The sequence below is a fragment of the Streptomyces sp. NPDC046860 genome, from assembly GCF_040645115.1.
Classification (GTDB): domain Bacteria; phylum Actinomycetota; class Actinomycetes; order Streptomycetales; family Streptomycetaceae; genus Streptomyces.
The window spans coordinates 1-48,087 of the sequence record NZ_JBEYXQ010000031.1 but is presented as its reverse complement, the minus strand read 5'-3'; the positions used below and the strand labels follow the sequence as shown (position 1 = coordinate 48,087).

Below are 48,087 nucleotides of genomic sequence, written 5' to 3'. Positions count from 1 at the left end.
GCTGGGGTCGGCCCGAAGGCACCGTCGATCCGAGCCGGCCTGATCCGGAAGAAAGGCCCTAGCTGCGTCGCGTGGCCACGGGGCAAGCCCCCGTGGCCACGCCCGTTTCAGCAGTTCAGCCGGGCGTCCGCCCAGTCCGCGTGGTCGGAGTCGACGCCGTCGCCGCCGTCGGTGACCACCAACCGCACCACACGCGCGCCGCTGACGTCGGCGGTCAGCGGCTGGGCGGCCTGAGCGTTGGTCAGTACGCCCGTGGAGGCGGCTTTCACGCCGTCCGCCCAGACCTCGAAGGCCACGCTGCCCTTGGCGCCCTTCTCGTCGTCCACGCCCACCTCGGCGGTGACCTTCGCGCAGCGCCGCCCGGTGTAGAGGGCGACCTCGCCGGCCGCGTGCATCCCGAGACCCTTGGTGTACACCGTGGAGCCGATGGTGAGCGGGGAGCCGTCGCCCGCGGCCTCCTCACCGTTGCTGGTGTCACGCTCCACCGGCCCCCACCCGCTGACCGCCGACAGCCAGGGCAGATCACTCAGGTACGAGACCCCGGTCGGCGGCGGCACGACCACGGACGCGGTCACCGGGAGATCGGTGGTGACACGCTTTCCCGCGGGCGAGCGGTGACGGACGCGCAGCGAGAGGGCGTACGACCCGGTGGCCGTCCCCGGCGGGGCCGTCACCCGCCAGCGGGTGCGCAGGGACGCGCCGGAGGGCAGACCGGGCGTGGCGGCGGGGGAGAGGGCCCGTACGGTCCACCCGTCGGGGCCGGTCAGCGCGGCCGAGACCTCGCGGGCCGGGGTGCGCCCCAGGTCGGTGACGGTCGTGGCGAGCGTGGCCGGGGTGCCCCGCTCGATGAACGGCGCTTCGTCGAGGCCGGCTTCGACGGCGGGCGGGTGCTCCGCCCAGTGGCCGTCGGCCGAGACGCGGAGCAGGACCGTGCCGTGCGCCGGGACGGTGGCCGCGACAGTGCCGGCCGTGTTGCTGTCCCGGTGCCGCCAGAGGTCGCGCTGGGTGTACCCGGCGGCGCGCGGTAGCCCCACGGCGGCGGCGCTGGTGGCGACGCGCTGCGCGGACCCGGACTCGTTGAACAGGGCGACCGCGCGACTGCCGTCTGCCATCTCCTTGGCGACCACCCAGCGCCCGCCCTCACTGGACACCACCGTGCCCTGCCTGCCCAGCGGGTCCTGGTCGACCGCGATGACCTCCTTGTTGCCGAGGATGTCCAGCGTGGCGGGGGAGGCGGTGCGCAGGTCGGTGCCGATGAGCAGCGGGGCCGCCATGACCGCCCAGAGCGAGAAGTGGGAGCGGTACTCGGTGTCGGTCATCCCGCCGTTGCCGACCTCCAGCATGTCGGGGTCGTTCCAGTGGCCCGGACCGGCGTACGGGGCGAGGGGGAGGTTCTGCTTGAGGATGGAGAGCATCGAGCCCCAGCTGTCGCTGATGTCCCCGGTGGTGCGCCAGAGTTGGCCCACGTCCGAGGCCCACTCCCAGGGCTTGTTCTCGCCCCACTCACAGATGCTGTAGACGATCGGGCGCCCGGTGGCCCGCAGGGCGTCACGCATGGTCCGGTAGCGCTGCTGAGCGTCCACGCCCTGGTTGTTGCAGTTGTCGTACTTCAGGTAGTCCACGCCCCAGTCGGCGAACTGCCGGGCGTCGCTCGCCTCGTGGCCCAGCGCGCCGGGGAAGCCCGCGCCGTCGCAGGTCCTGGTGCCCGCGCTGGTGTAGATGCCGAGCTTGAGACCCTTGGCGTGCACGTAGTCCGCGACCGCCGAGATGCCGTGCGGGAAGCGGGCCGGGTCCGGCACCAGCTTGCCGTCGGCGTCCCGTTGGGGCAGCGCCCAGCAGTCGTCGAGGTTGACGTACTGGTACCCGGCGTCCTTCAGGCCCTTGGTCACGAAGAGGTCGGCGATGCCCTTGACCATGTCCTCGTCGAACTCCGCCCGGCAGTGCGTGGAGTTCCAGTTGTTGAAGCCCATGGGCGGGGTGAGGGCCAGCCCCTCGGCGGGGGCCATGGGAGGGGGCGCGGCCGTGGCCGGGGCGGCGAGACCGCCCGCGCTCAGCAGTGCCGTCAGGAGTACTGCGGCTGCTCGGATGCGGTGCGTGCGGGGGTGGGGGTGACGCATCGTCGACGTTCCTCCGGCTCGCGGCGGACAGGGTCGGGCACCGGTGCGCGATCACGGTAGGACGTGTCCGAGTCTGTTGGAAGGGCCGTGCCAGACACGTTCGGTCCTGTTGGTTCGGCTGGCCGAAACCCGTACAGCGTGACCCTCCGGGCCGTCCGGCAGTTGATCACGGCATGAAGAAGCGCAGCATGCTCGCCATCGCCAGCCTCGCCACCGGTTTCGTGGTGGCCGCCCTCACCCCGTCCCACGCCGCGGAGAACACCGGCCTGAGCGACCTCAAGGTGGACGACACCCTGAGCACCGTCGACCACATCGTGAGCCAGGACAGCTTCGACGTGGACGAGGGCGCGCTCGGCCAGTAAGGGCCGGAATAGACCGCGAACATAGTGCCGGGACCCTTGCCCCAGGGGCCCCGGCACCGTCCTGTGCGCCCTCAACTGCGCGTGGTTTCCGTGACAGGGTGGAACGGGCAAGCCCCAGGGGGCCAACAGAAGAGGGGGAACCGTGACCGTCGTCTGGATCAACGGCGCGTTCGGTGCGGGCAAGACCACCACCGCACGGGAACTGATCGAACTGATCCCGAACAGCACGCTCTTCGACCCCGAGCTGATCGGCGCGGCGCTCTCGCGCCTGCTACCGGCCAAGCGCCTCGCCGAGGTCGACGACTTCCAGGACCTGCCCATCTGGCGCCGCCTGGTGATCGACACCGCCGCGGCGATGCTCGCCGAGCTGGGCGGGACCCTGGTGGTGCCCATGACCCTGCTGCGCCAGGAGTACCGCGACGAGATCTTCGGCGGCCTCGCCGCCCGCCGGATCTCCGTACGCCATCTGCTGCTCGCCCCGGCCGAAACGATTTTGCGCCAGCGCATAGCCGAAAGGGAGCTGCCGCCCGACCTCCCCGACGCGGAGATACGCGTACGGCAGTGGGCGTACGACCACATCGAGCCCTACCGCGCCGCGCTCGCCTCCTGGCTCACCGCGGACGCGTACCCGATCGACACCGGCGGTCTCACCCCGTACCAGAGCGCCGTCCGCGTCACCGAGGCCGTGGGCGGCGGCGACGTCCGGCCCTGCGAGATCGTGCAGACCCCCGAGCCGACCGGCGAGACGCTCGCCGCCGGGGTGCTGCTCTTCGACGCCGAGGACCGGGTCCTGCTGGTCGACCCCACCTACAAGCCCGGCTGGGAGTTCCCCGGCGGCGTGGTCGAGCGCGGCGAGGCCCCGGCCCGCGCAGGGATGCGGGAGGTCGCCGAGGAGGTCGGGATACGGCTGCGGGAGGTGCCCCGGCTGCTGGTCGTCGACTGGGAGCGTCCCGCCCCGCCCGGATACGGCGGCCTGCGCCTCCTCTTCGACGGCGGCCGCCTCACCCCCGAGGAGGCCGCCGGGGTGCTGCTGCCGGGCCCGGAACTGCGCGCCTGGCGCTTCGCCACCGAGCGCGAGGCCGCCACCATGCTCCCCCCGGTCCGCTACGAGCGCCTCCGCTGGGCCCTCAGAGCCCGCGAGCGCGGCGCCGCGCTGTACCTGGAGGCGGGCATACCGGTCGGCTGAGTTCCGCCCGGCGGTGGCGCGCCCGCCCCGGGTGCGGGCGCGCCGTCATGAACGAGCTCAGTTCGCCGCGTAGTTGCCCAGGAACAGGGCCTCCGCCACCGAGAGGCGCTCCAGTTCCTCGGGGGAGACGCTCTCGTTGACCGCGTGGATCTGGGCCTCCGGCTCGCTCAGGCCGATGAGGATGATCTCGGCCTCCGGGTAGAGGCCCGCGAGGGTGCTGCAGAGCGGGATCGAGCCACCCTGGCCCGCGTACTGCATGGTCTCGCCGGGGTACGCCACCGCCATCGCGTCGGCCATCGCCTGGTAGGCGGGGCTCGTGGTGTCGGCGCGGAACGGCTGGCCCTGGCCTACCTGCTCCACGCTCACCCGGGCGCCCCACGGAGTGTGGGCCTGAAGGTGGGCGGTGAGCAGCTTGGTCGCCTCGGCCGCGTCCACGCCCGGCGGCACCCGCAGGCTGATCTGCGCGCGGGCGCTGGACTGCACGGACGGGGTGGCGCCCACGACCGGCGGGCAGTCGATGCCGACGACCGTCACGGCCGGGCGCGCCCACAGCCGGTCGGCGACCGACCCGTCACCGATCAGCCCGACGCCGTCCAGCACCTTGGCGTCCGAGCGGAACTGCTCCTCGCCGTACTCCAGACCCTCCCAGCGGGCGTCGGCCGTCAGGCCGTCCACCGTGGTCGAACCGTCCTCGGCCCGCAGCGAGTCCAGCAGGCGGATCAGCGCGGCGAGCGCGTCCGGGGCGGCGCCGCCGAACTGACCCGAGTGCAGGTTCCCGGCGAGGGTGTCGACCTGGACCCGGACCATCGTCATGCCGCGCAGGGTGGTGGTCGCCGTCGGCAGGCCCACGCGGAAGTTGCCGGTGTCGCCGATCACGATGGTGTCGGCCTCCAGCAGCTCCGGGTGCTGCTCGGCGTAGCGCTCCAGGCCGCCGGTGCCCTGCTCCTCGGAGCCCTCGGCGATCACCTTGACGGCGACCGGGACGCCGCCGTTGGCCTTGAGCGCCCGCAGCGCCAGCAGGTGCATGATCAGGCCGCCCTTGCAGTCGGCCGCGCCACGCCCGTACCAGCGGCCGTCCCGCTCGGTCAGCTCGAAGGGGGGCGTGGTCCAGCCGGCCTCGTCCAGCGGCGGCTGCACGTCGTAGTGGGCGTACAGCAGGACGGTCTTCGCGCCCTCGGGGCCGGGCAGGTAGCCGTACACCGACTGGGTCCCGTCCGGGGTGTCCAGGAGCGCCACGTCGGTGAAGCCCTCGGCGGTGAGCGCGCCGGCGATCCAGTTCGCGGCGCCCTCGCTCTCGCTCTTCGGGAACTGCTCGAAGTCCGCCACCGACTTGAAGGCGACCAGCTCGGCCAGCTCCGCCCGGGCGCGGGGCATCAGCGAGGCGACGGTCTCGGCGACCGGATTCGACGACATGGGCACGGCTCCTCGTGGGGTTACGACGTTGAACTGCTGGAATACACCGATCCTCCCACAGCGGCCCGAGGCGGGAACCGGCCGTAGGATGCCAGGGACATGGGGGTCCCCCGCCCCGTGGCATCCGGTGCACCGGGGGAGCGGCAGCGGCTTGATCGGAGCGGTAGACCATCGTGAGCGGCGAGAACACTTCGGCGGAGGATGAGCGGCGGGTCTGGGACGTCGTCGTGGTCGGCGCGGGCCCCGCGGGCGCCTCGGCCGCCTATGCGGCGGCCGTCGCCGGGCGCCGGGTGCTGATCCTGGAGAAGGCGGAACTGCCCCGCTACAAGACGTGCGGCGGCGGCATCATCGGCCCCTCCCGCGACGCGCTCCCGCCCGGCTTCGAACTCCCCTTCCGGGACCGGGTGCACGCGGTCACCTTCTCCCACAACGGCCGCTTCACCCGCACCCGGCGCTCCCGGCAGATGCTGTTCGGCCTGATCAACCGGCCCGAGTTCGACCAGCGGCTGGTGGAGCACGCGCAGAGGGCGGGTGCCGAGCTGCGCACCGGCGTGACCGTGCAGCGCGTGGAGCAGCACGGCTCCGCCGTCCCCGACCGGCGCACCGTCGCCGTGGTCCTCCAGGGCGGCGAGACCGTTCTCGCGCACGCGGTCGTCGGCGCGGACGGCAGTGCCAGCCGGATAGGGGCCCATGTCGGGGTCAAGCTGGACCAGGTCGACCTGGGTCTCGAGGCGGAGATCCCGGTGCCGGACACCGTCGCCGAGGACTGGGCGGGACGCGTCCTCATCGACTGGGGCCCGCTGCCCGGCAGTTACGGCTGGGTCTTCCCCAAGGGCGACACGCTCACGGTCGGCGTGATCTCCGCGCGCGGCGAAGGCGCGGCCACCAAGCGGTACTTGGAGGACTTCATCGCCCGCCTCGGGCTCGCCGGATTCGAGCCGAGCATCTCCTCCGGGCACCTGACCCGCTGCCGCGCCGAGGACTCGCCGCTCTCCCGCGGCCGGGTGCTGGTCTGCGGCGACGCGGCCGGGCTGCTGGAGCCGTGGACCCGTGAGGGCATCTCCTTCGCCCTGCGCTCCGGGCGCCTGGCGGGGGAGTGGGCGGTCCGGATCGCCGAGGCCCACGACGCCGTCGACACCCGCCGGCAGGCCCTGAACTACGCCTTCGCCATCAAGGCGGGGCTCGGGGTGGAGATGAGCGTCGGCAAGCGCCTGCTGGCCGCCTTCGAGCGCCGGCCCGGTGTCTTCCACGCCGGGATCACCGGGTTCCGGCCCGCGTGGAAGGCGTTCCGGGACATCACCACCGGCGCGACGACGCTCGGGGAGATGGTGCGGTCCCGGCCGCTCGCCCAACGGGCCCTGGCCGCGCTCGACCGGGGGCGGACCACGCCGGAGAGCCGGGCCGAGCAGCCTGAGCGGCAGGACACCGTCAGTCCGTGACGGTGATCCGGAACACCGGGTGGTCGGGGGCGGCCGCGAGGATCTCCGCGTCGGAGGAACTCGCGGTCACCCCGGCGAAGAACTTGTCGACCTGCCAGCCCCAGCGCTCCAGGTAGGTCCGCAGGACGGGGAGCTTCTCGTCGTCGGGCAGCTCCACCGCGGTGAACGCGCGCACCTTGCGGCCGACCCGCAGCTCACCGCCGTTCGCCGCGCGCATGTTGCGCACCCACTGGGAGTGGCCGCGCGCCGAGACCAGGTACTGCCCGCCCTCGTAGGTGTGCGGGTTGACCGGGATGCGCTGCATCGCGCCGCTCTTGCGGCCGCGTACCGACAGCTCCGCGCTGCCCGCCAGGCTGACCCCGAGACGGGCGAGCCGGCCGACGAGTCCGTTGAACCACGTGCCCACCGGGCCGGCCTTCAGGTAGTACGGCGCGGACGACGACATGACGACCCCCAGGATTCGGGAGAGCGGTGCTCTCGCTTCGATTCCAGTGTGCCGAGATCACTGCTCTCGCGCAAGAGCGGTGCTCTGGTTTGTGTGCACCGCTCTGTCGCGTGGCATGCTTGCCCGCATGAGCACCGCAGAGGGCGCCCGCGCGCGGGCCAGGACCGAGGTCACCGCGGCCATCAAGGACGAGGCCCGCAGTCAGCTAGCCGCCGAGGGAGCCGCCAAGCTCTCGCTGCGCGCCGTCGCGCGCGAGCTGGGCATGGTGTCCTCCGCGCTCTACCGGTACTTCCCGAGCCGCGACGACCTGCTCACCGCGCTCATCATCGACGCCTACGACTCCCTGGGCGAGGCCGCCGAGACCGCCCACGCGGGCGTCCCCGAGGGGCAGTTCATGCGCCGCTGGACGACCGTCTGCGAGGCGGTACGGGCCTGGGCGCTGGCCCACCCGCACGAGTACGCGCTGATCTACGGCTCGCCCGTACCCGGCTACGCCGCCCCCGCTACCACCATCGCGTCCGCCGCGCGGGTGGCCATGGTCCTGATCGGCATCGTCCGTGACGCCGACCGGGGGCCCGGCCTCACCGGGCCGGCGCTCCCCGCCGAACTGCGGGCCGAGGCCGCGCGCATGGCGGCCGACATCGCCCCCGAACTGCCGCCCGAGGCCGCGCCCGCCATGGTCGCGGCCTGGGCCGAGCTGTTCGGGCTGGTCGGGTTCGAGCTGTTCGGGCAGTTCGAGCAGGTGGTGGCCGACCGCGAGCGGTTCTTCCGGTACGCGGCCGCCCGGCTCGGCGTGAGCGTGGGCCTGCCCGCCGCCTGACCCGCGCCGGCTCAGACGGCCAGCACCCGCACGCCCGCCTCCTCGAACCGGCGCACCGTCTCCCGAGGTGCGTCGGTGTCCGTCACCAGCGTGTCGACCGGCTCCGGGCCGCAGATCCGGGCGAACGCGCGCCGCCCCAGCTTGCTGGAGTCGGCCGCGATCACCACGCGCTCCGCGCGCTCGCAGAGCAGCCGGTTGACCGCCGCCTCCGACTCGTCGTGCGCCGCAGCGCCGTGCACCGGGTCGAAGGCGCCCACCCCGAGCACCGCCACGTCCAGCGTGACCGCGCCGAGCACCCCGTCCGCGAGCGGTCCGACCAGCTCGAACGACTGCGGGCGCGCGACCCCGCCGGTCACCACGATCTTGAACTGCGGCCGTACGGCCAGCTCGCCCGCGATGTTGAGCGCGTTGGTGACCACGGTCAGCGCGGGCGCGCCGTCGGCCAGATCGGGGCGCACGGCCAGCGCGCGGGCCACTTCCGTGGTCGTGGTGCCCCCGGTCAGGCCCACGGCCTCGCCCGGCGCCACCAGATCCGCCACCGCCGCCGCGATCCGCTGCTTCTCCGAGGCGTGCCGGGCCGTCTTGTAGCGCAGCGGCAGTTCGTACGACACCCCGTGCGCCACCGCGCCGCCCCGCGTCCGTACGAGCATCCGCTGTTCCGCCAGCCCGTCGAGGTCCCGGCGGATGGTCGCCGCCGACACGTCCAGCTCGGCCGCCGCCTCCTCGACCTCCAGCCGCCCCCGCTCCGCGAGGAGTTCGAGCAGTGCCTGCCAGCGGGTGTCCCGCGCCATCGGGCCTCCGTTCCTGTGATCCCGCGGTGACCCTAGCGCACGGACGAGTACCGTCCCGATGCTTGATTGTGCTCGAAAGTCGGCAGTATCTTGCATCAACGATCAGCCTGGGGAGGGTGTGGCGTGAGCCATGTCGAGGACGAGCTGAGGAGCCAGCCCGCGTGCTGGGAGCGGGCGGCACGGGAGGCGGGCGCGCATCGCACGGCCCTGCCGGTACCGGGGGAGCGGGTCGCGGTCGTCGGCTGCGGGACCTCGTACTTCATGGCGCAGGCCGTGGCGGCGCTGCGGGAGGAGGCCGGGCAGGGGGAGACGGACGCCTTCGCAGCCTCCGAGTTCCCGCGCGGACGGTCCTACGACCAGGTGATCGCCCTCACCCGGTCCGGCACCACCACCGAAGTGCTGGACCTGCTCGCCCAGTTGAAGGGCACGACCCGGACGACCGCGATCACCGCCGACGCCGGGACCCCGGTCAGGCAGGCCGCCGGCGCTCTCGTGGTCCTCGCCCACGTTGACGAACGCTCCGTCGTGCAGACCCGGTTCGCCACCACCGCCCTCACCCTGCTGCGCACCCACCTCGGGCTGCACACCCAGGCCGCCGTCGCCGACGCCCGCACGGCCCTCGCCGCCCCCTTGCCCGAAGGGCTGGTGGAGCGACGGGAGTTCACCTTCCTCGGCCGGGGCTGGACCGTCGGACTGGCGAACGAGGCGGCGCTGAAGATGCGCGAGGCGTCGCTGTCCTGGACCGAGGCGTACCCGGCGATGGAGTACCGGCACGGCCCGATCAGCGTCAGCGCCGGGGACACCGCGACCTGGGCGCTCGGCCCGGCCCCCGAGGGGCTCGCCGAACAGGTGCGCGCGACCGGCGCGTTGTGGATCGAGGGCGGACTCGATCCGCTCGCCGAACTGATCCGCGTCCAGCGGCTGGCCGTCGCCGTGGCCGCCGCCCGGGGACTCGACCCCGACCGGCCCCGCCACCTCACCCGCTCGGTGATCCTCACCCCCTGACACGGAAGGGACCGGCCGCCGTGCCCCTCACCACCACCGGTGAACTGATCACCCGGGCCGCCCGGCGCCGTACCGCCGTGCCCGCGTTCAACATCATCACCCTGGAACACATCGAGGCCGTCGTCAGCGGAGCCGAGACGGCCGGAGCGCCCGTGGTGCTCCAAGTGAGCGAGAACGCGGTCAAGTTCAGGGGCGGACGCCTTTGCCCCCTCGCCCGCGCCGCCGTGACCGCGGCTGAACAGGCGGGCGTCCCGGTGGCGTTGCACCTCGACCACGTCCAGAGCGAGAGCCTCCTGCGCCAGGCCCCGGAGGCGGGATTCAGCTCCGTGATGTACGACGCGGCCCGCCTGCCCTACGCCGAGAACCTCACCGCCACCCGGGCGGCCGCCGACTGGGCGCACGCACAAGGTCTCTGGATCGAGGCCGAGTTGGGCCAGATCGGCGGCAAGGACGGCAGGCCCCCGCTGGACGCCCACGCCCCCGGCGCCCGTACCGACCCCGCCGAGGCGCGGGACTTCGTCGAGCGGACCGGCGTCGACGCGCTCGCCGTCGCCATCGGCAGCACGCACGCCATGACCACCCGCACCGCGGCCCTGGACCACGCCCTGCTCGAACGGCTCTGTGCCGGGCTGGCGGTACCCCTGGTCCTGCACGGCTCCTCGGGCGTGCCGGACGACGCGCTGGTCGAGGCGGTCGCGGGCGGTATCGGCAAGGTCAACGTGGGCACCGCCCTCAACGCCGCCCTGACCGGAGCGGTCCGCGAGCACCTCGGCCGGCACCCCGACGCCGTCGACCCCCGCGCCTACCTCGCCGTCGGCCGGACGGCCATGGCCGGCGAGGTGGCCCGGATCATCCGCGTACTCGACGGCGCTAGCTCTTCTTGACCGCCTTCAGCACCACGAACTTCGGGTCGCTCGCGACCAGTTCACAGTTGCCGAACAACCGCTTCAGCTTCGCGTGGTAGCCCAGGTGCCGGTTGCCGATCACCCACAGCTCGCCGCCCGGCCGCAGCGCGCGCTCGGCGCCGCTGAACATCCGCCAGGACGTGGCGTCGCTGGTGGCCTGGTGGGAGTGGAAGGGCGGGTTGTTCAGCACCAGGTCCACGCTGCCGGACGCCACCCCCGCGAGCCCGTCCCCGACCCGGAACTCCGCGTGCCCCGGCACCCCGTTCGCCTTGTACGTGGCCTCCGCCGACGCGACCGCCTGGAACGACTCGTCCACGAACAGCACCTCGGCCTCCGGGTCGGCCAGCGCCACCGCCGTGCCCACCACGCCGTTGCCGCAGCCGAGGTCCACCACCCGGCGCCCACGCGTCCCGGGCAGGTGCCCCAGGAAGAACCGGGTGCCGATGTCCAGCCGCTCGGCGCAGAAGACGCCCGCGTGATTGACCACCGGCCGCCCCGACGCCACCCCGACCCCGTCCGGCAGGGTGTAGCCGTGCGGCCAGGGATTGCCCGGCCGCACCAGCGACGGGTCCGGGGCGCAGAAGATCAGCCGGGCCTTCTGCTCGGCCAGCGAGGTGCGCGTCGGCCCCAGAATCCGCTCGAACAGTCTGAGCGTGGAGGTGTGGATCTCCTTCACCATGCCGGTGCCGACCACCACCGTCCCCGCGTGCACGGCGGGCGCCAGCCGCAGCAGCTGGTCCTCCAGCAGGGCCAGGCTCTTGGGCACCCGCACCAGCAGCACGTCCACCCGCTCGGGCGCCGGGTCCTGCGTGGTCAGCAGCCGGACCGCGCCGGGACCGACCCCGGCCCGCGCCAGGTTAGCCCGCGTCGCCTCCTGACTCAGGAAGGAGTCGGTGATCTGCGTCGGCCGGTGTGCCGCGAGCGCCGTCGCCAGCGCGCCCCAGCGGTCGCCCAGCACCACGACCTCGCCCGACAGGTCCACCCCTTCCCCGGCCAGGTGCCGCAGCAGATACGCGTCGGAGGCGTCCCAGGCACGCAGCCGGTCGCGGGGATCGTCGGGGAAGCGGGACAGCTCGGTCTCGCCCCACGGAGTCGTCATGCGGTCGTTCATCGCCCCCCAGGCTAGCCGAGCCCCAGCTCAGGACCGTTCGGCCGCTCCTGGGGCAGGATGGGGCGCATGGACGTGGAACTCTTCCCGCGGGAGCGGGCCGAGGCCGCTCCGGGCGCCGTGCACGTCCCGAACTGGCTGGACACCGGCCGGCAGCGGACGCTGCTCACCGCCTGCCGCGAGTGGGCCCGCCCCCCGGCCGGGCTGCGCACGGTCCGCACCCCCGGCGGCGGCACGATGACCGCCCGGCAGGTCTGCCTCGGCTGGCACTGGTACCCGTACGCCTACGCCCGTACCGTCGTCGACGGCGACGACGCGCCCGTCAAACCCTTCCCCGCCTGGCTGGACGAGCTGGCCCGCAGCGCGGTCGCCGACGCCCTCGGCGCGGAGGCGCTCCCCGGCGAGCCCTACGACATCGCCCTGATCAACTTCTACGACGGCGACGCCCGCATGGGCATGCACCGCGACGGCGACGAACACTCCGACGCCCCCGTGGTCTCCCTGAGCTTGGGCGACGCCTGCGTGTTCCGCTTCGGCAACACCGAGACCCGCACCCGCCCCTACACGGACGTGGAGCTGCGCAGCGGCGACCTCTTCGTCTTCGGCGGCCCCTCCCGCCTCGCCTTCCACGGCGTCCCGCGCGTGCTCCCCGGCACCGCGCCGCCCGCGCTCGGCCTGACCGGACGGCTCAACATCACCCTCCGGGTGAGCGGCCTGACGGGCCCCGCCCGCTGACCATGTCCGATCGGTCACGGAGCAGGTCACGATCCGCCCGGATCATGCGAGACTCGCCCCCATGAGCGGCATGGCGGACCCCCGGAAGCCGGGGTCAGGACCCATCTCACGGGCGCGGCTGGACCGGGGACGCGGCGCCCTCGGCCCCGCGCTCGAGCTGGTGCACACCGGACGCGCCCCGACCCGTGCCGTGCTCACCGCCGAACTCGGCGTCACCCGCGCCACCGCCGGAGCCGTCGCCGCCGAACTGGAGGCACTCGGCCTGATCAGGGTCGACGCCCGCCCCAGCGCCCCCGCCGGCTCCCAGGGCCGCCCCTCCCACCGCCTGGAGGTCGCCGAGGACGGGCCCGTCGCGCTGGCCGCGCAAGTGCACACGGACGGCTTCCGGGCCGCCCTGGTCGGCCTCGGCGGACGGATCGTGGCGACCACGCCCGGCTGCGAGACCGTCGACGCCGACCCGGCCAAGGTGCTCGGCGCGGTGGTCGAGGCGGGCGCCGACCTGCTGCGCGCCACCGGCCGCCGCTGCGTCGGCGCCGGGCTCGCCGTGCCCTCGGCCGTCGCCGAACCCGAGGGGCTCGCCCTCAACCCCCTCCACCTGGCCTGGCCCGCCGGGGAACCGGTGCGCCGCATCTTCACCGGCCTCGTGCAGGCCGCCGGGATCACCGGCCCCGCCTTCACGGGCAACGACGTCAACCTCGCCGCCCTCGCCGAACACCGGCACGGCGCGGGCCGGGGCGCCCGGCACCTGCTGTGCGTGGCCACCGGCCACCGGGGCGTGGGCGGCGCCCTGGTGCTCGACGGCCGCCTGCACACCGGGAGTTCGGGACTCGCCCTGGAGGTCGGCCACCTCACCGTCAACCCCGAGGGCCGGGTCTGCCACTGCGGCAGCCGGGGCTGTCTCGACGTCGAGGCCGACCCGCTGGCCCTGCTGATGGAGGCGGGACTCGAACCCGGCCCCGAGGTGTCCCTCCTGGAACAGGCCGACACCCTGCTGCGCACCCGGTACGCCGAGCCCGCCGTACGCGGCGCCGCCGAGACCCTGATCGACCGCCTCGGTCTGGGGCTGGCCGGGCTGGTCAACATCCTCAACCCCGACCGCGTCATCCTGGGCGGTCTGCACCGGGGGCTGCTCGCCGCCGACCCCGAGCGCCTGCGCGCGGTCGTCGCCGAGCGCAGCCTGTGGGGGCGGAGCGGGAGCGTCCCGATCCTGCCGTGCACCCTGGACCACGACAGCCTGGTCGGAGCCGCCGAACTCGCCTGGCAGCCCGTCCTCGACGACCCGCTCGGGGCCCTGCGGTGACGGCGGCCCAACGGTGACGGCGGAGCTGTGGGACGCCTCCCGCCTCCGCTTCGAGGAGACCGCACCGCCCGCCCTCACCGCCTCCCAGCGCACGACGATGGACCACCGCTGGGAAGCCGCCGTACGCGCCAACCCGACCCTGTTCGACGGTCCGGTGGCCGCGCTCACGGGGTTCGAACACGACGACAGAGGTGGCCTTTTGGTCTCCTGGACGAGGCTGACGTACCGCTACCGTGTCCTGCGCGGGCTTCCGGACGCACCGGCCGTCGCGGCGCTGTTCGTGGCGGTGCTCCAGCCCGGTGACGACGGACGGCTGCTGGTGGGGCGGATGTCGCCCACCACCTCGGCCCCCGGCCGCTGGCAGCCGCCCGGTGGCACGCTCGAACCTCCGGGCGACGGTGCCGTGCTGGACCCGGATCTGCTCCGAGTCCACGCGGCCCGCGAACTGGCCGAGGAGACCGGCTCCGACACCCCCGCTGACGCCCTCGTACCGGGCCCGGTGGTCCGTGACACTCGGGGCAGCGTGGGGTTCCTCTTCACCGCCCCGCCGCGTCCCGCGCGCGAACTGCGGGAGCGGCACGCGGAATTGGCGCGCACCGAGACCGCGTCGGGGGTGGACCCCGAGTTCGACCGGGTGGAGCTGATCGGCTCGCTGTCCGAACTCCGGGCGCTGCCGGGCTCGTCGGCGTCCTACCTGGAGTTGGCGGCGGGGCGGTTCTTCGGGGTGTAGTGCGGCCCGGTACGGCGCTCGGGCGCGGTACCGGGCACGCGTTCCGTTCGGTCAGCCGGGCACGGCCGATGCCGCGGGAGCCACTGCCGCCACCACGGGCGCGGCGGGTTCGGGGGCCACGGGTTCGGGTGCCGCGTGGGCCAGCGCGGGTTCCGGCGCCGGGGTGCCCGCCGGGGCGTGGGCCACGGCGGGCTCGGGCGTGCGTACCGGGCCATGGGTCACCGCGGGCTCGGGCGCGGGGGCATGGACCACGACCGGTTCCGGCGCGCGGGCCGGGGACTGGACGGTGAGCGGCGGGGGCGCGGGGCGCTGTTCCGCCGTGCGGGGCGGCTTCGGGGACTGGGGGAGCGGGGCCGGTTCGGCGGCCGCGGACAGCGCGAACCACACGACCTTTCCGTCCTCGCCGTCCGGGCGGGCGCCCCAGCTCTCGCTGACGGCGGCCACCATGACCAGGCCGCGTCCGCAGGTGGCCAGCGGGCCGTCGTCCGACGACTCCGCGGTGTCGGGCACCGGGAGGTCGGGCACCGAGGGAAGGCGCGGATCTCGGTCGCGGACCGAGACGGTGAGCCGGTCGGACCGGAACTCCAGTTCCACCGTGCACGACTTGTCGGGCCGGGCATGCCGGTGGACGTTGCTGAGCAGCTCGGTCACGCCGAGCGCGGCCCGGTCTATCAACGGGTCGAGATGCCAGTAGCGCAATTGCGCAGATACGATTCTGCGGACCTGGCCGATCCGCGACGGCAGGGCTTGGAGCTCCACCGTGCAGTGCCTGTTCGGGTAACTGATCACGGCTGCGACTCCCCGATGTGAGGTCCGGACGAAACCGGAGGAACACGGAGAACAACGGAAATCCGGGAGGGCGCCGGCGTCCCTGTGACCGCCTGCCGTTCAGGCCGACGGGCCGGTCCGCAGCGTTACCTCCGGTAAACCCAGAGTGACGTGAGATCAGCGTGCCGCAGTGCCCGCCCTCCCGCAACTCGCCACGGTGGCCCGCAGGTCAGCCACCCCGCCCGCCGGCCCGGCGCACCGCTTCGATGAACCGGCGTGCGGCGGGCGGGCGCTGCTCACCCGGAGCGGTCTCACGCTCGGTGAGCGTGAGCTGGTACCGGTGGCCGTTCAGATCGGCCTGCGCCCGGTCGTCCGGGGCGAACCACGGCCGGGAGGCCCGTACGGCCCCCACCGGCGCGCTGTCGATCTCGCTGCCCTCGCTGGTGAGCAGCTCCAGGCGGCCGTCGCTGATCCTGACCCGCCCCGCCCGCGTCAGCGAGCGCATTCCCTTGCCGATGCGCACGCCTCTTGCCGTGAACTCCGGCTCAGCCATCCCAGCACCGCCCCCTCGCGCGTCCCCGGCCTCCCGTACGGCGGCCGGTCCACGCGGTGCAGTCTGCCCCGGCGCCGACCGGAGCACCAGTGCGCGCGGACGGGGCGCACGTGGCGCCGCAGCACTCGCGCCAATGCGCCCCCGCGCCCCCTCGCACGGGTGTGCCCCAGGCTGCCTTTGGGTGGCTCAAAGATGCGTTGATGCAGGTGAGAAGCGGTGAGACTGATGCCTATGATCGGGCTGCCAGACCGCGCCGGGCGTCATCGGCGCCCAGCGTAAGGAGCCCCGCCGTGAGCACGACCCCACCGGCCCGGACCGGCGCCACCCTCGACGTCGACCGCAGTGACGCGGCCTACCGGGACTGGCTGAAAGAGGCCGTACGCAAGGTCCAGGCCGACGCCAACCGCTCGGCGGACACCCACCTGCTGCGCTTCCCCCTGCCCGAGGAGTGGGGCATCGACCTGTACCTCAAGGACGAGTCGACCCACCCGACCGGCAGCCTCAAGCACCGCCTCGCCCGCTCCCTCTTCCTCTACGGTCTGTGCAACGGCTGGGTCCGCCCCGGCCGCCCGGTGATCGAGGCGTCCAGCGGCTCGACCGCCGTCTCCGAGGCCTACTTCGCGTCCCTGATCGGCGTGCCGTTCATCGCCGTGATGCCGCGCACCACGAGCGCCGAGAAGTGCCGGCTCATCGAGTTCCACGGCGGCCGCTGCCACTTCGTGGACGACCCACGCACCATGTACGCGGAGTCCGCGCGGCTCGCGGCGGAGACCGGCGGCCACTTCATGGACCAGTTCACCTACGCCGAGCGCGCCACCGACTGGCGTGGCAACAACAACATCGCCGAGTCCATCTTCCGGCAGCTCGCGCTGGAGCGGTTCCCGGTGCCCGCGTGGATCGTCGCCACGGCCGGCACCGGCGGTACCTCGGCGACCCTCGCGCGCTATGTGCACTACCTCCAGCACGACACCCGGGTCTGTGTGGCCGACCCCGAGAACTCCTGCTTCTTCGAGGGCTGGACGACCGGGGACCCGGACGTCACCTGCGACTGCGGTTCCCGGATCGAGGGCATCGGACGGCCCCGCATGGAGCCCAGCTTCGTGCCCGGCGCGATCGACCGCATGATGAAGGTCCCGGACGCCGCGAGCGTGGCCGCCGTACGCGCGCTGGAGCGGGCGCTCGGCCGCAAGGCGGGCGGCTCGACCGGCACCGGCCTGTGGAGCGCGCTGAAGATCGTCTCCGAGATGGTCGCCGAGGGGCGCAACGGCAGCGTGGTCACCCTGCTGTGCGACCCCGGCGACCGCTACCTCGACAAGTACTACTCCGACAGCTGGCTGGAGGAGCAGAACCTCGACATCGGGCCGTACGCGGCGGCGATCGAGACCCTGCTGTCCACCGGCGTCTGGCCGGGCTGAGGTGCCCGCCCGCCGTCAGTCCTCTTCGAGGGCCTCCGGCTCCTCGTCGTCCTCCGGCTCGCCCGCCACCACCAGGCGCCGCAGCCGCTCGGAGATCTCCGCGCGGGCCTCGGCGGGCAGCCCGCCGTCCGTGACCAGCGTGTCCACCTCGTCCAGCGCGGCGAACGAACTGAGCCCGACGGTGCCCCACTTGGTGTGGTCGGCGACCACCACGACCCGGCGCGCCGAGCGCACGAGCTGCCGGTTGGTCTCCGCCTCGGCCAGGTTCGGCGTGGACAGCCCGGCCTCCGCCGATATCCCGTGCACCCCGAGGAAGAGCAGGTCGAAGTGGAGCGCGGCGATGGCCCGGTCCGCGACCGGACCCACCAGCGAGTCGGACGGGGTGCGCACCCCGCCGGTCAGCACCACCGTGGCCGCGCCCTGACGCCGGCCGGAGGTGCGCTGCGCGGTGTGGAAGACGTCCGCGACCCGCACCGAGTTCGTCACCACGGTCAGATCGGGCACTTCCAGCAGCCGCAGGGCGAGGGTGTACGTGGTCGTACCGCCGGACAGCGCGATCGCCGAGCCGGGCGCCACCAGCCGTGCGGCCGCCCGCGCGATCTCGTCCTTGGCGGTCGGCTCCAGACCCGACTTCGCCTCGAAACCCGGCTCGTGCGTGCTCGCCTCGACCACCGGGACCGCGCCGCCGTGCACCTTCTCCAGCACACCCTGGCGGGCCAGCGCGTCCAGGTCCCGGCGCACGGTCATGTCCGACACACCGAGCTGCCGGGTCAGTTCGTTGACCCGGACACCGCCCCGGCGGCGGACCTCGTCCACGATGAGGGCGCGGCGCTGCTCCGCGAGGAGGTTCTGATTCTCGCTCACGTACGCTCCGGTCCTTTCGCCACAACTGTCCGAGCCGCCCGGCGCCCGCGGTGACCTGGCCGTTCCACAGGCGCACCACATACACCGGCCTCTCATCTTGTCACGGGCCGCCATGGGCCGCGCCACTGGCTGTCACCACGCACACATAGGGTGCGCGCACATGTGTGCGGACACCACAGTGGCCGTCGTCACCCGGATCGGGGAGATTCCGTGACAAGCGGTTCCGGCGGGTGTACGTCACAAGGGAATCGGAGAACCTGAAGCCCGCACGGGCTCAGGACTCCTCAGGTGAACACGGGGGTGCGAACCAGAAGTGGAACACGCGAGAGAACGTACCGCCGTACCCCGGCCGGACACCGCCGAGGCGGCCGGGACGGCGGACCGCGGCCTGGAACTGCTCGTGCACGGCGTCGGCGGCACCACCCCCGAGAAGATGCTCGGCGACCCGCGCACGGTCCGCGTCACCGGCGACGACACCGCCGCCGTCTTCCGCCGCGCCGATGACGTACCGGACCCCACCGGGAACGCCTCACAGGCCCTCGACGCCACCCCCGGCCGGGACCCGGTGCGCGAGGCGTACGTCTGGTGCAACCTCACCTCCGGCAACGGCACCCGCGCCCTGTGGCTGCTTCTGCTGCCCTTCATGGTGGTCAACCTCGCCCACTGGATGCGCCCCGCGGCCAAAAGCCCCGGGCCCATGGTCCGTCTGTACGGCCTCCTCGTCCGGCTCGCCGCACTCACCCTCACCGTGGTCCTGGTCGCGGCCGCCTGCGAGGTCGCGCTCGACCTGGTGGCCTGGCAGTGCGCCGGCGCCCCCGCCTGCGCCGGCCGCCACTCCTGGCTGGCCTTCCTCTCGCCCGCCCGCTCCGACGGCGGCTGGTGGAGCGAGCCCGGCCGCCGCCTCGCCCTGGCCGCCCTCGCCCCCACCCTGCTCACCGCGCTGCTCTGGTACCTCTCCCACCGCACCTGGAGCGCCTACGAGTCCCACCAGCCCCTGACCGTCACCGTCGAACCGGGCCCCGACGAGAGCGCGCTGGGCCGCCCCGGCTTCTGGTACGGGCGCCGCCTCGGCGCCCGCCTGCGCGCGGCGCACACCGCCGCGGGACTGCTCACCGTCGCCGCCGCCGTCACCCTGCCCGCCGCCCGCTTCGACCACCGGCCCGGCGGGCCCGCGCCCCTGAACGCCCTCGGCGTCCTGCTCGGCTTGGGCATCCTCCTCTGGGCGTGCGCCGTCGTCTCGGTCGTGTGCCGCCGGGGCCGCAGCGAACGCCGGCTCGACCAGGCGCTCGACCGCCACCTGCTGCGCGCCCTCCCGCTCGGCGCCGCCGCCCTGCTGCTCCTCGGCGCCGCCTACGCGTGCTGGTCCCGGCCCGGCTGGCACTCCGCCGGACGACTGCCCGGCGACCCCGCGTTCGGGGCGCTCATGCTGGCGCAGGGCGTCCTCGTCGTCGCCCTCGCCGTCGTCGCCCGACAGCTGCACCTCCGCCTGCCCGACCCCCGTGCCGCGATGCGCGGCCTCGGCGGACCGGCCGTCGCCCTGCTCGCCTGCGCGCTCGGCGGTGTCGCGTCCGGAGGGGTCGCCCAGCGTGTCGCCGACTGGCTCGACGGCACCCGCTCCCTGATCACCGGGCCCCCCGTCACGCTCACCTGGCAGGCGTCCGCCATCCCGCCCGTGCTCGCCGTGCTCCTCGTGCTCACCGCCGTCCTGGCCCGCCGCACCGCCCGCCTGGCACACGCCGAACGCCGACGGGTGCGGGACGAGCACCCCGGCGAACCCGAGGACCCCACCCGCACCCGCCGCATCGCCCACACCCGCGCCATGGCCACCCTCACCGACCGCGCGCCGCTCGTCGTCGCCGTGGGCTCCGCCGCCACCCTCCTCGCCGGCGCGGGGGCCCTCGCCGGCTCGCTCGCCGGCGGGCTCGCGCCCGCCCAGGCCGCCCGGCACGCCGTGGAACCCGTCCGGATCGCCGCCGAGACCTGCCAGGCGCTGGGCTCCTGGCTGATCGGCGTCGGCTTCCTGCTCTTCGTCACCTGGGGACGCCGCGCCTACAAGGACGCCTCCGCCCGCCGGACCATAGGCATCCTCTGGGACGTGGGCACCTTCTGGCCGCGCGCGGCCCACCCCTTCGCGCCCCCGTGCTACGCCGAGCGCGCCGTGCCCGACCTGACCTGGCGCGCGGCGACCTGGACCGAACGCACCGGCGGCCGGCTCGTCCTCTCCGGCCACTCGCAGGGCAGCGTCCTGGTCGCCGCCGCGGCCTGGCAGCTCGCGCCCGCCGTCCGCAACCGCGTCGCGCTGCTCACCTACGGCTCACCGCTGGAGCGGCTGTACGGACGCTGGTTCCCCGCCCACTTCGGCCCCACCGCGCTGGCCGCCCTGCACCGCGACATCGGCTGCTGGCGCAACCTGCACCGCCGTACCGACCCCATCGGCGGGCCGGTCCGGCTGCCCGCCGGGCACGGCCCCGACGTCGACCACGAGCCGCTGCCCGACCCGCGCGCCTACGGCCGCACCCCCGAACACCCGCTGCCCGCGCCGATCCTCGGCCACTCCGACTACCAGGAGGACCCCGCCTTCACCCGCGAACGGGACCGCCTGCTCGCCCGCCTCCGCCCCGACCTGCCCGCACCCCGCCCCGAGACCGGACGGACGTAGAGGTCAGGGCAGCTCCGGCAGATCCTCCATGTACAGCAGCGTCAGATCGTCCGTGCTCGGATCGGCGAACTGCGCGACCCGGCTCGCGTGCCGCTCCACCATCGCCTCGAACGTCTGCCGCGCGGTACGGCCGTTGCCGAACGCCGGGCCCTTCGGCAGCTCCGTGAAGTACTTCAGCAGCCCCTCCGCCGTGCCCGGAGCCAGCCGGTACTCGTGCTCGTCGGCCTGCTGCTCCACGATCCGCAGCAGCTCCTGCGGGCCGTAGTCCCCGAACGTGATCGTCCGCGAGAAACGCGAGGCGACACCCGGGTTGACCGACAGGAAGCGCTCCATCTCCGCCGTGTAACCCGCCACGATCACCACGACCGCGTCCCGGTGGTCCTCCATCAGCTTCACCAGCGTGTCGATGGCCTCCTTGCCGAAGTCACGCCCGGCGTCCTCCGGGGACAGCGCGTACGCCTCGTCGATGAACAGCACACCGCCACGCGCGCGTTCGAACGCCTCCTGGGTACGGATCGCGGTGGAACCGATGTGCTCGCCCACCAGGTCGACCCGGGACACCTCCACCAGATGCCCTATGTCCAGCACGCCGAGCGCGGCCAGGATCTCCCCGTACAGCCGGGCCACCGTGGTCTTGCCGGTGCCGGGGGAGCCGGTGAAGACCAGATGCCGCTTCACCGAGGCCGCCTTCAGCCCCGCCTTCTGGCGGCGCCGGCCCACCTCGATCATGTCGGTCAGCGCCCGCACCTCGCGCTTGACGCTCTCCAGGCCCACCAGCGCGTCGAGTTCACCCATCACGGCGTCCGACGTGCGGCTCTCGCGCTCCGGCACCGGCGGTGCGGCCGGCGGCTCGGGAGCGGTGGCCCGCTGTCCCGGGATCGCGCCGAGCAGACCCCCGGTGGACGCCGGAACCGTCTGCACCGCCGTGTCCTGGGCGGACGGCGACCGCAGCGCGCCGCTCTCGTCGCTGCTGCAGTCCTCCACCACCGGCCCGGAACCCGTGCCCGTGTCCGGCCCGGCCTCCGCGAACTCGTAACCCCCGCGCGCGCACCGCTCCGTACGGCACTTGCGCAGCGTCGTGCGGCAGCCGTCGAGCACGTGGAAGCCGTAGCCGCCGCTGCCGGTGACCCGGCAGTCCACGAAGCTGCCCCGGCCGCCCGCCGAGACGTAGAACCCCGCCTCGGCCGGGCCCTCGACCACGCAGCGCTCGATCGTCGGATCGGCGCCCTTGGTGACGATCACACCGGTCTGGGTGCCGTCCACCGTGCAGTTGTTGAGCGTGCCGCCGCTGCCGTGGTCGCGGAACCAGGCACCGGTCGCCGCGTCCCGGATACGGCAGTCGTCGAGCTGGGCGGTCGCGCCGTCGCTCACCGACACCGCCGTGTTGCGGACCTGGGAGAGGTCGCTGTCCACCACGTCCGCGCGCGAACCCCGGTCCAGCACGAACAGCGCGTCCGGCACGTCGTGCACCCGGCAGGAGTCCAGCACGGCCGTCGCGCCGTCGCTCACCCACACCGCCGGGTAGTCGCCGGTGCTGTCGAAGATCTCGCACTGGTTGGCGTCCACGCGGGTGCCGGGGTCCCACACCGACAGGCCGTTGCGCCCGAACCGGCGCACCGTCGTCCGGGTCAGCGTCAGCACCGAACGGGAGCGCAGGTCGACCGCGTTCTCCGGGATGTCGTGGATACGGCAGTCGGCCAGGGTCAGCACCGCGTCCGTGTCGAGCGTGACCCCGTCCGCCGACGTACGGTGCACCGCGCAGTCGGTGAGGTGGGCGGTGGCCCCCTGGGTGACCTGCACCCCGGCGCCCCGCACCTCGTACACCTCGCAACCGAACGCCTCCAGCGCGGAGTTCTCCCCGGTGGCGCTCAGGCCCGTGCCCGAGGCGTGGTGCACCCGGCAGCGCTCCAGCCGCGGGTGGCCGCCGCCGCGCACCGCGACGCCCGCCTGCCCGGCCGAGACGACCTCGCACTCCTCGAACACCCCGGCGGCGCCGTCGAGCACGAGGACGCCGATGCCGGCCGGGTTGTCCACCGTGCACCGGCGCACGGTCGGACGCGCCCCGCCGCGCACCTCGACACCGGAGGCGGAGCGGGTCACGATCCGCAGGTCCAGCAGTTCGGGTGTGCCCTCCTCGACCAGCAGGGCCGGGGCGGCGCCGTCCTGACCCTCCACGTGCAGGCCCTGCACCACGGCGGAGGCGCACACGGTCAGCGGCACGCCGTCCACGGGCGCGATACGCACCGAACCGGGCGCGTTGTCGGGACCGCGCAGGGTCACCTCCCGCCGCACGACGAGGTTCTCCCGGTAGGTGCCGGGAGCGATGGTGAGGACGTCGCCGTCCGAGGCGGCCTCCAGAGCGGCCGCGAGCGACGCGTACTCACCCGTGCGGCGCCGCCACCGCGATGTGCCGGTGTGCGTCACCTGGACCGTGCCCTGTGCCATGGCGTTGCCGTGCCCCCACCTCGTGGTACGTGTGCTCGTCCGCCTCAGGGGCTCCGCGGCCGGGACCCGGGACGGCGGCCTCGCGCCGCCGATCACGGCGTCGCGTGTGCGCGTGTTCCGGACTCCGGCGCGGCCTTCGGCTCGTTCGCGCGCGGGTCGATGCCGAAAGCGAGTCGGCCGGTCCACCGTAGCGTGCGCGGGGGCGACGGACCGACCAGAGCCCGAAGGTGGCCTCAGCTGCCCGTACCGGCCTTCCCCCAGTCCGGGCCCGCCCGGTCCCAGGCACGCTCCCAACTCGCGTACCGGCGGCGGACCATGCGCCAGAGGACGAGCCGCCGCGCGCTCTCCACGAGGCCGGCCGCCAGTACGGCGGCGCCGACGCCCGCCAGCACCGAGTGCGCCCGGGCGGTGGCGGAGTCCAGCGGCCGGGTCGTTATTCGCCCTCCCGGGTCCGTCCAGAGCCTGAAGTGCTCACCCGCGCGCGGGGACTTGACCTCCGCCAGCACCGCGCCCTGCCGCCGCGTGCCGTCCGGCGCCGTCCACCCGGCCACCACACGGCTGCGGGAGGTGCGCGCCACGCCCGTGTCGGCTTCGGTCTCGGGCGGGGCCTGCGCGAGCGTGCGCAGCACGGTGGCCGTGACGAGATGACGGGACTGCCGCTGCTCGAGCACCGACCGGCGCAGCGAGTCCTGGGCGGCCGAGCCGGTCACCGTCCCGATGACGGGCATCGCGACGACGGTCAGCAGCAGTGCCAGGAGACACACCCATGCCTCCGCCACATCGGTCGGGCGGCGCAGCGGATTGCCGCGCCAGCGCCACAGACCGCTGATGGTGCGCATGTGCCCACCCCCTTACCTCCGACGCCCCCTGTCCTGCCCCGTGCCGGCCCCGCTCATCCCCCGGCCCGGTGAAGAGGGCACGGGAGAAGGACATCATGTCCGGGCGGTTTCTCTCACGGAATTCTCATGTTCGTCCCAACGAGCGAGGCCGGGGACGAGTTCCCGTTCCCCGGCCCGGACAGCCGGAAGGCGGTGAGGGCGCGTCAGGTGTGGACGCGCACCGGGTCGCCGACCCGGATCGTGCCGGTAGTCAGGGGGACCAGGTTCTGTCCGAACAACAGCCGCCCGTCGCGTCTGCGGAGCCGCGCCAGGGTGTGGAGGGGCTCACGGCCGCGTACGCCGGTGCCCTGGTCGACCGTGGTCACGACACACCGCCCGCAGGGGCGGGCGACCCGGAAGCCGACGTCCCCGATGGTGAGCCGGGTCCAGTGGTCCTCCTCCCACGCCTCGGTGCCCGCGACGACCACGTTGGGCCGGAACCGGTTCATGGGCAGCGGCCCCTCGTCGGCGTGACGGCCCCCGGCGAGCGCCGAGTTGAGCGCGTCGAGCGAGGCGACGGTGGTGACCAGCAGGGGATAGCCGTCGGCGAGGCTCACCGTCTCGCCGGGCAGGGCGAAGTCGGGATCGACGGGACGGCGGGTGGCCGGATCGTCGAGATGGACCAGGCGGACGGGCGCTCCCAGGAAGGCGGAGCACCACCGGTGGGCGGACTCGTCGGCGAGGACGGCCTCCACCTTGCGGCCGAACAACATGATCGGCATGGTCCCGGCCGGACGGGGTACCGCTACCTCCAGCGGCGGATGACCGGCCGCCGACAGACGGATGCCGCCGCCGGGCGAGAGCTCGGCGACGGCGCACGACAGACGGGACTCCTCGCGTTGGGTGACGACCTTCCCCCCGTCGTCGATCAACGCCCAGCGCCGGTCACCGGCCAGTCCCCAGGGCTCCACCCCGGACTCCTGGAGCGTCAGGCTCCGGAACGCCTTGACCGGGTGGACGTGAATCGATCGCAGTACCGCGTTCCCCATGCCGCCACCTTGCCAGACGGCGCCGCACGGAGAGCCCTGTGGATCAGTAGCCGCGGTACTGCTGGTTGTTGTACGGCTGCTCCTGGTAGGGCTGCTGCGGCGGCCGGGGCGCGGCCGGGCGCATCGCCTCGTACCCGGTGCCGGCCGCCGGGCGCGGCTGCTGGGGCTGCGCGCCGGGGTAGCCGCGCGGGGCGCCGGCCTGCTGCGGGATGTAGGCCGTGGGGGTCGGCTGCATCGGGGCGGCCTGCGGCGCCTGCGGGTAGCCGTACGCCGGGGGCTGCGGCGAGGGGGCCGCGGGAAGGGCGGGGAGGGCCGAGGGCAGCGCGGGGAGGTTGCCGCCGGGGGAGGGCATGGCCGGAGCGGGCGGCATGCCCATCGCGCTGTCGTAGGCGGCCGGGACCCTGATCGGGGCGATCTGCGGGGTGCCGCGCTCGGCGACGAGCGAGTCGTAGATCGGGGTGTCCGGGAAGGAGGCGGAGTAGTAGCCGCCGCCATAGGTGGAGCGGGGGGAGGTCATGGCACATAAGTTAAGCCCACGATGTGCTGGTTGGGGAGACCGATAAGAGGGTTGTTTTCCGTGTCGGCGGCGATCTGCGATCGCTAATCCGAGCGAACTTGGCAAAAAGGGACCGCATTCGACGTTTGAATCGTGTAAAAGCCGAGTTCCTGCCGGGTTACCGGCGGTTGACGGAGCGTCGGACGATCTTCAGTTGGGGGCGGACATGTCCATGCCGAAGGGGTCGAACACACCCGTGCGCGCCACCGCGCTCCGCGTCGAGGTGATCCGCCGGGCGGGGCCCGGCATTCCCGGCGTGGACGCCTCGGCGCTCCTCCTCGCCGACGGCAGGGTCCGCGGGGACGCCGACCTCGTCTTCTACAACCAGCCCGAGCACCCCTCGGGCGCGGTCCGCCACCAGGGCAGCCGGACCACCGGCGAGCACGTCACCGACACCCTGCTCGTCGACCTCGCGCGGGTGGAGAGCGGCATCGGGCGGATCGTGCTCGCCGCCTCGGCCGACGGCGGCACCTTCGGCGCGGTCCCCGGCCTCGCCGTCCAGGTCTCGGACGCGGTCACCGGCGATGTCGCCGCCCGCTTCGACAGCACCGGGGCCACCGTGGAGAGCGCGTTCGTGCTCGGCGAGTTCTACCGGCGCCAGGGCACCTGGAAGTTCCGGGCCGTGGGCCAGGGCTACGACACCGGGCTGGAGGGTCTGGCGACGGACTTCGGCATCACCGTCGACGTACCCCAGCACCCGGCCGAGCCCCAGGCCGCCGTCGCGCCTCCGGCTCCCGAAGGACCCCCTGCCCCCGTCGCGCCCCCGGCTCCCGCCCCCGCCGCGCCCCCGGTCCGGCTCTCCAAGGTCACGCTCACCAAGGCGGCCCCCACCGTGTCGCTGGCCAAGCAGGGCGGCACCTCCGGCGTCATGCGGGTCAACCTCAACTGGCAGACGCGCAAGCGCCTCACGGGCCACCGCCGGGGCGGCGGACGCGGTGACCTCGACCTCGACCTGTGCGCCCTGTACGAACTCGCCGACGGCCGCAAGGGCGTCGTCCAGGCCCTCGGCAACGCCTTCGGCGCGCTCGACCGGCCGCCGTACATCCACCTCGACGGCGACGACCGCACCGGCGCCGTGGCGGACGGCGAGAACCTCACCATCAGCCTCGACCACAAGGAGCACCTGCGGCGCGTCCTCGTCTTCGTCACGATCTACGAGGGGGCCAGCTCCTTCGCCGACCTGCACGCCACCGTCACCCTGGAGCCGCAGCACGGCGCCCCCATCGACTTCTCGCTGGACGAGTGCACGGTGCCCTCCACGGTGTGCGCGCTGGCGCTGATCACCGACGCGGGCGGTGACCTCGTCGTCCGGCGCGAGGCCCGCTATCTGGTCCCGGAGCGCGGGGTGAGCCCGCAGCGCACCGTCGACCGGGCCTACGGCTGGGGCATGAACTGGACGCCCGGCCGCAAGTGACCCGCGCTCAGCCCTCGTCCGGCACCGCTTCGGGACGCCGGTAGGTGCGGCCCTTCCAGGCCGCGCCCCGGCCCCGGTAGTGCCGTACCGCCGAGTCCACGGTCATCAGCAGATAGAGGAACGCCGTGAACGGCAGCAAGGGTGCGAGCCACGGCGGCTGCCGGTAGTAGCGCAGCATGGGCACGTACGTCGCCGCCATGACCGCCCACGCCGCCGCCCCGAGGGCGCACGCGGGCGCGTTCCCCGTGACCGCGCCCGCCACCGCCGCCGCGGGCGGCACCAGATACACCAGCACGAGCCCCGCCACCGTGCCGAGCAGCAGCGGCGGGCTGTGCCGGAGCTGGGCGTACGCGCTGCGCGCGACCATCCGCCACAGCTCGCCCAGCCCCGGATAGGGGCGCACGCTGTCCACCCGGTCGGCCAGGCCCAGCCACAGATGGCCGCCGTTCGCCCGGACCGCCCGCGCGACTGCGACGTCGTCGATGACCGCGTGCCGGACGGCGTCGGGGACCCGGGCGCGCTCGGCCATGGCCGCCCGCAGCAGCACGCAGCCCCCGGCCGCCGCCGTCGTACGGGCCCCCCGGCGCCCGATCCACCGGAACGGGTAGAGCTGGGCGAAGAAGTAGACGAAGGCCGGGACCACCAGCCGCTCCCAGGGGCTCTCGACGCGCAGCCGGGCCATCTGGGACACCAGGTCGAAGCCGCCCGTGCACGCCGAGGCCACCAGGGCGCGCAGGCTGTCCGGGGCGTGCGCGATGTCCGCGTCCGTCAGCAGCAGGAACTCGGGGTCACGCGCGCGTGCCAGCGCGATCCCGTGCCGCACCGCCCACAGCTTGCCCGTCCAGCCCTCCGGCGGCTCGCCCGGACGTGCCACGGTCAGCGGCAGCCCGCCGTGCAGCCGGGACAGCTCGCGGGCGAGATCTCCCGTGCCGTCCCGGCTGCCGTCGTCCACCAGGAAGACCTCCGCCCGGCCCGGATAGTCCTGCGCGAGCAGCGAGGGCAGGCTCGCGGACAGCACGGCCGCCTCGTCACGGGCCGGGACCACCACGCAGACCGACGGCCACACCTCGGGGTCGCGGCGCGCGGGCAGCCGTACATCGGTGCGCCAGAAGAAACCCTGGCCCAGCAGCAGCCAGCACCAGACGGCGAGGGATACGGCGGCGGTCCACACGATGGCGCTCACGGGCGCAGTCTGCCCCACCGGAACGGCTCATCCGCGGCCATCGACTATCGTGGCCGGGTGAAGATCGCGCTCATGGACTCCGGAATCGGCCTCCTGGCAGCCACCGCGGCGGTACGCCGCCTTCGGCCCGACGCGGATCTCGTCCTCTCCCTGGACCCCGACGGCATGCCCTGGGGGCCGCGCACCCCGGAGGACCTGACCCGGCGCGCCGTGGCCGTCGCCGAGGCCGCCGCCGCGCACCGGCCGGCCGCCCTCATCGTCGGCTGCAACACCGCCACCGTGCACGCCCTGCCCGCCCTGCGCGCCCTGTGCGAGCCCGGCATCCCGGTGATCGGCACCGTCCCCGCGATCAAGCCCGCCGCGGCCGGCGGCGGACACGTGGCGATCTGGGCGACCCCCGCCACCACGGGCAGCCCCTACCAGCGGAACCTGATCGCGGACTTCGCCCGCGGCGTCCAGGTCACCGAGGTGCCCTGCTGGGGCCTGGCCGAAGCCGTGGAGCACGCGGACGAGCAGGCCATCGACGCGACCGTCGCCGCCGCCGCGGAACTCACCCCGCCCGACGTGACGACCGTCGTCCTCGGCTGCACCCACTACGAACTCGTCGCGGAGCGCATCCGCGCCGCCGTGCAGCGGCCGGGCGCCGCCCCGCTCGTCCTGCACGGCTCCGCCGGGGCCGTCGCCGCCCAGGCCCTGCGCCGCATCGGCGAGCACCCCGCCCCCGGCGCACCCGCCGAGGGCGCCCTCACCGTGCTGCTCAGCGGCCGCGACGGCGCGCTGCCCGCCGCCGCGCTGCACTACGCCGAGGGACGGCTGCTGCCCGCGGCCGGCCCGCTCGCCGACCGCATGTGACACCGGGCGCGGCCACCACCGGGCCGGGCGGTAGCTCTCCGTCACCACCGGCCACCGCGGCGAATCCTGGGTAACCTCATAGACATGAGGGAGCACCGCGACTTCGAGGACGCCTCGCACCCCGACGTCTGGACCGGACGCGCCACCAACCGCGTGCAGTGGGTACTGGCGCTGGCCGGCGCCGCCTGCATGGGGCTCGGCATCGAGCTGGCCGTGCAGTCCGCCTGGACCTCGGGGATCATCGCCCTGGTCATGTCCGTCGTGGGCTGCATCGCGGTCGGGCTGCTCGTCCTGTTCGGCACGCTCGCCTTCGTGCACGTCGACCTCAAGCTGGACCGGGACGCCCTGGAGATCCGCTGCGGCCACGTCGGGGTGCCGCGCCGCCGCATCCCGCTCACCGAGGTCGTCGGCGCCGACTACGTCGAGCACGTCACGCCCCGTCACTGGGGCGGCTGGGGCTACCGCTGGCGCCCCGAGAAGGGCACCGCCGTCGTCGTACGCCGGGGCGAGGGCATCGTGCTGAGCCTGTGGGACGGCCACACCTTCACCATCACCGTGGACGACGCCGAGTCCGCGGTCCGTGTCATCCGGGCCCGTCTCCGCGCGACCACCGCGAACAACGCCCACTGACCCCGCTCAGCCCACCTTCTCCTGCCGGGGCACCGGCTCCGCGCAGGGCGCCCGCTCCTCCTCGCCCCACGGGCGCGCCGTCGCCCACCCGGCCAGCAGTCCCGCGCCCGCCGTCACCGTGGTGAAGCTCAGCGCGTCGCCCACCGACGCGATCACCGCCAGCGCCGTGAGCGCCGCCCCGGCCGTCAGCACCACGGGCGTCGGACGGGCGGCCCGCCACAGGGCGTGCAGGACCCAGACGAACACGGCCGCCAGCAGCAGCGCCCCCACCACCCCCTGCTCGGCCAGCGACTGCAGCGGCGCCGAATGCGGCCGTCCCGCCGGATCGCCCGGGGTGCCGAACCGCCCCGGTCCCACCCCCCACACCGGTGCCTCGCCGGCCAGCCTCGCCGCCCGCGCCCACAGCCCCACCCGGTACGGGCCGATCCGCTCCGTGAACTCCTCGGCGGCACCGCCCGGCAGCACCCCCGACGCCAGCCCCCACACCGCGGCCACCGCCACACCGGCCGCGACGGCCAGACCGGCGAGCCCCGCGCCCCGGTACGGCATCGAGCCCGCGCCGACGGAGCACAGCAGGACCGCCGCCGCGGCCGCGCAGCCGCCCGGCGACCCCAGGAACGCCCCGGCCGGCACCACCGCGACGGCCAGCAGCCACAGCACCGGCCGTACGCCCGGCACCGGTGCCGACCAGGCGGCGCAGCACAGCGCCCCCGTGGCCAGCGCCAGCAGCGCGGCCACGGCACCCGCCTGGCCGAGCGGAGCCGCGTAGGAGTTGCCCGGCAGCGGGCCGGGCATGGTCACGGCCACCACCAGCGCGGCGCCCGCCCCGGCGCACGGCGCGGCCACCGGGAGCAGCGCCCCCGACATCCGCCCGGCCGCGCAGCCCGCGACCGTGGCGAGCACCGCCAGCAGCATGCCCTCCGGCCGCCCGTCATGGGCCGCCGCAGAGAGCAGGGTCCAGGCCGCGCACAGCCCCAGCAGGATCATCCCCGCCCCGTCGGACCCGTTCCGTTCCGTCCGGTGCGCGTCCGCAGCGCACCCCGTCCCCGTCGACGCCACCCGTAGCCCCTCGCACCCGGTCCCCCGACCTGTGGCCGCACCTCGCACGGCATCCGGCCGCACCGCCGAGGCTCGGCACACGCTAACGGCTGGGAGCCGGTCTGTGGACGACTTGCGCGGGAACGTCGTGGTTCCGGGCGGCGCCCACCGGCATGTCAGGGGGCGCGCGGACCGCCGTACACTCCCCAGGGTGACCGTCACCGCAACTTCCCGGGACCAGCCGGACCGGCTCCGGCCGTCCCCGGCGCAGAGCGGGCGCGCCCGCCGGCCGCGCCGCCTGGTCCCGGCCCTCGTGTCCGCGCTGAGCGGCGTGCTCCTCTACGTCAGCTTCCCGCCCCGCACCCTGTGGTGGCTGGCGCTGCCCGCCTTCGCGTGCTTCGCCTGGGTGCTGCGCGGCCGGACCTGGAAGGCGGCGCTCGGCCTGGGCTATCTCTTCGGCCTCGGCTTCCTGCTGCCGCTCCTGGTGTGGACCGGCGTCGAGGTCGGCCCCGGCCCCTGGCTCGCGCTGGTCGTCATCGAGGCGGTCTACGTCGCCCTCGTCGGCGCCGGCATCGCCGCCGTGTCCCGGCTGCCCGCCTGGCCTGTGTGGGCGGCTGCGCTGTGGACCGCCGGTGAGGCGGTGCGCGCGCGGATGCCCTTCGGCGGCTTCCCCTGGGGCAAGGTCGCCTTCGGACAGGCCGACGGCGTCTTCCTGCCGCTCGCCGCGCTGGGGGGCACCCCGGTGCTCGGCTTCGGCGTCGTCCTGTGCGGCTTCGGCCTGTACGAGGCCGTGCGGTTGGCCCTGCGCCGCCGCGACGGCGAGGTGCGCAGGTCCGCCGCGGCCGTGGCCCTGCTGAGCGTGGCCGTCCCTGTCGCGGGCGCGGTCGGCGCCCGCGCGCTGGTCAGCGACAAGGCCGAGGCCGGGACCGCGACCGTCGCCGTGATCCAGGGCAACGTGCCCCGCTCCGGGCTCGAGTTCAACGCCCAGCGGCGCGCCGTGCTCGACTACCACGCCCGGGAAACCCTGCGGCTGGCCGCCGAGGTCCGCGCGGGCCGGGCACCGCGCCCCGACTACGTGCTCTGGCCGGAGAACTCCTCCGACATCGACCCCTTCGCCAACCCCGACGCGGCCGCCGTCATCCAGGGCGCCGCCGAGGCGATCGGCGCGCCCGTCTCCGTCGGCGCGGTCGTCGAACGGGACGGCAGGCTGCTCAACGAGCAGATCCTCTGGGACCCGGCCAAGGGCCCCACCCAGACCTACGACAAGCGCCAGGTCCAGCCCTTCGGCGAGTACCTTCCGCTGCGTTCGCTCATCGGCGCGATCAACGACGAGTGGACCAGCATGGTCCGCCAGGACTTCGACCGGGGCGACAAGCCGGGCGTCTTCCGCTTCGGCCGCGTCGAGGTCGGTCTCGCCACCTGCTACGAGGCCGCGTTCGACTGGGCCGTGCGGGACACCGTCACCCACGGCGCCCAGATGATCTCGGTGCCCAGCAACAACGCCACCTTCGACCGCAGCGAGATGACCTACCAGCAGCTCGCCATGTCCCGCGTCCGCGCCGTCGAACACAGCCGGACCGTGACCGTGCCCGTGACCAGCGGTGTCAGCGCCGTGATCATGCCCGACGGGCGGGTCGCCCAGCACACCGGCATGTTCGTGCCCGCGCACATCGACATGAAGGTGCCGCTGCGCACCTCCGAGACGCCCGCGACCCGGCTCGGCGTCCTCCCCGAGACGGCGCTCCTGCTGGTCGCGGCGGGCGGCCTCGGCTGGGCGGGCGCGGCCGCGGTGCGCCGTCGGCGCGCCGGTGGCGCGTAGCCGTACGACCGGTGCCGCGCCCCCGGCCGCGGCCGGAGGCGCGCGCTCGGCCCCTTAGGGTCGAGGCCATGGCCACACCTGAATTCATCACCACCCTCCGGGCCAGCGCGGGCCATCAGCTGCTCTGGCTCCCCGGCGTCACCGCGATCGTCTTCGACGACGAGGGCCGGGTCCTCCTGGGACGCCGCACCGACACCCGCAAGTGGTCGGTGATCGGCGGCATCCCGGAGCCGGGCGAGCAGCCCGCCGCGTGCGCGGTGCGCGAGGTCTTCGAGGAGACGGCGGTGACCTGCGTGCCCGAGCGGGTCGTCCTGGTCCAGGCGCTCCAGCCGGTCACCTACGGCAACGGGGACATGTGCCAGTACATGGACATCACCTTCCGGTGCCGGGCCGTGGGCGGGGAGGCGAAGGTCAACGACGACGAGTCGCTGGACGTCGACTGGTTCGCGGTGGACGCCCTGCCGGAGCTGAACGAGTTCTCGCTGCTCCGGATCAAGCAGGCCATGTCCGAGACACCCACATGGTTCGACCCTATGACTCTCGGCTGAAGTATGGGTTCTCGCCCTATGTGGTGAGCCGGGGGCGCGTCACTAGGGTCGGAACATGATCTCGCCCAGCCCCCAGCCCAGCACCCCATCCGCCCTGGACCTCACCGGCCGGGTCGCCCTCGTCACCGGAGCCGCGGGCGGCATCGGCAGCGCCTGCGCGCTGCGGCTCGCGGCGGCCGGGGCTGAGGTGCGCGCCGTCGACCTGGACGCGGCGGGCCTGGCCGGGCTGGCCGGACGGGCCCGGGGACTGGCGGGCGAGATCCTGCCGCGGGTGCTGGACCTCACCGACCTCGACGCCGCCGAGCGGGCCGCCGCCGGAACCGACGTGCTGGTCAACAACGCCGGACTCCAGCTCGTGCGGCCGCTCCACGAGTTCCCGCCCGACGTCTTCCACACCGTGCTCACCGTGATGCTGGAGGCGCCGTTCCGGCTCATCCGTGGGGCGTTGCCCCACATGTACGACCAGGGCTGGGGGCGCATCGTCAACGTGTCCTCCGTCCATGGTCTGCGCGCCTCCGCCTTCAAGTCGGCCTATGTGGCGGCCAAACACGGGCTGGAAGGACTGTCCAAGACGGCCGCGCTGGAGGGCGCCCCCCACGGTGTGACGTCGAACTGTGTGAATCCGGCCTATGTGCGCACCCCCCTGGTCGAGAAGCAGATCGCCGACCAGGCCGAGGCGCACGGCATCCCGGAGGAACAGGTCCTCTCCGAGGTGCTGCTCAAGGACAGCGCGCTGCGACGGCTCATCGAGCCCGAGGAGGTGGCCGAGGCGGTCGCCTATCTGTGCGGCCCGCAGGCGTCCTTCGTCACCGGCACCTCCCTGGTGCTGGACGGCGGCTGGACCGCCCACTGACCGGCGTCCGGAGCGGTCCGGCGCGGGTTGTCCACAGGGCTGACGTGCCGGTACCGCGATGAGCGATCCTGTGGCCATGTCTCCCGACCGACTCAAGTCGGCCGCGCGCCCCGACACCGGGGACGCCGCGGCGGGGGCCGACGCCTGCGCGGAGGCCCCGTACCTCGAACTGCTCGCCCGTGACGCCTCCCCGGAGGCGTACGAACGCCCCGTCCTCCGAGCCCGCGCCGAGGGCTTGCCCGCCGGACGCGTCGCCGCGCTGGAACACGCCAAGTTCCTCGCGCTGCGCGTCCGCGCCGAACTCGAAGGCCGCCGACGCCGGGAGGCGGAGCTGTCCGCGCTCTTCGAGACCGCCCACGACCTGGCGGGGCTCAGGGACGTGGACGCGGTCCTGCGGGCCATCGTGCAGCGCGCCCGCTCCCTGCTCGGCACCGACATCGCCTACCTCAGCCTCAACGACCCGGTGCGCGGCGACACCTACATGCTGGTCACCGAGGGCTCGGTCTCCGCCCGTTTCCAGCAACTGCGCCTCGGCATGGGCGAAGGGCTGGGCGGACTCGTCGCCCAGACCGCCCGCCCCTACGTCACCGACGACTACTTCCAGGACGCCCGCTTCCAGCACACCGACACCATCGACGGCGCGGTACACGACGAGGGGCTGTTCGCCATCGTCGGGGTCCCGCTGACCCTCGGCACGCACGTCATCGGCGTGCTCTTCGCCGCGGACCGCCGGGCGCGCGTCTTCGAACGCGAACAGATCGCCCTGCTCGGCTCCTTCGCCGCCCTGGCCGCGGCCGCCATCGACACCACCAACCTGCTCACCGAGACCCAGGCCGCGCTCGCGGGACTCGAACGCGCCCATGAGGTCATCCAGGACCGCAGCGCCGTCATCGAGCGCGCCTCCGAGGTGCACGACCGCCTGGCCGAACTCGTGCTGCGCGGCGGGGGAGTGCACGACGTGGCCGGCGCCGTCGCCGAAGTCCTCGACGGAGCGGTCGAGTTCACCGAGATCGGCACCACGCCGGCCGAGGCGCTGGAGGCGTCCCGCGCACAAGGGCACGCCGTGCGCCACGGCCCCGACTGGATCGCGGCCGTGGCCGCCGGTGAGGAGGTGCTCGGCGCGCTCGTGCTGCACGGTCATCCCGACCTCGATCCGGTGGACCAGCGCACCCTGGAGCGCGCCGCGATGGTCACCTCCCTGCTCCTGCTCGCCCGCCGCTCCGCCGCCGAGGCCGAACGCCGCGTGCGCGGCGAACTGCTGGACGACCTGCTCGACGCCCGCGACCGCGACCCGCGCCTGCTGCGCGAACGCGCAGCCCGGCTGGACGCCGACCTCGACGCCACGCACGCCGTCCTCGCCACACGCATGGATGCGGCCTCGGCCGACGCCGACGAGGAGGCGGCCGCCCGGCGCCGCCTCTGGTCCGCGGCCTCCCACCTCGCCACCACACGGCACGGCCTGGCCGCCACCCGCGACGGCGGCACGGTCCTGCTGCTCCCGCTCGAAAGCGGCGACACCGCCACCGACCTGGCCCGCCGTACCGCCCGTGAACTCGGCATCGCCGTCCACCAGCCGGTCACCGTGGGCGCCTCCGCACCCGTCACCGGACTGGCCACCCGACCCGACAGAGTGGCCGCCGCCTACGCCGAGGGCCGCCGCTGCCTGGACGCCCTCCACCTGCTCGGGCGGGGAGGGGACGGCGCGGCCGCCGAGGACTTCGGCTTCCTCGGCCTGCTGCTCGCCGGGGACCGGGACATCGGCGGTTTCGTGGAGCGCACCATCGGCCCCGTCGTGGCCTACGACGCGCAGCGCGGCACCGACCTGCTGCACACGCTGGAGGCCTACTTCGCCGCCGCGATGAGCCCGGCCCGCACCAAGGACGTGCTCCATGTGCATGTGAACACCGTCGCCCAGCGGCTGGAGCGGGTGGGACACCTGCTGGGGGCGGACTGGCAGACACCGTCCCGCGTGCTGGAGATCCAGCTCGCGCTGCGGTTGCACGGGTTGGCGGGGACCGGGCGTCGCTGACCGGCACCCGCGCGGGGTGCCGGCCGGGGCCGGTCAGGGGGCCGGGGTCTTCGCCACCGGGTCCACCGGGTCGAGCGAGGCGGACGGAGAGGCGTCGGCCGTGACGTCGGCGAGGTCCCGGTCGCGGGTCTCGCGGGCCACGCCCACGGCGACCAGGGTGAGCAGGACGACGCCGATGACGTACAGGGCGATCGGGGTCGCGTTGTCGTACGCGGCGAACAGCGCGGTGGCGATCAGCGGGGCGGGCGCACCGGCGGCCACGGAGGAGAACTGGGCGCCGATGGAGGCGCCGGAGTAGCGGACGCGGGTGGCGAACATCTCCGCGAAGAAGGCGGCCTGCGGAGCGTACATCGCGCCGTGGAGGATCAGGCCGACGACAACGGCCAGCACCAGCCGGCCGAAGGTGCCGGCGTCCACCAGCGCGAAGAAGGGAAAGATCCACAGGCCCACGCCGGCCGCGCCGAAGAGGTACACCGGGCGCCGTCCGACCCGGTCCGACAGCGCGCCCCAGGCGGGGATCACCGCGAAGTGGACGGCGGAGCCGATGAGTACGGCGTTGAGCGCGGTCTGCTTGGAGACGTCGGCGGCGGTGGTGGCGTAGACGAGGATGAAGGCGGTGATGACGTAGTAGCTGATGTTCTCCGCCATGCGGGCGCCCATCGAGATGAGCACCTCGCGCCAGTGGTGGCGCAGTACGGACACCAGCGGCAGCTTCTCCGCCGCCTCGCCGTCCCGCGCCTCGGCCCTGGCCAACGCCTGCTTGAAGACGGGCGATTCGTCGACGGAGAGGCGTATCCACAGGCCCACGAACACCAGCACGCCGGAGAGCAGGAAGGGGATGCGCCAGCCCCAGGCGGTGAAGGCGTCGTCCGAGAGGATGGCGGTGAGCAGGGACAGCACACCCGTGGCGAGCAACTGCCCGGCGGGCGCGCCGGTCTGCGGCCACGAGGCCCAGAAGCCGCGCCTGCGCGCGTCCCCGTGCTCGGACACCAGCAGGACGGCGCCGCCCCATTCGCCGCCCAGCGCGAAGCCCTGCACCAGCCGCAGCGCGGTGAGCAGCACCGGTGCGGCGGTGCCGATGGTGGCGTGGGTGGGCAGCAGGCCGATGGCGAAGGTGGCGCCGCCCATCAGCAGCAGGCTCAGCACCAGCAGCTTCTTGCGCCCCAGCCGGTCCCCGAAGTGCCCGAACACCAGCGCCCCGAGCGGCCTCGCGGCGAACCCGGCCGCGTACGTCACGAACGCCAGCAGTGTTCCGACCAGCGGATCGGAGTCCGGGAAGAACAGCTTGTTGAACACCAGGGCCGCCGCCGACCCGTACAGGAAGAAGTCGTACCACTCGATGGTGGTGCCGATGAGGCTCGCGGCGACGATGCGGGGGAGGTTCGCCGGAGGCGGGGGAGCGGTGTGCTCGGCTGACATGTGCGCCACTTCCTTGTGTGCGGTGGGGACGGGGGGTGTCGGGACACCGTAGAAACCCGCAGTTCAAGCGCACATGTGGTGAGGCACCATAGTTCGGTGCGGGAGTGTGCGTGCTGCCCCCATGCGAGGGTGTCTGCCATCCGTGGCATGCCGGGCGGGGCGGTCGTGTCCTCCCTCCGGCAGGCTCGTTCCCACCGCATGAAGAAGATCATCACGCTCGCCGCCCTTGCCCTGGCCGTCGCGGCCGTCGCCACCCCCGCGCACGCCGACAACGACTCCAACTTCGGCGGCGGCATCAACGCCGCGAACAACTGGAACTTCACCGCCGCGGCGGTGTGCCTGCAGGAAGTCGCGGTCGTCCCCGTCCTCGGCGACTACGTCAGCGACCACGTCAACAACTGCTCCAACGGCAACGTCATCGACCACTCCGGCAAGTGACACCCTGAGCTGCGGGTCGGCCCGCGCGAGGCGCCCGTACGACGCTGCCGCCGTTCACGGCATCCCGTGAACGGCGGCAGCGCGGCCTCTACTCCCCGGTGACCAGGAACTCCACCTCCGGCACCAGGTACGGCCCGTACCGCATCCGTGAACCGAGCGCCTCCAAGCGGGCGTACCGCTCCGGGGAGAGCCGTGCGCCGGTGCGGAGTCCGTGCTCGCAGACCGCTCGCAGCAGCAGCCGGAACGCCAGCTCCGGCGTGCAGCCGGTGGCGCAGTGCGCCAGGGCGGTCCGGGTGCCCTCCGGGAGGTCCTGGGCCCGGTCGATCTCGGCCAGGACCGCGTCCGAGTCACATGACCCGTCCTCCAGGTCGGCGCCGGCGAGCGGCGCGGAGCCCGGCCTGACGGCGAGCCAGGCGTCGCACTCGGCGACGACGGCACGCATCCAGGCCGTCCCCGAGGTGAATCCCCGGGGCGGGTCGGAGAACACGCCCCCGGGATTCGTCGCGGCCTGCCAGAGCGTCTCGATGTCCGCCCGGCCGAGCCCGTCCGCCAGGCGAACCGCGTCCCGGCGCAGTGCCAGCACCGCCTTTGGCCCGAGATCCGGAGCCAGGTGGTACCGGACCGCCTCCGGACCGGTGGCCGTGCCGCGCGTCCAGTCCGCGTGGAACATCGTCGTCAGCCACGACAGACCGAAGTCGCCCTCGTCGAACCGTTCCGGCGGTTCCGGCCGTTCCGAGCGTTCCAACGTCGCCCCCTCCTAGACCGGGTACGCGGTGTAGACGTAGTAACCGAACTTGTGGCCCTTGGCCCGCTTGAGCACGATCTTGTAGCCGTTGCCCGCGGCTGTGAAGCTGCCGTCGGCCTGGGCGACGTACCCGAGTGAGTTCTTCGCCCCGAAGTACCCCGTCAGCGCCTTCTCGCGGGCGCTGCCGCGCAGCCACCGCGTGATCTCCCCGGCCTTGTCCGCGAGAGCGTAGTCGACGACCTGCTGGGCCGTCTGGACGTCGAGGAACACCCCGTTCGGGCCGCCCTTCTCCTCGGCCAGCGCCTTGGCTTCGTCCCGCGTGACGTACCCGGCCGTGTGCTCGTCCAGGGCGTGCGCCAGACGCGGGAACGCCTGGTCGTCGGCCACGAGGTCGTTGCAGTTGTGGACCAGGACCGGGGAGTTCTCCGCCACCGCGTAGAAGGTGTGCAGACCCGACACCGTCAGGTCGTACACGGTCCGCGGCCGGGACTCGTGCCGGCCGGACACCTCGGTCACACGCCGGGGCGTACCGTCCGGGCCGCGCAGCGCGTCACCGGCGCGCAGGTCCGAGGCCAGGGTCCAGCCGCGGCCCGTGACGAAGAACCGGTGCCCGGGGGTGGTCGTCAGGCTTCCGCCGTCCGCCAGGACGACGTCGAGCAGGTCGGTGGCGGTGTGGTGGAAGGTGCGCGTGACGGGCTCGCCCCGGGTGCGCAGGGTCGCCGGATCGGTCGCCAGCAGCAGATCGCCGGGGCGCACGTCACGCAGCGCCTTGCGCCGTCCGTCGGCCAGCACCACCTGGGTGGAACCGGGGAAGCTGTTCGTCCGGCACGCCGTGCGCAGTTCGTCGAAGGCGTTCACGCTCCGCTCGACGGCGGCGACGGTCTGGGCGTCCACGTCCAGGGCCTTGAGCGCCTTCAGCGCGTCGGACACGCCGACACCGGTGCGCAGGGACGCGTCCACCGCCCGGATCGCCTCGGTGATCCGCGCCATCGGGCCGCCGATCGGAAGCCAGGTCGCCGCCCAGGCGCAGTCGCCGTAGCTGCCGCTGCCGTCACCGTTCAGCTTGTGGTAGCAGCCGGTGAAGTCACCGATGATCGAGTCGTAGATGCCCTTCCAGACGTCCTTGGTCACGTCCCACGCGGAGACCTTCACCGTCTTGGACAGGCCGGTGAACGTCTGCGTCTTCAGGAACACCGTGTCCTCGGCGGGACAGCCGGACTCCGTCGCCGGTTCGTCGGGGTCGAGGCAGAGGTAGTAGCTGACGACCGCGTCGAAGTGGGCGACGAAGACCATCGTGTTGCAGTCGATGCCGTGGCACTCGTTGGGCAGGCGTTCGGGTTCGCCGCGCTGCCTGATCTCGTCGATGACCGAGAACACCCCGCCGACACCTGTCGCCGCGCCCGTCTGTACCTGCTTGCCCGCCTCGGCGCGCTCGGCACGCTCGGCCGCTTCCTGCGCCTCGTCGGCGTACCTGTCGGCGTCCTTCGCCGCCGTCTCGGCCTCGGTGGCCGCAGTGTCGGCGCGGTCGGCCGCGCTCCGGGCGTCCCGCGCGTCCTGTTCTGCGGCGGAGGCGGCCGAGCGGGCCGCGGCCGCGTCGAGTTCCGCGGCGTCCGCCGCGTCACGGGCGTCGCTCGCCCAGCCCTCGGCGTGGTCGGCGGCATCGTCGGCGGCCGCCGCGTCGCTGGTGGCCTGCTGGTCGTACTCGATGGTGCGGGCCAGCGAGGAGGCCGCCGCGGCAGCCGCCTTCGCCGCCTCGGAGGCGTAGCCGAGGGCCTGCTTGGAGTAGGTGCGGGCGTCGGCGGCGTACTGGGCCGCGGTCGCCGCGTGCTGGTAGGCCTCCTTCGTATCACTGGACGCCTGGTCGGCGATGTTCCTGGCCGCCTGCGCCTCGCCAGCCGCGTTCGCGGCGTGGGCGTCGGCGACGGCCGCCTGCTGCTCGGCGACGGACTTCGCGCCCTGCCCGGTCAGCACGACCAGGCCGGCGGCCGCGTCGGTGTCGACGTACGGGGCACCGAGCTGGACCGCGTCGTTGGCCGGAGCGGCCACCTTCGCCGCGGCCTGGTGCGCGTCCGCCGCCGCCTGGGCGGTGACATGGGCGTACCCCGCCGCCTTCACCGCGGCCGCGAGCGCGATGGCCGCCTGCTTCTTGGCCTCGTCGGCCTGGTTCCTGGCGTCCTTGGCGTGCTGCTCGGCCTCGTCGGCGAGGGCGACGGCGGTCTTGGCCTCGGACGAGGCGTCCTGGGACGCCTTGATGGCGTCGGCGACCGCGCTGGTCGAGGTCCGCACCGCCGCGTCGGCCTTCAGCTTGTCCGCCTGGGCGGCGTCGGCGGCCGCGCGGGACCGCTTGGCGGCCGCTTCCGCGCGCGTGGCGGCAGCGTCGGCCTCGGCGGCCGCACGGGTGGCGGCGTCGGCCTCGGAACGGGCCCGGGTGGCCGCCGCCTCGGCGTCGGTGGCCGCCGCGTCCGCGCCGTCCGCCGCGGCACGGGCCGCGTCCGCCGCGTCACCGGCGGTCAGGGACTCGGCGTAGGCGTCCTTGGCGTCGGCCTTGGCGCGGGCCGCGTCGGCCTTCTGCTCGGCGTCCCACGCGTCGTCGCGCTTGTCCTTGGCCCGGTCGCGCGCCGCGACCGCCTCGTCCCGCCGGTCCCCGGCGGTCTTCTCGAACGCCTCCGCGCTGTCCCTCGCGTCCTTGGCCCTGACCGCCTCGGCCTCGGCGTTCTGCCGGTGTCCGGCGGCCTCGGCCCGCCGGGCCGTCGCGGTCTCCTTCTCCGCCTTGGCCGTCCGCTCCTCGGCCTCCGCGGTGAGCCGCTTGGCGTGCGCGTCCGCGGCGGCCGCCTTCGCGTCGCCCTCGGCCTTCAGCGCGACGGTGAGCTTCGCCTCGGCGGTCTCCTTGTCCGTCCTGGCGTTGTCCCGGTGCAGCCTGGCGGCGTCGGCCGCCGCCTTCGCCTGCCACTCGGCGCGGGCGGCCGCCTCCTTGCGGAACTCCGCCTTCGACTGGGCGGCCTGCGCCAGGGCGCGCTGGGTGATGGCCGCGCTGTCACCGGCGGACGCGCGCGTGGCCGCCTCGGCGGTCTCACCCGCCTTCGCCAGAGCCTGCAGCGCCGCCACGGCGCCCCTGGTCACCTGGTCCTTCTGCTGACCCACCAGCAGTCCCCGGCCGCGCGGGGCTCCGCTCGCGTCGGCCACGCCGTACGCGGACTGCAGCGCGGTGTCGGAGGTGGTGGCCGCCTTCTGGGCGGTGGCGAGCTGCGCCTGCACGACGCCGAGCTGTTTCTTCGCCTCCGCCTGCGCCGCCGTGACGTTGGCCTTCGCCTGGTCCACGTCGGCCTTCGCCGCGACGGTGCCCGTGTGGCCCTTGGGGACGACGCGCAGCTTCTGCGCGCTGGAGCCGTTGCACGTCGAGGAGACGGCGTCCTTGCTGTTGTCGAACGTCGGCAGGTGCAGGCACTTGCCCGACGCCGCGTTGCGCAGCGCGCCCACGTTGCGGACGTCGAACGTCCACTGCTGGGCCTTCGTGCCGGCGCAGTCGCGGATCTGGATCTTCGTGCCGTCGGCGGTGGCGCCGCCCGCGACCTCGAGACACTTGGAGGAGTTCGGGTTCAGCAGCTGGTAGCCGCCCTCGTAGGAGCCCCACAGCTGCCACTTCTGCGCGGCGCCGCCGTTGCAGGTGTAGATCTGCACCGGGGTCCCGTTGGTCTTGGCGCCGCCCTGGACGTCGAGGCACTTGCCGGTGGCCCCGGGTACCTGGATCTCCAGCGGGGCGTCACCGATCCAGCCGATGCCGCCTTCGGTGGAGTAGTCCAGCCACCGGGTGGAGTAGTCCGCGATCCAGGACTGGCCCAGTTCCCTGCCCAGCGCGAACGCCCCGTCCTGGAGGGCCTTGGTGGCGGTCGCGCCGGCACCGAGTATCTGCTGGCGCTGGGTGGCCTGCGAGGCGATCTCCTGCTGCCACTCGGCGGAGGCCTGCGCCACCTCCTTGCCCAGGACCCGGCCCGGGTCGATCGGATCGTGCCACGCGCACGCGGCGAAGCGGGACTTCAGGTCCTCGACCGCGATACGGAACTCCGCGGAGTCCGGAGCCGGGGCCGTGGTCGGGAAGCCACCGGAGGAGAGGAAGACGCGCGCGTCGTCGGCGAACACCCGCGGCACGAACATCACGTTGGGCTCGATCTTGCCGGAGTTCTTCTTCCACAGCTCCCACGCCTGCCGCTCCTGCGGCGTGCCGCCGGAGGTGTAGCGCTCGTTGCCGATCGTGAGCGCGGCGGCCTTCGTGGCGTCGTCGGCGGTGGGCGACGGGTCGTAGAAGGGGGAGAAGAGGTCGACCGCCTTGAAGTACGACTGCCACAGCCACGGGCGCAGGCCGACCTGGTCGAAGATGTCACCGGCCCCGCGCGGCGCGCCGGGGTAGGAATCCAGGCCGCTGACCGCGCCGGACCAGGACTGACCCTGGTCCTGGAGCTTCTGGGTCCACTGGTCGGTGTTGTCGCTGTCGGCGTAGAACGCCTGGTGCAGGGGCGTGTTGTTGTCGGAGAGGTTCCGGTCGACCTTCTGGTGCAGCTGGTCGGGGGTCAGTCCGATGGCGCCCTGCGCGAGAGCGGACAGGTTGGGTCCGCCCTGGCGCAGCGCGTCGGCGGCGACGCACTGGTCCTGGCGCAGCCGTTCGGCGGCGGAGGTGTCGTAGCCGTCGTAGGAGTCCCCGACGAGGCCGGTGCGATCGCCGCCCGCGAGGCGGGGCAGGGAGGCGAGGCCGGCGATCACGGCGACGGCGGTGAGAAGGAGGATGACGCGGGCGAACACGCCCGGACTGCCGGAGCCGGGCATGCGGGAGCCCGGTGATGTCGAACGCAAGAGGGTCTCTTTCCTCACGGGTCAGCGCGAATCAGGGCACACCTCTGTCGACCCGGCCTCGCTCGGAGTGCGGCGAACGCCTTCGGTGATCGGTCCGTGGGCGGGGGCGGTGCGCCCCTCCCCGTGAGCGATGGTGTCCCCAGTCGCTGGTCATCGCGCCCGGTCGGCGGCCTGTCTCCGGCCTGTTCCGCAACGCGCGTAGATAGCTTAAGTGAACACGACAACGCCCGTAACCTCCCATGCGGGACGCCGAGTTGCTCGCGCGAAGCCCCGCACGGCCGCGAACGGGCGGGCGGAGTGGGCGAATCCGCAGGTCCGGCCGGGGGTGTGTATGGCCGTACTGTGATCATCTTGTGCGCGTGTGTCCTGAATGCGCGGCGGAAGATGGCCATTTCTCGCCTCTCGCGGGCGGCACGGCGCATCCGCGCTCCTCCTCCGCCCCGCCCGCCTCCCGTGCACGGCGCGGCACTTGATACCCCACTTCCGCCCGTGCCACTCCTCCCCCTCGATGCACGGTTGCGCCGCACCAGCGCGTGATCACTCGCGCTACGCCGAGTGCTTCCGACAGGGGGTTTGCGCAACTCGAAGATCGAGTCCGCCCCTTTCACGCCTTACCCCTTGATCGCGCGCGCTGTTTGGCTTGGCGCAGCACGCACACCGTCTGAGATGGGAGGACAGTGTCCACACCGGACCTCGCCACCGCTTCCGCCGTCGACGGACCCGAACCGGTTCCGCCGGGCGGCAGGCCGGCCACCAGCCTGGGCACCCGGGCGGCCCGGCAGCTCGCCACCACGACCAAGTCGGCGCCCCAGATGCAGGGCATCTCCTCGCGGTGGCTGCTGCGGACGCTGCCCTGGGTGGACGTGCGGGGCGGTGCCTACCGGGTCAACCGGCGTCTCCAACTGCGCGCCGGCCGCGGGCGGGTGCACTTCGAGCACAACGGCGCCGACGACATCCGGGTCGTCCCGCAGACGCTCACCGAGCTGCCCGTCCTGCGCGGTTACCCCGACCTCGACGTGCTGCGGGAGCTGGCCTCCCGCTTCCGGCCCCGCGAAGTGCGGCCCGGACAGGTCCTGTTCGAGGCGGGCCAGCCGGTCACCGAGGCGTACCTCGTGGTGCACGGCCGCTTCACGCGGTACACGGCCGGGAAGTACGGCGAGGAGGAGATCCTCGGGGTCGTCACCGACGGCGGCCAGCTCGGTGACGACGCGGTCGGGCAGCCCGACCCGCTGTGGCCGGCCTCGGTCCGGGCGGAGACCGCGGGCGTGGTGCTCGCGCTGCCCTGGACGGCCGTGCACGAGCTGACCGAACGCGCGCCGTCACTCGCCGCGCACCTGAGGGCGTACACCGAGCGGCAGGCCCGGCCGGCGAACCGCAAGGGCGAGGCCGAAGTGCCCCTCCAGGCCGGCCATGTGGGCGAGGAGACCCTCCGGGGCGGCTTCGTCGACTACGAACTCTCGCCGCGTGAATACGAGTTGTCGCTCACCCAGACCGTGCTGCGGGTCCACACCCGGGTCGCCGACCTCTACAGCGAACCCATGGACCAGACCGCCCAGCAGCTGCGGCTGACCGTGGAGGAGATCCGCGAGCGCCAGGAATGGGAGCTGGTCAACAACCGGGAGTTCGGGCTGCTCCACAACATCGACCACGGCCAGCGGATCAGCACCCACAGCGGTCCGCCGACGCCGGACGACATGGACGAACTCCTGACGATGCGGCGCGGCACCAAGGTGTTCCTCGCCCATCCGAAGGCGATCGCGGCCTTCTTCCGGCAGTGCAACCGGCGCGGGCTGGTGCCGGGCACCGCCAGCGTCGAGGGGCGTGAGGTGCCCGCCTGGCGCGGTGTCCCGATCCTCCCGTGCGGCAAGATCCCCGTCACCGGGGACCACACCAGCAGCATCATCGCGATGCGCACAGGCGAGGCCGCCCAAGGGGTCGTCGGCCTCCACCAGACCGGCATCCCCGAGGAGTACCAGCCCTCTCTGAACGTCCGCTTCATGGGCATCGACGGCGCCGCGATCGTCAACTACCTCGTCACCGCCTACTACTCGCTGGCGATCCTGGTCCCCGACGCGGCGGGAGTCCTGGAGAACGTACAGATCGGCCGGACGGCCGAGTGACGGTCTGGAGCACGCCATGAGCACATCCACCGACTCCTACGCGCTGCCCGGACCGCCGGACATCGCCCGGAGCCTGCGCCGGGAACGGCGCACGGGAGCGATCCCCGGACTGCACCACCGGCCCGCCGCGCCCGCCGACCCCGTCAAGGCGGCCGAGATCGACCGCCGGCTGGAGACCTGGGCGCGCGGCCTGGACCTGTTCCCCGAGGCATGGGCCGGGGACTTCTCGGGCTTCCAGTTCGGACGCGCCGTCGTGCTCCAGCACCCCGGCGCCCTTGACCTGGAACGGCTCACGGCCGCGGGGAAGCTGCTGCTCGCGGAGAACGTCGTCGACTCCTGCTACTGCGAGGAGGACGAGGGCCGCGGCGGCGCCCGGCGCGGGCTCGGCGCCCGGCTGATCATGGCCCAGTCCGCGATCGACCCCTACCACGGCGTCCCGGAGCTGGAGGAGGAGTGGCGGGAGGGCATGCGGGCCGACGGCCCCCTGCGCTCCTACCACTTCGCCCTCGCCGACTACGCCGGCTTCGCCACCCCCAGCCAGACCGACCGGTTCGTGCACGACATCGCCCGGCTGCACATGGGCTATCTCGCGGAGGCGGCCTGGGCCGAGACCCGGTACGTGCCGCGCGTGTGGGAGTACCTGGTGATGCGGCAGTTCAACAACTTCCGCCCCTGTCTGTCGATCGTCGACGCGGTGGACGGCTACGAACTGCCCGAGCAGGTCTACGCCCGCCCCGAGATCCAGCGGATCACCGCCCTGGCCTGCAACGCCACGACGATCGTCAACGACCTGTACTCCTTCACCAAGGAGCTGGCCAGCGACCCCGACCACCTCAACCTGCCCCAGGTCGTCGCGGCCAACGACCGCCGCGGGCTGAAGGCCGCCTACCTGCGGTCCGTCGAGATCCACAACCGGATCATGGAGGCCTTCGAGGAGGAGTCCGCGCTCCTCTCGGCCGGCTCGCCCCTCGTGGAGCGCTACGTCCAGGGCCTCGCCGCCTGGGTGTCCGGCAACCACGAGTGGCACGCCACCAACACCCATCGCTACCACCTGCCGGACTACTGGTGAGGGACCCCCACGGGCGACCGTCACCGCTGTCCCGGAACACCGTCACCTGCAACAAGGAGTCACCTTGACGACCGTCCCTGCTCCGACCGCCCCGGCCACCTCCGTGCCGACGCAGTCCACGTACCAGAACCGGGTCGCGGAGTACTGGAACGCCGAGGAGAACCCGGTCAACCTCGAACTCGGAAAGCTCGACGACCTCTACCACCACCACTACGGCATCGGCGCCGCGGACCGCTCGGTCCTCGACGACCCCGACCCGGTGGGGCGCAGGGAGCGGATCACCGCCGAACTGCACCGACTGGAGCACGCCCAGGCCGAGTTGCTCGCCTCCCACCTCGGGCCGCTGACCCCGTCCGACCGGGTCTTCGACGCGGGCTGCGGCCGCGGCGGCGGCAGCGTCACCGCACATCTGCGCCACGGCTGCCACGCCGACGGCGTCACCATCTCCGCCAAGCAGTGCGCCTTCGCCAACGAGCAGGCGCGCATCCGGGGCATCGACGACAAGGTGCGCTACCACCACCGCAACATGCTCGACACCGGCTTCGAAACCGGCGCGTACGCGGCGTCGTGGAACAACGAGTCCACCATGTACGTCGAGCTGGACCTGCTCTTCGCCGAGCACTCCCGGCTGCTGCGCCGGGGCGGGCGGTACGTGACGATCACCGGCTGCTACAACAACACCTACGGGCAGGCCTCGCGCGAGGTGTCCCTGATCAACGCGCACTACATCTGCGACATCCACCCGCGCTCGGAGTACTTCAAGGCGATGGCCCGAAACCGCCTGGTCCCGGTCCACGTCGAGGACCTCACCGCGGCGACCATCCCGTACTGGGAGCTGCGCAAGGAGGCGGACCACCTGGTCACGGGCATCGAGGACGCGTTCCTGGACGCCTACCGCAACGGCAGCTTCCAGTACCTGCTGATCGTGGCCGACCGGGTCTGACCCGAGGACCCGTCAGGGGCGGCGTCCCACCGGGGCGCCGCCCGCTCGGCATTCTCTGGGTAAAAACTCCGTTGTCATACGTACAACCCTCGCGCCGCGATCCGGGTCGCATCCGGTGAGCAAGCGTCCGGTTCCGGCCCCGGAGAAGTCGGCCGGCCGGTGGTCGACGACATCGGAGGGTCCGTGCCAGGGAGAAGAGCGAGTGCCGGCGGACGGCGATCAGGGCCGTCCGTGGCGGCGGCGGTCGCGGCCGGGCTGCTGCTGAGCCTCGGCCCGGCCCATCCGGCCGCCGCCGAGGACGACGGGCTCCGCTTCGACGGGGCGATCGAACGGGTCACCGTCCACCCGGGTGCCGGGCTGTACCTCTCCGGGGGGTTCACCAACGGCACCGACCGGACGCTGGACGCCGTGTACCTGCAGGTCGAGCTCGACCGCCAGTTCACGATGGTCAGCGCGTTCCGCAACTGCTGGTACTCCGCCGCGGACACCGAGGTCCGGGTGAACCGCATGACCTGCCGGCTGGAGGGCGCGGTGCGGCCCGGCCGGTCCTAGTCCGTGTCCGCGAAGTGGCGCCTGGCTCGCGGCGTCTGGCACGCACGCTCGCCGCGTTGTCGGGATCGCCCTCGTACATCCAGTACGAGGGCGACCCTCCGCCTTGC

39 protein-coding genes and 1 pseudogene are annotated in these 48,087 nt (G+C 73.6%); 23 read left to right on the top strand and 17 right to left on the bottom strand.

What is annotated here, in order from left to right; genetic code table 11:
• Positions 1–107: 107 nt before the first annotated feature.
• Complete coding sequence (locus tag ABZ898_RS28815) at positions 108–2,006, bottom strand: NPCBM/NEW2 domain-containing protein (protein ID WP_361665118.1); 1,899 nt, start codon at positions 2,004–2,006, stop codon at positions 108–110.
• A gap of 284 nt (positions 2,007–2,290) precedes the next feature.
• Here ABZ898_RS28815 and ABZ898_RS28810 point away from each other — a divergent pair, with 284 nt between their 5' ends.
• Together ABZ898_RS28810 and ABZ898_RS28805 are read left to right on the top strand one after the other, a co-directional pair.
• The gene (locus ABZ898_RS28810) at positions 2,291–2,479 is read left to right on the top strand and encodes a hypothetical protein (protein ID WP_361665103.1); all 189 of its coding nucleotides are present in this window, start codon (positions 2,291–2,293) and stop codon (positions 2,477–2,479) included.
• A gap of 142 nt (positions 2,480–2,621) precedes the next feature.
• Positions 2,622–3,665, top strand: coding sequence for an NUDIX domain-containing protein (locus tag ABZ898_RS28805; RefSeq protein ID WP_361665100.1), 1,044 nt, complete (start codon positions 2,622–2,624; stop codon positions 3,663–3,665).
• A 57-nt stretch (positions 3,666–3,722) separates the two neighbouring features.
• On the opposite strand, the gene ABZ898_RS28800 is transcribed toward ABZ898_RS28805, so the two are convergent.
• Positions 3,723–5,078: a dipeptidase gene (locus tag ABZ898_RS28800; RefSeq protein WP_361665097.1), complete on the bottom strand. Its 1,356-nt coding sequence runs from the start codon at positions 5,076–5,078 to the stop codon at positions 3,723–3,725.
• Positions 5,079–5,251: 173 nt separating this feature from the next.
• Here ABZ898_RS28800 and ABZ898_RS28795 point away from each other — a divergent pair, with 173 nt between their 5' ends.
• Complete coding sequence (locus tag ABZ898_RS28795) at positions 5,252–6,517, top strand: geranylgeranyl reductase family protein (protein ID WP_361665094.1); 1,266 nt, start codon at positions 5,252–5,254, stop codon at positions 6,515–6,517.
• Here ABZ898_RS28795 and ABZ898_RS28790 read toward each other — a convergent pair.
• Positions 6,507–6,962: a nitroreductase family deazaflavin-dependent oxidoreductase gene (locus tag ABZ898_RS28790; RefSeq protein ID WP_361665091.1), complete on the bottom strand. Its 456-nt coding sequence runs from the start codon at positions 6,960–6,962 to the stop codon at positions 6,507–6,509. The genes ABZ898_RS28795 and ABZ898_RS28790 overlap by 11 nt on opposite strands.
• A 127-nt stretch (positions 6,963–7,089) precedes the next feature.
• Between ABZ898_RS28790 and ABZ898_RS28785 the strand changes: the two genes are divergently transcribed.
• Positions 7,090–7,782: a TetR/AcrR family transcriptional regulator gene (locus ABZ898_RS28785; RefSeq protein ID WP_361665088.1), complete on the top strand. Its 693-nt coding sequence runs from the start codon at positions 7,090–7,092 to the stop codon at positions 7,780–7,782.
• Positions 7,783–7,793: 11 nt separating this feature from the next.
• Here ABZ898_RS28785 and ABZ898_RS28780 read toward each other — a convergent pair whose 3' ends face one another.
• On the bottom strand, positions 7,794–8,573 hold the full coding sequence (locus ABZ898_RS28780) for a DeoR/GlpR family DNA-binding transcription regulator (protein WP_361665085.1): 780 nt from the start codon (positions 8,571–8,573) through the stop codon (positions 7,794–7,796).
• 123 nt (positions 8,574–8,696) lie between these two features.
• Here ABZ898_RS28780 and ABZ898_RS28775 point away from each other — a divergent pair, with 123 nt between their 5' ends.
• Together ABZ898_RS28775 and ABZ898_RS28770 are read left to right on the top strand one after the other, a co-directional pair.
• Positions 8,697–9,578, top strand: a complete 882-nt coding sequence (locus ABZ898_RS28775; RefSeq protein WP_361665082.1) for an SIS domain-containing protein — start codon at positions 8,697–8,699, stop codon at positions 9,576–9,578.
• Positions 9,579–9,598: 20 nt separating this feature from the next.
• Entirely contained in the window at positions 9,599–10,462 is an 864-nt protein-coding gene (locus ABZ898_RS28770) for a class II fructose-bisphosphate aldolase (protein ID WP_361665079.1), read from the top strand.
• Here ABZ898_RS28770 and ABZ898_RS28765 read toward each other — a convergent pair.
• Positions 10,449–11,582, bottom strand: a complete 1,134-nt coding sequence (locus ABZ898_RS28765; RefSeq protein ID WP_361665076.1) for a methyltransferase — start codon at positions 11,580–11,582, stop codon at positions 10,449–10,451. The genes ABZ898_RS28770 and ABZ898_RS28765 overlap by 14 nt on opposite strands.
• A gap of 78 nt (positions 11,583–11,660) precedes the next feature.
• On the opposite strand from ABZ898_RS28765, the gene ABZ898_RS28760 reads away from it, so the two are divergent.
• The 3 genes from ABZ898_RS28760 to ABZ898_RS28750 all read left to right on the top strand — a co-directional run bounded on the left by ABZ898_RS28760 (position 11,661) and on the right by ABZ898_RS28750 (position 14,356).
• Positions 11,661–12,326: an alpha-ketoglutarate-dependent dioxygenase AlkB gene (locus ABZ898_RS28760; protein WP_361665073.1), complete on the top strand. Its 666-nt coding sequence runs from the start codon at positions 11,661–11,663 to the stop codon at positions 12,324–12,326.
• A 61-nt stretch (positions 12,327–12,387) separates the two neighbouring features.
• The gene (locus ABZ898_RS28755; RefSeq protein ID WP_361665071.1) at positions 12,388–13,626 is read left to right on the top strand and encodes an ROK family protein; all 1,239 of its coding nucleotides are present in this window, start codon (positions 12,388–12,390) and stop codon (positions 13,624–13,626) included.
• Positions 13,627–13,639: 13 nt separating this feature from the next.
• Entirely contained in the window at positions 13,640–14,356 is a 717-nt protein-coding gene (locus ABZ898_RS28750; RefSeq protein WP_361665068.1) for an NUDIX domain-containing protein, read from the top strand.
• A 366-nt stretch (positions 14,357–14,722) separates the two neighbouring features.
• Here ABZ898_RS28750 and ABZ898_RS28745 read toward each other — a convergent pair.
• Both ABZ898_RS28745 and ABZ898_RS28740 read right to left on the bottom strand, forming a co-directional pair.
• A pseudogene (locus ABZ898_RS28745) lies at positions 14,723–15,145 on the bottom strand (ATP-binding protein); the annotation flags it as partial.
• 208 nt (positions 15,146–15,353) lie between these two features.
• Positions 15,354–15,677: a hypothetical protein gene (locus ABZ898_RS28740; protein WP_361665065.1), complete on the bottom strand. Its 324-nt coding sequence runs from the start codon at positions 15,675–15,677 to the stop codon at positions 15,354–15,356.
• Between the two features lie 290 nt (positions 15,678–15,967).
• Between ABZ898_RS28740 and ABZ898_RS28735 the strand changes: the two genes are divergently transcribed.
• Positions 15,968–17,092 (top strand): PLP-dependent cysteine synthase family protein, encoded by a 1,125-nt coding sequence (locus tag ABZ898_RS28735; protein WP_361665062.1) that lies wholly within the window; start codon positions 15,968–15,970, stop codon positions 17,090–17,092.
• Between the two features lie 15 nt (positions 17,093–17,107).
• Here ABZ898_RS28735 and ABZ898_RS28730 read toward each other — a convergent pair whose 3' ends face one another.
• A complete protein-coding gene (locus ABZ898_RS28730) occupies positions 17,108–17,956 on the bottom strand; it encodes a DeoR/GlpR family DNA-binding transcription regulator (protein WP_361665059.1) in 849 nt (282 codons plus the stop codon).
• A 388-nt stretch (positions 17,957–18,344) separates the two neighbouring features.
• Between ABZ898_RS28730 and ABZ898_RS28725 the strand changes: the two genes are divergently transcribed.
• Positions 18,345–20,615 carry a hypothetical protein gene (locus tag ABZ898_RS28725; protein WP_361665115.1) on the top strand — a complete coding sequence of 757 codons (2,271 nt, stop codon included), beginning with the start codon at positions 18,345–18,347 and terminating at the stop codon, positions 20,613–20,615.
• Between the two features lie 3 nt (positions 20,616–20,618).
• On the opposite strand, the gene ABZ898_RS28720 is transcribed toward ABZ898_RS28725, so the two are convergent.
• The 4 genes from ABZ898_RS28720 to ABZ898_RS28705 form a co-directional block, all read right to left on the bottom strand.
• Entirely contained in the window at positions 20,619–23,060 is a 2,442-nt protein-coding gene (locus tag ABZ898_RS28720; protein WP_361665056.1) for a right-handed parallel beta-helix repeat-containing protein, read from the bottom strand.
• Positions 23,061–23,293: 233 nt separating this feature from the next.
• Complete coding sequence (locus ABZ898_RS28715; protein WP_361665053.1) at positions 23,294–23,899, bottom strand: hypothetical protein; 606 nt, start codon at positions 23,897–23,899, stop codon at positions 23,294–23,296.
• 203 nt (positions 23,900–24,102) lie between these two features.
• Positions 24,103–24,927 (bottom strand): MOSC N-terminal beta barrel domain-containing protein, encoded by an 825-nt coding sequence (locus ABZ898_RS28710; RefSeq protein ID WP_361665050.1) that lies wholly within the window; start codon positions 24,925–24,927, stop codon positions 24,103–24,105.
• Positions 24,928–24,970: 43 nt separating this feature from the next.
• Entirely contained in the window at positions 24,971–25,444 is a 474-nt protein-coding gene (locus ABZ898_RS28705) for a DUF6643 family protein (RefSeq protein ID WP_361665047.1), read from the bottom strand.
• 211 nt (positions 25,445–25,655) lie between these two features.
• Here ABZ898_RS28705 and ABZ898_RS28700 point away from each other — a divergent pair, with 211 nt between their 5' ends.
• Positions 25,656–26,897 carry a TerD family protein gene (locus ABZ898_RS28700; protein WP_361665112.1) on the top strand — a complete coding sequence of 414 codons (1,242 nt, stop codon included), beginning with the start codon at positions 25,656–25,658 and terminating at the stop codon, positions 26,895–26,897.
• A 7-nt stretch (positions 26,898–26,904) separates the two neighbouring features.
• On the opposite strand, the gene ABZ898_RS28695 is transcribed toward ABZ898_RS28700, so the two are convergent.
• The gene (locus ABZ898_RS28695; RefSeq protein WP_361665044.1) at positions 26,905–28,080 is read right to left on the bottom strand and encodes a glycosyltransferase; all 1,176 of its coding nucleotides are present in this window, start codon (positions 28,078–28,080) and stop codon (positions 26,905–26,907) included.
• Between the two features lie 72 nt (positions 28,081–28,152).
• Between ABZ898_RS28695 and ABZ898_RS28690 the strand changes: the two genes are divergently transcribed.
• Positions 28,153–28,932, top strand: a complete 780-nt coding sequence (locus tag ABZ898_RS28690; RefSeq protein ID WP_361665109.1) for an aspartate/glutamate racemase family protein — start codon at positions 28,153–28,155, stop codon at positions 28,930–28,932.
• A gap of 84 nt (positions 28,933–29,016) precedes the next feature.
• Positions 29,017–29,562 carry a hypothetical protein gene (locus tag ABZ898_RS28685; RefSeq protein WP_361665041.1) on the top strand — a complete coding sequence of 182 codons (546 nt, stop codon included), beginning with the start codon at positions 29,017–29,019 and terminating at the stop codon, positions 29,560–29,562.
• 6 nt (positions 29,563–29,568) lie between these two features.
• Here ABZ898_RS28685 and ABZ898_RS28680 read toward each other — a convergent pair whose 3' ends face one another.
• Positions 29,569–30,549, bottom strand: coding sequence for an O-antigen ligase family protein (locus ABZ898_RS28680; protein ID WP_361665037.1), 981 nt, complete (start codon positions 30,547–30,549; stop codon positions 29,569–29,571).
• A gap of 262 nt (positions 30,550–30,811) precedes the next feature.
• Here ABZ898_RS28680 and lnt point away from each other — a divergent pair, with 262 nt between their 5' ends.
• The 4 genes from lnt (at position 30,812) to ABZ898_RS28660 (ending at position 35,849) form a co-directional block, all read left to right on the top strand.
• A complete protein-coding gene (lnt, locus tag ABZ898_RS28675) occupies positions 30,812–32,419 on the top strand; it encodes an apolipoprotein N-acyltransferase (protein WP_361665034.1) in 1,608 nt (535 codons plus the stop codon).
• Positions 32,420–32,487: 68 nt separating this feature from the next.
• Complete coding sequence (locus ABZ898_RS28670; RefSeq protein WP_361665031.1) at positions 32,488–32,967, top strand: NUDIX domain-containing protein; 480 nt, start codon at positions 32,488–32,490, stop codon at positions 32,965–32,967.
• A gap of 55 nt (positions 32,968–33,022) precedes the next feature.
• The gene (locus ABZ898_RS28665) at positions 33,023–33,820 is read left to right on the top strand and encodes a 3-hydroxybutyrate dehydrogenase (RefSeq protein ID WP_361665028.1); all 798 of its coding nucleotides are present in this window, start codon (positions 33,023–33,025) and stop codon (positions 33,818–33,820) included.
• A gap of 76 nt (positions 33,821–33,896) precedes the next feature.
• Entirely contained in the window at positions 33,897–35,849 is a 1,953-nt protein-coding gene (locus tag ABZ898_RS28660; RefSeq protein WP_361665025.1) for a GAF domain-containing protein, read from the top strand.
• Between the two features lie 33 nt (positions 35,850–35,882).
• Here ABZ898_RS28660 and ABZ898_RS28655 read toward each other — a convergent pair whose 3' ends face one another.
• The gene (locus ABZ898_RS28655; RefSeq protein WP_361665022.1) at positions 35,883–37,268 is read right to left on the bottom strand and encodes an MFS transporter; all 1,386 of its coding nucleotides are present in this window, start codon (positions 37,266–37,268) and stop codon (positions 35,883–35,885) included.
• A gap of 198 nt (positions 37,269–37,466) precedes the next feature.
• Between ABZ898_RS28655 and ABZ898_RS28650 the strand changes: the two genes are divergently transcribed.
• Positions 37,467–37,706: a hypothetical protein gene (locus ABZ898_RS28650; protein ID WP_361665019.1), complete on the top strand. Its 240-nt coding sequence runs from the start codon at positions 37,467–37,469 to the stop codon at positions 37,704–37,706.
• A gap of 88 nt (positions 37,707–37,794) precedes the next feature.
• On the opposite strand, the gene ABZ898_RS28645 is transcribed toward ABZ898_RS28650, so the two are convergent.
• Both ABZ898_RS28645 and ABZ898_RS28640 read right to left on the bottom strand, forming a co-directional pair.
• Positions 37,795–38,451, bottom strand: a complete 657-nt coding sequence (locus tag ABZ898_RS28645; RefSeq protein ID WP_361665016.1) for a hypothetical protein — start codon at positions 38,449–38,451, stop codon at positions 37,795–37,797.
• Between the two features lie 12 nt (positions 38,452–38,463).
• A complete protein-coding gene (locus ABZ898_RS28640) occupies positions 38,464–43,269 on the bottom strand; it encodes a ricin-type beta-trefoil lectin domain protein (RefSeq protein WP_361665106.1) in 4,806 nt (1,601 codons plus the stop codon).
• Positions 43,270–43,973: 704 nt separating this feature from the next.
• Here ABZ898_RS28640 and ABZ898_RS28635 point away from each other — a divergent pair.
• The 4 genes from ABZ898_RS28635 to ABZ898_RS28620 all read left to right on the top strand — a co-directional run bounded on the left by ABZ898_RS28635 (position 43,974) and on the right by ABZ898_RS28620 (position 47,980).
• A complete protein-coding gene (locus ABZ898_RS28635; RefSeq protein ID WP_361665013.1) occupies positions 43,974–45,416 on the top strand; it encodes a family 2B encapsulin nanocompartment shell protein in 1,443 nt (480 codons plus the stop codon).
• A 16-nt stretch (positions 45,417–45,432) separates the two neighbouring features.
• A complete protein-coding gene (locus tag ABZ898_RS28630) occupies positions 45,433–46,485 on the top strand; it encodes a family 2 encapsulin nanocompartment cargo protein terpene cyclase (RefSeq protein WP_361665010.1) in 1,053 nt (350 codons plus the stop codon).
• 64 nt (positions 46,486–46,549) lie between these two features.
• Positions 46,550–47,428 (top strand): geranyl diphosphate 2-C-methyltransferase, encoded by an 879-nt coding sequence (locus tag ABZ898_RS28625; protein ID WP_361665008.1) that lies wholly within the window; start codon positions 46,550–46,552, stop codon positions 47,426–47,428.
• A gap of 231 nt (positions 47,429–47,659) precedes the next feature.
• Complete coding sequence (locus ABZ898_RS28620) at positions 47,660–47,980, top strand: hypothetical protein (protein WP_361665004.1); 321 nt, start codon at positions 47,660–47,662, stop codon at positions 47,978–47,980.
• Positions 47,981–48,087 lie beyond the last annotated feature (107 nt).

Excerpts from the sequence above, each read along its gene's own strand:
- ABZ898_RS28815 (WP_361665118.1), bottom strand. The coding sequence starts at position 2,006 with ATGGCCCCCGCCGAGGGGCTGGCCCTCACCCCGCCCATGGGCTTCAAC.
- ABZ898_RS28810 (WP_361665103.1), top strand. The coding sequence starts at position 2,291 with ATGAAGAAGCGCAGCATGCTCGCCATCGCCAGCCTCGCCACCGGTTTC.
- ABZ898_RS28800 (WP_361665097.1), bottom strand. The coding sequence starts at position 5,078 with ATGTCGTCGAATCCGGTCGCCGAGACCGTCGCCTCGCTGATGCCCCGC.
- ABZ898_RS28790 (WP_361665091.1), bottom strand. The coding sequence starts at position 6,962 with ATGTCGTCGTCCGCGCCGTACTACCTGAAGGCCGGCCCGGTGGGCACG.
- ABZ898_RS28785 (WP_361665088.1), top strand. The coding sequence starts at position 7,090 with ATGAGCACCGCAGAGGGCGCCCGCGCGCGGGCCAGGACCGAGGTCACC.
- ABZ898_RS28780 (WP_361665085.1), bottom strand. The coding sequence starts at position 8,573 with ATGGCGCGGGACACCCGCTGGCAGGCACTGCTCGAACTCCTCGCGGAG.
- ABZ898_RS28765 (WP_361665076.1), bottom strand. The coding sequence starts at position 11,582 with ATGACGACTCCGTGGGGCGAGACCGAGCTGTCCCGCTTCCCCGACGAT.
- ABZ898_RS28760 (WP_361665073.1), top strand. The coding sequence starts at position 11,661 with ATGGACGTGGAACTCTTCCCGCGGGAGCGGGCCGAGGCCGCTCCGGGC.
- ABZ898_RS28755 (WP_361665071.1), top strand. The coding sequence starts at position 12,388 with ATGAGCGGCATGGCGGACCCCCGGAAGCCGGGGTCAGGACCCATCTCA.
- ABZ898_RS28740 (WP_361665065.1), bottom strand. The coding sequence starts at position 15,677 with ATGGCTGAGCCGGAGTTCACGGCAAGAGGCGTGCGCATCGGCAAGGGA.
- ABZ898_RS28720 (WP_361665056.1), bottom strand. The coding sequence starts at position 23,060 with ATGGCACAGGGCACGGTCCAGGTGACGCACACCGGCACATCGCGGTGG.
- ABZ898_RS28715 (WP_361665053.1), bottom strand. The coding sequence starts at position 23,899 with ATGCGCACCATCAGCGGTCTGTGGCGCTGGCGCGGCAATCCGCTGCGC.
- ABZ898_RS28710 (WP_361665050.1), bottom strand. The coding sequence starts at position 24,927 with ATGGGGAACGCGGTACTGCGATCGATTCACGTCCACCCGGTCAAGGCG.
- ABZ898_RS28705 (WP_361665047.1), bottom strand. The coding sequence starts at position 25,444 with ATGACCTCCCCCCGCTCCACCTATGGCGGCGGCTACTACTCCGCCTCC.
- ABZ898_RS28700 (WP_361665112.1), top strand. The coding sequence starts at position 25,656 with ATGCCGAAGGGGTCGAACACACCCGTGCGCGCCACCGCGCTCCGCGTC.
- ABZ898_RS28690 (WP_361665109.1), top strand. The coding sequence starts at position 28,153 with ATGGACTCCGGAATCGGCCTCCTGGCAGCCACCGCGGCGGTACGCCGC.
- ABZ898_RS28685 (WP_361665041.1), top strand. The coding sequence starts at position 29,017 with ATGAGGGAGCACCGCGACTTCGAGGACGCCTCGCACCCCGACGTCTGG.
- ABZ898_RS28680 (WP_361665037.1), bottom strand. The coding sequence starts at position 30,549 with ATGATCCTGCTGGGGCTGTGCGCGGCCTGGACCCTGCTCTCTGCGGCG.
- ABZ898_RS28670 (WP_361665031.1), top strand. The coding sequence starts at position 32,488 with ATGGCCACACCTGAATTCATCACCACCCTCCGGGCCAGCGCGGGCCAT.
- ABZ898_RS28665 (WP_361665028.1), top strand. The coding sequence starts at position 33,023 with ATGATCTCGCCCAGCCCCCAGCCCAGCACCCCATCCGCCCTGGACCTC.
- ABZ898_RS28660 (WP_361665025.1), top strand. The coding sequence starts at position 33,897 with ATGTCTCCCGACCGACTCAAGTCGGCCGCGCGCCCCGACACCGGGGAC.
- ABZ898_RS28655 (WP_361665022.1), bottom strand. The coding sequence starts at position 37,268 with ATGTCAGCCGAGCACACCGCTCCCCCGCCTCCGGCGAACCTCCCCCGC.
- ABZ898_RS28650 (WP_361665019.1), top strand. The coding sequence starts at position 37,467 with ATGAAGAAGATCATCACGCTCGCCGCCCTTGCCCTGGCCGTCGCGGCC.
- ABZ898_RS28640 (WP_361665106.1), bottom strand. The coding sequence starts at position 43,269 with ATGCCCGGCTCCGGCAGTCCGGGCGTGTTCGCCCGCGTCATCCTCCTT.
- ABZ898_RS28630 (WP_361665010.1), top strand. The coding sequence starts at position 45,433 with ATGAGCACATCCACCGACTCCTACGCGCTGCCCGGACCGCCGGACATC.